This window comes from Pseudomonadota bacterium (assembly GCA_027624955.1).
Taxonomy (GTDB): domain Bacteria; phylum Pseudomonadota; class Alphaproteobacteria; order UBA828; family UBA828; genus PTKB01.
The window spans coordinates 1-41,766 of record JAQBTG010000036.1 but is presented as its reverse complement, the minus strand read 5'-3'; the positions used below and the strand labels follow the sequence as shown (position 1 = coordinate 41,766).

38 protein-coding genes are annotated in these 41,766 nt (G+C 60.0%); 21 read left to right on the top strand and 17 right to left on the bottom strand.

Annotation, left to right across the window (positions count from 1 at the left end):
* The coding region (locus tag O3A94_13455) for a hypothetical protein (protein ID MDA1357258.1) at positions 1–487 on the top strand (487 nt) is incomplete at its 5' end.
* A gap of 193 nt (positions 488–680) precedes the next feature.
* Here the strand turns inward: O3A94_13455 and O3A94_13450 are convergent.
* The gene (locus O3A94_13450) at positions 681–1,400 is read right to left on the bottom strand and encodes a FadR/GntR family transcriptional regulator (GenBank protein ID MDA1357257.1); all 720 of its coding nucleotides are present in this window, start codon (positions 1,398–1,400) and stop codon (positions 681–683) included.
* A 98-nt stretch (positions 1,401–1,498) separates the two neighbouring features.
* Positions 1,499–3,229, bottom strand: coding sequence for a CocE/NonD family hydrolase (locus O3A94_13445; GenBank protein ID MDA1357256.1), 1,731 nt, complete (start codon positions 3,227–3,229; stop codon positions 1,499–1,501).
* A 351-nt stretch (positions 3,230–3,580) separates the two neighbouring features.
* On the opposite strand from O3A94_13445, the gene O3A94_13440 reads away from it, so the two are divergent.
* From O3A94_13440 to O3A94_13420, 5 genes are read left to right on the top strand one after another with little or no spacing between them, the layout of a single operon-like run.
* A complete protein-coding gene (locus O3A94_13440; protein ID MDA1357255.1) occupies positions 3,581–3,850 on the top strand; it encodes a hypothetical protein in 270 nt (89 codons plus the stop codon).
* Positions 3,851–3,865: 15 nt separating this feature from the next.
* Positions 3,866–4,762, top strand: a complete 897-nt coding sequence (locus tag O3A94_13435) for a hypothetical protein (protein MDA1357254.1) — start codon at positions 3,866–3,868, stop codon at positions 4,760–4,762.
* Positions 4,750–5,454 (top strand): glutamate synthase, encoded by a 705-nt coding sequence (locus O3A94_13430; GenBank protein ID MDA1357253.1) that lies wholly within the window; start codon positions 4,750–4,752, stop codon positions 5,452–5,454. Before O3A94_13435 ends, O3A94_13430 begins: the two co-directional genes overlap by 13 nt.
* Positions 5,451–6,782 carry an FMN-binding glutamate synthase family protein gene (locus O3A94_13425; protein ID MDA1357252.1) on the top strand — a complete coding sequence of 444 codons (1,332 nt, stop codon included), beginning with the start codon at positions 5,451–5,453 and terminating at the stop codon, positions 6,780–6,782. Before O3A94_13430 ends, O3A94_13425 begins: the two co-directional genes overlap by 4 nt.
* A gap of 43 nt (positions 6,783–6,825) precedes the next feature.
* Positions 6,826–8,172: a glutamine synthetase family protein gene (locus O3A94_13420; GenBank protein MDA1357251.1), complete on the top strand. Its 1,347-nt coding sequence runs from the start codon at positions 6,826–6,828 to the stop codon at positions 8,170–8,172.
* Positions 8,173–8,405: 233 nt separating this feature from the next.
* Here the strand turns inward: O3A94_13420 and O3A94_13415 are convergent, their stop codons facing one another.
* Together O3A94_13415 and O3A94_13410 are read right to left on the bottom strand one after the other, a co-directional pair.
* Complete coding sequence (locus O3A94_13415) at positions 8,406–9,305, bottom strand: fatty acid desaturase (protein MDA1357250.1); 900 nt, start codon at positions 9,303–9,305, stop codon at positions 8,406–8,408.
* A 37-nt stretch (positions 9,306–9,342) separates the two neighbouring features.
* Positions 9,343–10,455 carry an LLM class flavin-dependent oxidoreductase gene (locus O3A94_13410; protein MDA1357249.1) on the bottom strand — a complete coding sequence of 371 codons (1,113 nt, stop codon included), beginning with the start codon at positions 10,453–10,455 and terminating at the stop codon, positions 9,343–9,345.
* 119 nt (positions 10,456–10,574) lie between these two features.
* On the opposite strand from O3A94_13410, the gene O3A94_13405 reads away from it, so the two are divergent.
* Both O3A94_13405 and O3A94_13400 read left to right on the top strand, forming a co-directional pair.
* Positions 10,575–11,549: a DMT family transporter gene (locus O3A94_13405; protein MDA1357248.1), complete on the top strand. Its 975-nt coding sequence runs from the start codon at positions 10,575–10,577 to the stop codon at positions 11,547–11,549.
* 71 nt (positions 11,550–11,620) lie between these two features.
* Positions 11,621–11,860: a hypothetical protein gene (locus tag O3A94_13400; protein ID MDA1357247.1), complete on the top strand. Its 240-nt coding sequence runs from the start codon at positions 11,621–11,623 to the stop codon at positions 11,858–11,860.
* 17 nt (positions 11,861–11,877) lie between these two features.
* Here the strand turns inward: O3A94_13400 and O3A94_13395 are convergent, their stop codons facing one another.
* The 4 genes from O3A94_13395 to O3A94_13380 all read right to left on the bottom strand — a co-directional run bounded on the left by O3A94_13395 (position 11,878) and on the right by O3A94_13380 (position 15,105).
* Positions 11,878–12,918: an MBL fold metallo-hydrolase gene (locus O3A94_13395; protein ID MDA1357246.1), complete on the bottom strand. Its 1,041-nt coding sequence runs from the start codon at positions 12,916–12,918 to the stop codon at positions 11,878–11,880.
* A 129-nt stretch (positions 12,919–13,047) separates the two neighbouring features.
* Positions 13,048–13,755, bottom strand: a complete 708-nt coding sequence (locus O3A94_13390) for a glutamine amidotransferase (GenBank protein ID MDA1357245.1) — start codon at positions 13,753–13,755, stop codon at positions 13,048–13,050.
* A 44-nt stretch (positions 13,756–13,799) separates the two neighbouring features.
* Positions 13,800–14,180, bottom strand: coding sequence for a RidA family protein (locus O3A94_13385; GenBank protein ID MDA1357244.1), 381 nt, complete (start codon positions 14,178–14,180; stop codon positions 13,800–13,802).
* 25 nt (positions 14,181–14,205) lie between these two features.
* Positions 14,206–15,105: an NAD(P)-dependent oxidoreductase gene (locus O3A94_13380; protein ID MDA1357243.1), complete on the bottom strand. Its 900-nt coding sequence runs from the start codon at positions 15,103–15,105 to the stop codon at positions 14,206–14,208.
* A gap of 107 nt (positions 15,106–15,212) precedes the next feature.
* Here O3A94_13380 and O3A94_13375 point away from each other — a divergent pair, with 107 nt between their 5' ends.
* The 4 genes from O3A94_13375 (at position 15,213) to O3A94_13360 (ending at position 21,456) form a co-directional block, all read left to right on the top strand.
* Positions 15,213–16,109 (top strand): hypothetical protein, encoded by an 897-nt coding sequence (locus O3A94_13375; GenBank protein MDA1357242.1) that lies wholly within the window; start codon positions 15,213–15,215, stop codon positions 16,107–16,109.
* A 31-nt stretch (positions 16,110–16,140) separates the two neighbouring features.
* Positions 16,141–17,346: a multidrug effflux MFS transporter gene (locus tag O3A94_13370; protein ID MDA1357241.1), complete on the top strand. Its 1,206-nt coding sequence runs from the start codon at positions 16,141–16,143 to the stop codon at positions 17,344–17,346.
* 73 nt (positions 17,347–17,419) lie between these two features.
* Positions 17,420–19,462: a hydantoinase/oxoprolinase family protein gene (locus tag O3A94_13365; GenBank protein MDA1357240.1), complete on the top strand. Its 2,043-nt coding sequence runs from the start codon at positions 17,420–17,422 to the stop codon at positions 19,460–19,462.
* The gene (locus tag O3A94_13360) at positions 19,459–21,456 is read left to right on the top strand and encodes a hydantoinase B/oxoprolinase family protein (GenBank protein MDA1357239.1); all 1,998 of its coding nucleotides are present in this window, start codon (positions 19,459–19,461) and stop codon (positions 21,454–21,456) included. The genes O3A94_13365 and O3A94_13360 overlap by 4 nt, the downstream gene beginning before the upstream one ends.
* Positions 21,457–21,486: 30 nt before the next feature.
* Here the strand turns inward: O3A94_13360 and tcuA are convergent, their stop codons facing one another.
* The 7 genes from tcuA to O3A94_13325 all read right to left on the bottom strand — a co-directional run bounded on the left by tcuA (position 21,487) and on the right by O3A94_13325 (position 28,777).
* A complete protein-coding gene (gene tcuA / locus O3A94_13355; GenBank protein ID MDA1357238.1) occupies positions 21,487–22,968 on the bottom strand; it encodes an FAD-dependent tricarballylate dehydrogenase TcuA in 1,482 nt (493 codons plus the stop codon).
* A gap of 5 nt (positions 22,969–22,973) precedes the next feature.
* The gene (locus O3A94_13350) at positions 22,974–24,236 is read right to left on the bottom strand and encodes a M20 family metallo-hydrolase (GenBank protein MDA1357237.1); all 1,263 of its coding nucleotides are present in this window, start codon (positions 24,234–24,236) and stop codon (positions 22,974–22,976) included.
* A 7-nt stretch (positions 24,237–24,243) separates the two neighbouring features.
* Positions 24,244–24,681 carry a hypothetical protein gene (locus tag O3A94_13345; protein MDA1357236.1) on the bottom strand — a complete coding sequence of 146 codons (438 nt, stop codon included), beginning with the start codon at positions 24,679–24,681 and terminating at the stop codon, positions 24,244–24,246.
* A 224-nt stretch (positions 24,682–24,905) separates the two neighbouring features.
* Positions 24,906–25,832: an allantoinase PuuE gene (puuE, locus tag O3A94_13340; GenBank protein ID MDA1357235.1), complete on the bottom strand. Its 927-nt coding sequence runs from the start codon at positions 25,830–25,832 to the stop codon at positions 24,906–24,908.
* Positions 25,829–26,752 carry an allantoinase PuuE gene (puuE, locus tag O3A94_13335; GenBank protein ID MDA1357234.1) on the bottom strand — a complete coding sequence of 308 codons (924 nt, stop codon included), beginning with the start codon at positions 26,750–26,752 and terminating at the stop codon, positions 25,829–25,831. The genes puuE (O3A94_13340) and puuE (O3A94_13335) overlap by 4 nt, the downstream gene beginning before the upstream one ends.
* A 213-nt stretch (positions 26,753–26,965) precedes the next feature.
* A complete protein-coding gene (locus O3A94_13330) occupies positions 26,966–27,298 on the bottom strand; it encodes a TfoX/Sxy family protein (protein MDA1357233.1) in 333 nt (110 codons plus the stop codon).
* A 63-nt stretch (positions 27,299–27,361) separates the two neighbouring features.
* Positions 27,362–28,777, bottom strand: coding sequence for an amidase (locus O3A94_13325; GenBank protein ID MDA1357232.1), 1,416 nt, complete (start codon positions 28,775–28,777; stop codon positions 27,362–27,364).
* A gap of 109 nt (positions 28,778–28,886) precedes the next feature.
* Here O3A94_13325 and O3A94_13320 point away from each other — a divergent pair, with 109 nt between their 5' ends.
* From O3A94_13320 to O3A94_13290, 7 genes are all read left to right on the top strand, one after another.
* On the top strand, positions 28,887–29,573 hold the full coding sequence (locus O3A94_13320; protein ID MDA1357231.1) for an isochorismatase family protein: 687 nt from the start codon (positions 28,887–28,889) through the stop codon (positions 29,571–29,573).
* 226 nt (positions 29,574–29,799) lie between these two features.
* Positions 29,800–31,194: an ABC transporter substrate-binding protein gene (locus O3A94_13315; protein MDA1357230.1), complete on the top strand. Its 1,395-nt coding sequence runs from the start codon at positions 29,800–29,802 to the stop codon at positions 31,192–31,194.
* 45 nt (positions 31,195–31,239) lie between these two features.
* Positions 31,240–32,046: an ABC transporter ATP-binding protein gene (locus tag O3A94_13310; GenBank protein ID MDA1357229.1), complete on the top strand. Its 807-nt coding sequence runs from the start codon at positions 31,240–31,242 to the stop codon at positions 32,044–32,046.
* Positions 32,039–32,755: an ABC transporter ATP-binding protein gene (locus O3A94_13305; GenBank protein ID MDA1357228.1), complete on the top strand. Its 717-nt coding sequence runs from the start codon at positions 32,039–32,041 to the stop codon at positions 32,753–32,755. The genes O3A94_13310 and O3A94_13305 overlap by 8 nt, the downstream gene beginning before the upstream one ends.
* 71 nt (positions 32,756–32,826) lie before the next feature.
* Positions 32,827–33,720, top strand: a complete 894-nt coding sequence (locus O3A94_13300) for a branched-chain amino acid ABC transporter permease (GenBank protein MDA1357227.1) — start codon at positions 32,827–32,829, stop codon at positions 33,718–33,720.
* Positions 33,717–34,748 (top strand): branched-chain amino acid ABC transporter permease, encoded by a 1,032-nt coding sequence (locus O3A94_13295; protein MDA1357226.1) that lies wholly within the window; start codon positions 33,717–33,719, stop codon positions 34,746–34,748. The genes O3A94_13300 and O3A94_13295 overlap by 4 nt, the downstream gene beginning before the upstream one ends.
* 84 nt (positions 34,749–34,832) lie before the next feature.
* Positions 34,833–36,503 carry a CRTAC1 family protein gene (locus O3A94_13290; protein ID MDA1357225.1) on the top strand — a complete coding sequence of 557 codons (1,671 nt, stop codon included), beginning with the start codon at positions 34,833–34,835 and terminating at the stop codon, positions 36,501–36,503.
* Between the two features lie 113 nt (positions 36,504–36,616).
* On the opposite strand, the gene O3A94_13285 is transcribed toward O3A94_13290, so the two are convergent.
* Together O3A94_13285 and O3A94_13280 are read right to left on the bottom strand one after the other, a co-directional pair.
* Positions 36,617–37,012: a PPOX class F420-dependent oxidoreductase gene (locus O3A94_13285; protein MDA1357224.1), complete on the bottom strand. Its 396-nt coding sequence runs from the start codon at positions 37,010–37,012 to the stop codon at positions 36,617–36,619.
* 61 nt (positions 37,013–37,073) lie between these two features.
* The gene (locus tag O3A94_13280; GenBank protein ID MDA1357223.1) at positions 37,074–38,519 is read right to left on the bottom strand and encodes a tetratricopeptide repeat-containing glycosyltransferase family protein; all 1,446 of its coding nucleotides are present in this window, start codon (positions 38,517–38,519) and stop codon (positions 37,074–37,076) included.
* A gap of 399 nt (positions 38,520–38,918) precedes the next feature.
* On the opposite strand from O3A94_13280, the gene O3A94_13275 reads away from it, so the two are divergent.
* The gene (locus O3A94_13275) at positions 38,919–40,586 is read left to right on the top strand and encodes an acetolactate synthase large subunit (protein ID MDA1357222.1); all 1,668 of its coding nucleotides are present in this window, start codon (positions 38,919–38,921) and stop codon (positions 40,584–40,586) included.
* A gap of 225 nt (positions 40,587–40,811) precedes the next feature.
* Entirely contained in the window at positions 40,812–41,636 is an 825-nt protein-coding gene (locus O3A94_13270) for an MBL fold metallo-hydrolase (GenBank protein MDA1357221.1), read from the top strand.
* The last annotated feature ends 130 nt before the right edge of the window (positions 41,637–41,766 follow it).

The following is a 41,766-nucleotide window of genomic DNA, read 5'->3' as shown; positions in this document are numbered from 1 at the left end:
CCCGCCACAGAAAATGCTCGGGGTCGGCTTCACCGCCCAGGGCTTTGATATATCGTCCCACTATCTGCGTAACCCCGACAGCTACAAAGTGAAGGTCAAGTTCATCTTCGAAGGCATCGGCAAGGACGAGAAAATCGGCGATTTCGGTTTGATCGGCAATGGCGCTGCCGGGCTTGAATTGGACCGCGCGGACCGCCTGCTCGGCACCCCACCCGATACCTATGTCGTCGCATCCTCGGTCGAACATACCGACATCTACCTCGTCGTTTGCGAGGAAATGCTGGTCTCCACACCGGGCGTCGGCGGGCATGAAAATCCGCTGGTCCGCGCCGATATTACCTTCCATGAGACGCAGAACGGCGGCGCTGTTTGGTCAACCGGCTCTATCGCCTGGGCCGGCAGCCTGTCTCATAACAATTACAAGAATAACGTTTCGCGCATGACAAAAAACGTGCTCAAACGCTTCATCAATCCGAAGCCGTTCTAAGAAAGCACGAATCCGAGGGAGATGAGGCCGGCCGCCAAGCCGGCCTCTTTTTTTATGTTTGGCCCTCAAGCGCCGGGCGGGCGCGTGCGCGCCCTTGGCTACCTCGTATAAACTCGGACGCGCAGTCGCGCTTGCCGGAATGCAAAGGGCATTCCGGTTGGTGGTGCCGTATTAGTAAGCCTTTGTGGGTTCCCTACGACTCTCCTGCCCGCGCCCTGTACTGCGAAAACTCCCGCAGCACGAAATCGAAATGGGCGTCCATGGCCGCGGCTGCGGCTTTGGGGTCGTGGCTGCGGATAGCCTCGTAGATGCGGACGTGCAGTTCGAACATGCCGTCTCGGTAGTGGTTGCTTTCCATCAGGCGCGAGGCGAGCAGGCGCGACGCCTTGGCGAGGGCGCCATGCAGTGTCGCCATCAGATGGGTGAGCACAGTATTGCCGGCTGCCTTGGCGATGGCGCAATGGAAGCGCACATCGGGCTCTTCGCCAGTGCCGCCCTCGGCAACATCGCGTTTGATATCGGCGAAGATCGCGGCCAGGTCGGCGATGTCCTCTGGGCTGGCATATTCGGCAGCGAGATAGGCTGAGCGGTGCTCCAACACGCGGCGCAAATCTAACAATTCGTTGACGCGGTCAAAATCGGTGCCGATCAGACGCTCGAAAGAATTGCCGAGGTGGTCGTTGGAGGCAGCGCGCACATAAAGGCCTTTACGCGGGCGGATCTCGATCAGCCCCTCACCTTCCAATCGCTTCACCGCTTCTCTCAACGCCGGGCGGCTGATGGCGAGATGCCCGGCCAGGGCGCGCTCGCTCGGTAGGCGTTGGCCAGGCGCCCATTTGCCACCGGAAATGCCCTCACGAAGGCGCTCGAAAGCGGCTTCGCCGAGGCTGCCGCGTAGTGGCTGCACATCCATATCGTACCCCAATGATTGCGATGCGGGCAATCTGGTCTGACCAGACTAACGCCGGCTGGGCGGCGCCGTCAAGCGCTGGCGGCCGGGGTCGGATAGGCTCAGGCGGCGGGCACCAACGGCAAGGTGATGTGCGACGGGCGCGCCGAATCGTGAAATACGCGTTGGGTCGCGACGAACCCATCGTAATAACCGCCATTCAAATCCTTGCGGAATTTGTTGAGATGGCGCTCAAAGGTCGGGAAGTTGCTGCTCGCGACTTCGATCCGAATGCGGTGTCCTTTAGCGAAGCGGATCGCCGTGCTGCCAACACGGAAATCATATTTGTAGACCTCACCCGGCTTGATGGCGGTTGGCTTCTCGCTGCTCTCGCGGTGGCTCGCACGCTGGATGGCATCGACGATATTGATCGCACGTCCATCAGGATGGACGTCGACCAATTTGATGGTGAAATCGGTATCGTCTGCGCTCGACGCAGCGTAGAGCGTCACATCGACCGGGCCGATCACCGCGACGTCTTGGGCCAGGTGCGCCGTGGTAAACACCAGCACGTCGTTGCGCGTTTCCACAGGGCGTTGATCCATCGGCCCCATCGGCGCAAGCGCGGCGAGGCAGCAACTGCGCCCGCCCAAGCTCTGTACCGGATAGTTGGGGTCGGACACATAAATATCGTGTGGTTCTTCGCCTGGCTCCTGGCGGCTAAGGACGCCATCGCCATTCAGTGAATTGGCGCGCCCGCCGCTGTGCATAAAGAATTTGGTGAATTTGGTGCTCTTCAGCGGCCATTCTTCGGCCTGGCGCCATTTGTTGGCACCCATGACAAAAACTGAAACCGGCGGCTCGTCCATAAGGCCCGTATCTTTGCCGGCCAGCCAATGATCGAACCAGCGTATCATTAATTCGTCGGTGCGGTTGCGCGCTTCGGGGCCAAAATCCATCTCACCCATCGCCTGGGTCCACGGCATGTGAAACCACGGGCCGATCACCAGCTTCTGCCCGGCCCGCGCCTCTTCCGTCTTGGCGCCTGCCTTGAGACCGAGGTAATTGCGGATATTGCCCTCGACGAAAATGTCGTACCAACCGGCGATATGCAGCGCCGGCACATCGATCTCGCCATATTTGTCCGAGGTCTGCCACTTTTTCCAATAGGCGTCGAAGGTCGGGTGCTTCAGCCACTCATAGTAGAAGCTGTTGAATTTCTTGGGCAAATCCGGGTGGTTCGTGACTGGTAAATGATCGTAGGAACCGCAAATGCCGGTCAGGCGTTGGATCGCCGGGCGCACCTCCGCCGGCTTGCCCTTACGGAACACTTCGCCGATCGAGAGATAGGCCGCCCAGCCCTGCACGAACGCCTGATGCAGCGCGCCGTTCTTAAACGTCCAGTCGTCATAAATGCCGTCTGAGGTGAGCGCCGGCACCATGGTGGTGAAACCCTTGGGCCGCTTCACGGCGGCTAGCAATTGCGTCTGCCCGGGATACGAAAATCCGTACGTACCGACCTTGCCATTCGATTTGCTGAGCTTCACGCAAGCCTCAATGGTATCGACGCCATCATCAGCTTCGTCGTGAAACGGGCGGAATTCGCCGCCCGAGGCGCCGCGCCCGCGGGTGTCCTGGCTGACCACAATATAGCCTTGTCGGGCATACCATTCGGGATGCATGAAGGCCTGAACTTCCGCCACGGCTTTGTCATAGGGCAGGCGCAACAGCAGCACCGGATATTCGCCGTCTTCCTTCGGCGTATAGATATCCGCCATCAGCTCGACGCCATCGCGCATTTTCATGGCAACGCCGGTTTCAACCTCAACCTCGTGCAGTTTGTCATCGGCCATTGGTGACTACCCCTCAACGAGTTGATATATTTCGCCAATTGCGAATCGGTTTTGATTTCAAACCGCACCGCCCAGGCGCCTCACATGCGTACCACACTTAGATTGAGAGAATATATCCGATCCCGTCAGAGTGCGGCAAAATTCCATCGATGAGGCCTCTGGCGCTCGATGACGCCAAGGCTACGGATCCGGCAGATTGCAGAATATGCCGCGCTGCAACATCTGGTATGACCAGATTATCCGAGCCGACGCATTGTCTGTCATAACCTTCTGTGATATCGCAATGGTGAAAATCCACTCACGCGGCGGCCGACTGGACGCTGACGTGTCGAACGAGAGAAAGAGGGCGATATGGATGTGAAAGCGCTGAACCGTATGGCCTCCGCGCTCCTCACCCGTCATTCCGGGCGTTTGGCGAAATGGAAACTGACCAACACGGCCAAGCTGGTGAACGATCTGGCCGATTATTTCGCAGCCAATGGGGCGAAAAACCATGCCCAGATCGTCGCCGCCACGGAAAGCACAATGCTGGCGATCGACCGCGTCAACACCTGGATCGACGCGATGATCCCGTGGTCCGATCTTGACGCCAAACTGAAGCTCAACCGCGCGGCTAAATAGGGCAGGAGAAATACCATGTGTGGCGTTGGCGGCATCTTTTTCAAATCTGCGGAGCATGGCCAGAAGACCGGCGAGATTGCCTACCGCATCCTGGACGGCATTTTTCGCCGCGGCCCGGATTCAACCGGCGTGACGCTGTGGCACGCCAATGAGCCCGGTCTCCTTTACGTTGGCGTCAATTGCGAAGCGCCCGGCGGTGGGCCGCGCGTTCTCGAATTGTTAGACCAGCTTGGCACCGTTAAACGGGCAACCGACGGCCACGGCTATGTTAGCGCCGCCATCGTCTTTGACGGCTCGGAAGCGGATTTGGTCGACGCCATCGACGCGCTCGACCCCGGCATTTCCGTCGGCAGCATCGCCCGCCACCTAGAAGTGCTCAAACATATGGGCGGTGTCGCCAATCTCGACGCCGAGTTTGATCTCAAATCCTACAATGGCCGCCTGGCGATGGGCCTCACCCGCTATGCCACCGAGAGCCGCATTGATTTTACCAACGGCCAGCCGCTGACGGCGCGTGCCCATTCGGACCTCTCGATCGTGCATAACGGCCATATCACCAACTATCACCATTTGCGCTCGAGCTACGGGCTCAAGGGCTATAGTTTCACGACGCAGAATGATTCAGAAATCATCCCGATCATGCTGATCGATGAAATGTCGAAAGGCGCAACGTTCGAGGATGCGCTCCATATCTCGGTCGAGAAATTGGACGGCTGCTTTACCTACATCGCGGTCACAGATAGTTGCTTCGCGATTGTCAAAGACGCCTACGCCGCCAAGCCGCTGGTGATCGGCGAGACCGATGATTTCATCGCGATGTCATCAGACCCACAATCCTTAAGAGAAGGCGTGCTGACCGATATCGATGTGTGGGAGCCAGGCGCCGGCGAGGTGCATGTATGGCAAATGTAGAAACCCTCACGATCGACTGCAGCGACAAGCCGACGCGCGACATCAACATTGCCATCCGCCAGGCGGCGGAGGATGGCGTGCCGGCAGTGGAAATTCTCAATACCCAGGCGCGGCATAACATCGGCGTCGGCATTCTAAAGCCGATCCACATGATCTATCGCGGCCATGTCGGCTATTACACGGTTGGCCTGTGTGACGGCGTGACGGCGGAAATCCACGGCAGCTCGGGCTGGGGCGTGGGCGACAATCTAATGGCCGGCGAGGTGGTGGTGCAAGGCAATGCGGCAAGCTCCGCCGCGCCCTCGATCCGCGGCGGGCGTGTAGTGGTTAAGGGCAATGCCGGGCCGCGCGCTGGCATCTATCTCAAATCCGGCGAACTGATCGTCGGCGGCGACGCCGGCTATATGTCGGGCTTCATGATGCAAAACGGCAAATTGATTGTTTGCGGCAATTCGGCCAAGGGATTGGGCGATTCAATGTATCAGGGACAGATTTGGCTCGGCGGCAAAGCCGAGGAATTGGGCAGCGGCGTGACCGAGGTCGAGCCGGAAGCGGGCGAGCTGGACGAGGTTCTCGAATTGCTCGAACGTTATAAAATTAAACCGCCAAAAGCGTTCAAAAAGCTGCAATCAGACCGTTCCTTATGGAACTTCAACAAGCATGATTTTGCTGCCTGGAAGGACGCACTATGACCGGTGAATTCCAAAGACCGCCCGCCTATAGCGGCACCTGGCACCCCGACGCGATCGAGGAAATTCACGAGAAGGCCGAGCTCGGGCGCTACCAAATTCGCGGCCAGGCGACCAAACGCCAAAACCTCCCCAATTTCGATGATCTGGTGTTCACCCCGGCTGGACTGTCGCGCATGCCGCTCGAAGGCTATCGCGAACGCTGCGATACCAAGGTCGTCATCGGTGAGGGGCGGGTGTCACGCCCGCTGGTGCTGGAACGCCCGATCATGATCGCTGGTATGAGCTTCGGCGCATTGTCGGTCAACGCCAAGCGCGCGCTCGGCATCGCGGCGACGCGCTGCGGCATCTCGACCTGTACCGGCGAAGGCGGCATGCATCCGGAGGAGCGCGAGCATTCTTCCAAGCTGGTGATGCAATATCTGCCGAGCCGCTACGGCATGAACCCGTATGACCTCAAGAAGGCCGACATGATCGAAATTGGCGCCGGCCAGGGCGCCAAGCCCGGCACTGGCGGCGTGCTCCTCGGCCTGAAGATGTCCGAGGAAGTGGCCAAGATGCGCGACCTGCCGGTCGGCATTGATCAGCGTAGCGGCTGCCGCCACCCAGATTGGATGGGCGCCGACGATCTTTATATGAAGCTTGAGCAGCTCCGCGAGGTCACCAACTACGAGGTGCCGATCTCGATCAAAGTTGGCGCCGCGCGTATCGCCAACGATGTGCGCATTGCCTGTAAGGCCGATGTCGATGCCATCGTGTTCGACGGCATGGAAGGCGGCACCGCCGCCTCACCGACAATCCAGCTCGATCATGCCGGTATTCCGACAATCGCCGCCATAGCAGAAGCAGTGGAGGCGCTGCATGACATGGGCAAGCAGGATCAGATCAAACTGATCGTCGGCGGCGGCATCAAGAACGGCGCCGATGCGGCCAAGGCGATCGCGCTTGGCGCCGATGTGGTCTATCTCGGCACCGCGCCGATCATCGCGCTCAATTGCCACGCGCCGATCTATCTTGAAGATTACGAGCGCCTCGGCACCACGCCGTATGAATGCCAGCATTGCCATACCGGGCTTTGCCCGGTCGGCATCACGACCCAGTTGCCGAAGCTGATGGCGCGCCTCGACGTCGACGAGGCGGCCGATCGCGTAACCAATTTCCTCAACGCCATGACCATGGAAATCCAACTCTTCGCGCGCTCCTGCGGCAAGAACAGGGTCTCCGATCTTGATCCCAACGATATGCGCTCGCTTACTCAGGATGTGGCGATGATGACCGGCATTCCGATGGTTGGGCTGAACGGCCGCAAGCCGTGGTGGACAAAATTCTGACCGACTAACCAAACGACCGCCTCACCTAACGAAGGAGCGCAACATGGCGCAGGCAAAGGGCAAATCCGGGGACCGGGTCGATAAGATTCTCGCCAAGCTCCGCCGCGCCGGCGTCGAGCATGTGCGCTTTGAGCTGCCTGACCTGCATGGCTCGGCGCGCTCCAAACAAGTACCGATCGAGTGGTTCGCGCAGTTCGCCCGCGACGGCGTCAACATGTATGGCGGCGTCGTCGCGCTCGACAGCGCCTCGCAGGTCGTACCGGGTTCGCGCTACAACGAAGAGGTAAATTACCGCGATCAAACGCTGATCCCGGATTTCGCCTCGCTGGCCCCGGTGCCGTGGATCGAGAACACCGCGCGGGTTATTTGCGACACCCAATGGGCGCCGGGTGAGCCGCTGCGCGCCGCGCCGCGCTATGTCATGCGCGAGATGCTGAAGCGCCTGGACAAGCTCGGTTTCAAGGCGGTGATGAGCCATGAGTATGAGTTTTTCGTGCTCGACCGCGAGACCCGAAAGCCGTTATTCGACGGCGTTCATATTTTCAATAATCTTCGTAACGAGCAGCTCCCGGTGATCCGCCAGGCGGTCGATTATTTGCGCGCCGCCGGCATTCCGATGCTCACCGCCAACGCCGAATATGCGCCGTCGCAATATGAGCTGGTCTATAGCCATGTCGAAGGCATGGCCGGCGCCGACAACGCCTATACTTTCAAGAACAGCCTGAAGGAGATCGTCCACCAGGCCGGGCAGATCGCCACCTTCATGACCAAGCCATTCGCCGGCAGCGCCGGCTCGGGCTGCCATTATCATCTCAGCCTGGTGCACAAAAAAGGCGGCGGTGGCGCGTTCATCGACAACAGCAAGCCAGACACGATGTCGGATACGCTGCGCTATTTCGTGCAAGGCATCATCGATCACGGCGCCGCTTGCATGGCGCTGTTCAACCCGACGCCCAATTGCTACCGGCGGCTGAGACCAAATACGTTTGCGCCGTCCAACATCTCATGGGGCGCGGAAGACCGCAGCGCCATGGTGCGCATCAAATCTCCCGGCTCAAAAGCGATGCATGTCGAAATGCGCGCCGCGTCAGCGCTGAGCAACCCCTATCTCACCGCTGCCGGCACGCTTGCCTGCGGGCTCTTGGGCCTCAAGGAAAAGCGCAAACTGGGGCGCCAAAGCGACGGGCCGAGCGAGGATGATACCGGCCTGCCGCCCTTCCCGGCTTCGCTCGATGAAGCGCTAAATCTGCTCAATGCCGATAAGGCGCTGTGCGGCCTGTTGGGCCAGGAGTTCGTCGATGTGTTTACCACGGTGAAACGCTACGAATTGGCGCGCTTCAACGACCATGTCAGCCAGTGGGAAAGCGACGAATATATCGAGCTTTATTAGATAAGCCCTTCTTCCGCAGCGGGGAAGAGGGGTTGGGGAGAAGGAGCGAACCGAGCGCGAGGCGCTTTTCTGTTTGGCCCCTCAAACGCCGGGCGGTCCCCTCCGCTCCCTTGGCTACCTCGTATTAACCCGGACGCGCGGTCGCGCTTGCCGGAATGCAAAAAGCATTCCGGGGGTGGTTCCGTTTTGGGAAGTTTTTTACGGGGTCGTTCGCGGGGTGGGCGGGCTCCGCCCTATCGAGCCATGATCGCCTTCATCATCCCCCAGTTCACCGCGAGATAGCCGCCAGACTGGGTTTCGATGGCCGCGGCCAAATGGCCATGCGCTGCCGGCAAGGCATGGAACGGCAGGCCCGGATAGGCGTGGTGTTCGGCGTGATAGGGCATGTTCCAAGCGAACCAGCGGACGAAGGCGTTGCTCCGCGTGGTGCGGGAGTTTTTCAGCATATCGGCAACGCGGGGGCAGCCGCCATGCTCGGCCAGGAGTAAAAGGCGGAGTGCCGGCTGGCCTAAGAGCGCCGGGGCCAGCCAATAGAACGCGATGGCCAAACTTCCCGCCGCCAGCGAGGCAGCGATAACGGCGCCATAGAGAAGCAGATAGAGCCGTGCTTCGCGCATGATTTGGCGGCGTTTGCGCGGGGCGATGAAAGTTTCCTCCACGCGCCCAAAGGCGTGACGGACTGTGGTGGTGATGCGCTCGCGCCAATAGGGCAAGCCGGAGATCAGCCATAGATAGGCGCCCAAATTAGATGGCTTGGCAGAGGCGAGTTCCGGATCGAGCGCAGCATCTTGAGTATGGCGGTGGTGAGCGAAATGGAATTCGCGGAAATAGCCTGGCGGCAGCACCAGCACCGCGCCGGCCAACAGCGCCACGCCATCGTTCAGCCAGTGCGCGCGGAAGGCGGTGCGGTGGATCGCCTCATGCTGTGGCGCGAAAAGGAAAATCAACAGCGCGCCATAGACTGCGAATAGCGGCACCAGCCACAGACTAAGCGGCACGACAGCGATCCCGACCGCCAACGCTGCCAACAGAGAGAAGTGGCTAAACAGCCGCACCAGGCCTTTGATATCGGAGCGCTGGCTCAACGCGCGGAGCGTGTCGCGATCCAGTTTCTCGGCGAATGCTTCATCCATGTCTGACCCGACGACCGCGTGCCGGGGCGACCGCCCCTTAGACGGCGGCCTCGTCGCCGAGCGCCGCGCGCAGTTTCGGCATCACCGCGTTGGCCATCAGGTCCATCGACGCCATCAGCTTCGGCTTGTGCACAGGGCCCTGCAAATCGGCGGCGGTCATCAAGATGGTGCCAAACGGGCCGATTTCTTCGCGCAGCGCTAAGAGCTGCTCGGCGACGCTGTCCGGGCTGCCGGCGATGATAAAATTTTCGCAGGCATATTCGGCGGTCACCGCGTCGTCCGGCATATCGGGCGAACTCTTCATGATGGCGTGGAATTCAGCGCGCCGGATGAGCTCCACCAGATAGCCGAAATAATGGGCGAATGGGCCATCCGGGCTCAGCGCATAATCCTTGGCCTCATCATCGTCGGGCGCGACGAAGATGGTGCGCGCGACACGCCAATCGGCGGGCTCAGGAATGCGCCCGACTTCCCTGCAGGATGCGCTGAAGCCGTCCCAATGGCTCTTGATGGTGGCGGTCGGGACAAAATTGGCCGAGATCACGCCCCAGCCTTTGATGGCGGCGGTGTGGACGCTGCCGGAATTATGGCTCATGGCGGAGGCGACCAACGGCGGATGCGGGTGTTGGTAGGGTTTAATAATCTCGCCGACGCCGAGATCGGGATAGAAATGCTCGTCGAGACGGATGTTCCAATATTTGCCGGAAATATTGTAGGGCGGGCGCTGCGCCCACAGCTTGAGCACCGTATCGATGCATTCGCTGGCCATTTCGCGCCGCACTTGCACGTCGGTGACACCGAACATCTCGAAATCGCTCACCAGTCCGCCGGGCGAGACGCCCAACACCAGGCGGCCATCGCTCAGATGATCGAGCAACGAGGCATGGGCGGCGACCTGCGCCGGATGACGCTGCGGCAAATTGACCACGCCGGTGCAGAGTTTGATCTTCTCCGTCCGCGCGATCAGGTTGGCGAGAAACATGAACGGGCAGGAAACCGGCTCAGACAGAGTGGTGTAATGCTCGCCAATCCAGAATTCATCGAAGCCGAGACGGTCGCATTCGACCGCGACTTCAACATCCTCTTTGAGCACCGTGTGCGTGTCACGCTTGTGATCATTCACAGGCATCATGAACATGCCGAACTTCATCGAAACTCCCCTTGCCGCTGAGCGCTGGGGCAATATAGCGGACGCGGCGCGCCGAGCGCCAGCATGGCCAGCGGGCGCGGCAAACGATAGACTTTTAGGGCTCCGGCGCGCTGCGCCGGTTGTCAGCGCCAGTCACCCAGGAGCACGCCATTACGACCCCCTCTTTGCCCGCACCGCGGACCACGCGCCTTGCCCTTGTCGCCCTGGCGGTGGGCATTGCTAGTGTTGGATTTGCGCCCATATTTATGCGCCTGTCCGATCTCGGCCCGAACGCCACAGCGCTTTATCGGGTCGCCTTCGCGCTGCCGTTTCTGCTGCTATGGCTCGGCCTTGAGCGCCGGTCCACCGCGCCGAGCGCTCGGCCAGCGCTTGTGGGGACTGCGATGGTGCGCCAGATTCGCCTTGCCGATTGGTTGTTGTTGGCGCTCTCGGGGTTGTTCTGGTCGGGCGATCTGGTGTTTTGGCATTGGTCGATCACGCTGACCAATGTCGCCAATTCGACGTTCTTCGCCTGCTCGTCGCCGATCTTCGTCATTCTCGGGGCCTGGCTGTTCTTCGGTGAGCGCATCAGCCGCGGCTTTCTCGCCGGCTTTGCTCTAACTGTGGTCGGCGGCGGCTGTCTGCTCGGCGCCTCGATCGCATTGGGCGGCGGAGATTTACTCGGCGATGCGTTCGGCATCGTCACCGCCTTTTTCTTCGGCTCCTATCTGCTCACTATCAAGCACCTCCGAAGCAGGCTGCCGACCGGCGCCATCATGTTCTGGAGCGGTCTCTTTAGCCTGCCCGGCCTGTTGCTGGCGGCGCTCCTCACCGGCGAGGGCTTTATGTCGGCCAGCCTGTTGGGCTGGTCGATGATTATCGGCTTAGCGCTCATCGTTCATGTGCTCGGTCAGGGATTGGCGGCTTACGCGCTGGCCCATTTGCCGGCGTCGTTTACCTCGGTCGCCTTTCTCGGCGAGCCGGTTATTGCCGCCATTCTTGGCTGGATCATCCTCGCCGAGGCACTCGGGCCGCTGCAGGGCGCAGGCTGCATCATCATCCTTGCCGGCGTCTGGCTGACCCAGCGCTACGGCGTGCGCGAACATAAAGCTTGAGGGGCCGCGCTTGATCGAGGTCAAGGTGCGCCGCCGATGGCATGACAGAATGCCAGGCAGGCGGGAGCACGATGATTCAATTCTTCGATCTTTTTACCTATGTCACGCCGGCCAAGGAGGATTTGTCGGCGGAGGATGTGCGGCAAATATTGGAGACACGCTTTCGCGAAGAAGGGCGCAAGGACCGCAAGGTCGGCGCGATCCGCGCGTGGGGCGCAGATTTCCTCCGCGCCGATATCCTGTCGTTGGACGGCGAGGTCATTAAAACGGCCGAGGTGAACAAGCGCACCGGCGCCTGGAGCGTCGGATAAGTGATGTAGCCTATCGCCTAAACTTTCTCGATCGGGCCGCCGGCTTCTACCCAGGCGGCGATGCCGCCGACCAGATGGCTGACATTCTCCAGGCCGGCCTCCTGCGACGCGTGCACCGCCATCGCGGAGCGTTCGCCGTAGGCGCAGTAATAGATCAGCGGCTTGGTGCCTGCGGCGGCCATGCCGTGCAGCAGGCCGCCGGCGCCGATGAGATTCTCTAACCGGCCGTAGGGTGCATGGACGGAACCGGGGATCTGACCGTTGGCGGCGCGCTCGCTATCCTCGCGCAAATCCACCAGTGCGAATTCGCTGCTCTCCTGCCGGGCCATCAACTGACCAACTGTGAGCGCCCAATCGGGATGCTCGGCATCGCTCTGACCAAGGCCCATGGCGATGTTGGCCGGCACGGCGACATCCATCATCTTGGGATTGGCCAGATTGAGATTGTCCATGATGTCGGCATATTCATCAGCGCTCGCGACCTGCAGGCGCGGATTAAACGCCTTTTCCTCGGCGATGGTACTGACCGTATCGCCCTTATAATCATGCCCAGGATAGACGAGTGTGTCGCCAGGCAAGGTCAGGAGTTTGGTGAAAATTGACTCATATGCGGCGCGCGAATCGCCGCCTTGAAAATCGGTGCGCCCACTGCCGCGGATCAGCAGCGTATCGCCAGTAAAGACGCGGTCGGCCATTCGGAAGCAATAGGAATCGACGGTGTGGCCCGGCGTGTAGAGCGCTTCCAACTGGATACCCTCGATGGTCACCATGTCGCCGTCGTCAACCCGCATGGAGACAACATCGATCGGCGCTTGAGCGCCCATCACGGTCACGCATTTGGTCCGGTCGCGCAGCTCGCCCATGGCGGTTATATGATCGGCATGTACATGAGTGTCGATCACCTTCACCAGCTTAAGGTCGAGCTCGGCCAGAAGCTGCACATACCGGTCGGCGCGATCTAGGACGCCGTCGATGAGCAGCGCCTCGCCGCCTTTGCGGCTGGCAAGAAGATAAGTGTAGGTGCCCGTCTCCTGGTGGAAAAGCTGGCGAAATATCATGCCGCGGCCCTGCTTCCTGTCGCCTGTTGAATTTTAAGTGGATCGCCCCAACGCGCGCGCACCACATCATTTTCCAGAACGCAGCGATAATCCATAAGAATTTTGTGCATTTGCCCGCAACGCATGATGTTATCTGCCTTGCGCCAGCCAGTAGGTCAGAAATTTTTGCAGCCAGGCATGCATAGCTTTGTGATGGCTGGTGTGGAGGCGGATCTGCTCGGTGACGCTTTGTGCGCCGCGGCGCGCTAAATCCACTGGTGGCGGCTGGCGATTGAGCCAAGCGTGGTGCACCGTATCGTTTACTTCAGGGTGAAATTGCAGGGCAAAGCTGGCGGCACCGTAGCGGAATGCCTGATGCGGGAAACTCTCGCGCGCCGCCAGAAGGCGTGCCCCCGCTGGCAGTTCAAAACCCTCGCCGTGGCGGTGACAAACTTGCAGCGGGGCGTCCATTTGCAACTCACCGCCATCGCCGACCGGCGTCACCGGATAATATCCAAATTCATAAAGCCCCTCGACGTGCGGCGCGACATTAGCGCCGAGGCTGCGGGCGAGAATCTGTGCGCCGAGGCAAACACCGAGAAGCGGCGTGCCCTTTGCCATCACGCGCGGCATCCAGTCGAGCTCAGCGCGGATATAATCGAGATGTTCATCATTGGCGCTGACCGGCCCGCCAAACGAAACAATGCCGGCATAGTCCTCAATATTTTCCGGCAGCGCCGCGTCTTTGTTAAGGCGCCGGGTCTCTATCGGATGGCCCAGGCGGGCGAGGATCACAGCCATCTCGCCGGCATCCCCGGCCGTTACATGGGTCAGCATCAAGACCGGTTTTTTTGTCATATCGGGGCTAGCCTACCCACAAGGTCAGGCAAGTTTGGCTCGTTTCAAGAGCGCCCGGCGATGGCCGAGATTTCTACCAGCAGGCCGGCGCCGGCGAGATCCGCCCGCACCGTCGCGCGCGCCGGATACGGCTCCTGGAAGCGCGCCGAATAAACTTCATTCATGCCGGCATAATCGTCGAGGCTCTGCAAATAGACGGTGGTCTGCACGACATCGTCCAGGCCCATGCCGGCCTCGGCGAGAATTTCCACGATCTTGTCGATCACCACTTCGGTCTGTGCCTTGACGTCGGCGCCGCCGATGACCGAGCCGTCATTGGCGATGGCGATCTGGCCAGATAGGAAGGCGAAATTTCCGACCTGCGTTCCCAGGCTATAGGGCCCGGCGGGAATCCAGCTCTTCGGGGTCAATTTTGTTTTTGCCATTTTCCTGTTCTCCTTTGCGAGCGGTTTATTTCGCGACCGAGGTATCTGCCATGGCTTCGAGTATGGTCACCACCGCGCTCGAATCGATATGGCCGTTGCCCTGCGATTTGACTGCGCGCAGCATCTCCCGCGCCGCACTGGTGGTTGGCAGGGACACGCCGTATTTCTCACCGAGGCGGATGGCGCCGGTCAGGTCCTTGTCCATATTGTTGGTGGAGAAATGCGGCGGGAAGAAATTCTGCGCGATCATTCTGGGGCCTCGTGTCGCCATGGCGCCGGTTTGCGGGCCGGTGCCGGGCAGCGAGGTGATATCGATGACCGTCTGCGGCGGAATGCCTATCTTGGCGGCGAGCACCAGCGCTTCGGCACAGGCCTGAATGGTCACGCCCATGACCAGATTGGCGATCAGCTTGAGCGTCGTGCCGTTGCCGCTGGCGCCGGTATAGAGCACCATCTTGCCGAGTTCATTCAGCACCGGCTCGGTCTCTTTAAAGGCAGCTTCCGGGCCGCCGACCATGATGCCAAGCGCGCCGTTCTCCGCCACCTTCGGCCCACCGGAGACCGGCGCATCGAGAAGCGCCACGCCCGCCGCTTCGGCGCGCGCTGCATTGGCCTGCGAGGCTTCGGGCGCAATGCTCGCGGAATCGATGACGATCAATCCCGGATGCGCGCCTTCCAGTACCCCGTTCGGGCCGCAGATCACTTCTTCCGAGGCCGCAGCGTCGCTGGTCATTGTGAAGACGATATCGCAGGCAGCGGCGACCTCTTTCGGCGTGTTCGCCCAGGTGGCGCCCTCTTTGACCAGCTCTTCGCCGTTTTCTTTAGTGCGGTTCCAAACGGTGAGGGAATAATCTGCAGCCATCAAGCGGCGCGACATGACTTTGCCCATAGTGCCGAGACCGATGAATCCGATTTTCTTGCTCATTTTTTGATTCCTATTCCCTGAGTGAAACCGACTGCGGCAACACTGGTTTTGCGCAATCTCCCCGGTCCAGGTACTTACAGCAAATGGTAACGGAAGGAAATATCAGGGTGGCAAACAAACTGGGCACCCCGCCGCGCCGCCTGCCGGCGCCGCTGCCGGTTATTCATCCGGTTCCGGAATATGCGACGGAAGGCGAGCTGGCAGCGCGCTACGACGATATGAAAACCGTGCTGCAAGTGCCGTGGATGGGCGTCGTGACCATGGCGTTTGCGCATTATCCTAGTTTTTTCAGTGAGTTATGGCGCGGGTTGCGGCCACTTTGCGCCAGCCAACCATTCATCGACGCGGTCGGCAAGTTGCGCAATTTTTGCGAAGAAAACGTGCTGGCACTAAATCCACCGCCGCTTGGCGAGCGCTTGGCCGAGAATGGTTATGGCGGGCGCGAAATCGAAAATATCCGCGACATGATCGAGATTTTCTCGCATGGCAATTTTCCCTATCTGATGATCGCCACATTGACGCGCGCGCTATTGTTGGGCGGCGAATTCGGTGGCGCGGGTGACAGCGCGCCGGCGTTCGAAGGGCGCCATGCACCCAACGTGACGCAGCCCTTCGTGCTGATGGAGCGCCATCACGCCGATGCACCGACCCAGGGAGTCTATGACGATATCATGGCGACGCTCGGCTTGCCGCTCGTCAACACCGACTATCGCGCCTTGGCGCGCTGGCCGAGCTATTTCGACCTGGCCTGGAGCGATCTCAAATCCTCGGCCGTGACGGCGCCGCATAAGGCACTGGCCGACCGGGTATTCGCGCGTGCGCTGGAACTTGCCGGCGGCTTGCCCAATCCCGGCGGCTTCACTGCCGCGGCGCTCCAGAAGGCGGCAGAAGAGGACGCGCCGCTGGCTGAAATCCGCCCCGTAACGGAGCTTTTTCACTATCTGCTGCCCGAATTGGTGGTAAACGTGGCGTTCTTCCGCGCCCAGCTTCTGCGCGGCGCTTAACGCCGCCCCACACACAACCCATCAGTCCCTCATGACATCTGTCCGGCCTGTTCTGCGTGGCCCCGAATTCATCGCCCTCGCCGCGTTCATGATGTCGGTGTTTGCGCTATCGATCGACATCACCATACCGGCGCTGGCGTTGATTGGGCGCGATCTCGCCGTCACCAACGCCAATGACGCGCAATATATCGTCTCAGTGCTGGTGCTCGGCATGGCACTCGGGCAGATTTTTTACGGCCCGCTGTCCGACAGTATCGGGCGCAAGCCGTCGATCTATGTCGGCCTCGCATTGTTTTCCGCCGGCAGCGTCGTCTCGATGGTGGCAACCGATTTTCCGACCATGCTGGCCGGGCGCCTCCTACAAGGCCTCGGCGCAGCCGGACCGCGCATCGTGATCATGGCGCTGGTGCGCGATCAGTTTGCCGGGCCGGCGATGGCGCGCGTGATGTCGCTCGTCATTACCGTGTTCGTCACGGTGCCGATGGTGGCGCCGTTTATCGGCCAGGGCATCCTGTTCGTGGCGTCGTGGCGCGCCATATTTATATTGCTCCTGGTGTCGAGCTTGGTGGTTTTGGTGTGGTTTGCCATCCGCCAGCAGGAGACCTTGACCGCCGCCGCGCGCCGCCCGTTTGCACTGCGCCCTATCGCCGCAGCGACGCGCGAAATTCTCGCCTCACGCCCGGCCCTCGCCTACACCATCGCCAGCGGTTTGGTGTTCAGCTCGGTGTTCGGCTACATCAATTCGGCGCAACAGATATTTCAGGAACTTTATCTGGTCGGCGATTATTTCCCGTTTTATTTCTCTTCCCTGACGATTGCGGTCGGTGCGGCAACGCTTGCCAATGCGCGCCTCGTCGCATTTGTCGATATGCATCGGCTTTGCAGCTATTCGGCGTGGGCCCAGGCAGCGCTGTCGGTCGCCTATTTCGCCGTCACCTGGGCCTATGCGGGGGCGCCACCGATCTGGGGCACAATGGCCTATCTCGCCCTGATCTTTTTTTGCCTCGGCATTATGTTCGGCAATCTCAACGCCTTGGCGATGACGCCGATGGGGCATATCGCCGGCATCGCGGCCAGCGTCATCGGCACCCTATCCTGGCTGATTACGGTCGTCTTCGGCACCTTGATCGGGCAAAGCTATGACGGCACCCTGTTGCCCCTGGTCGGCGGGTTCGCCGTTCTCAGCGTTTTATGCGGCGCCGCCCTGGCCTGGGCGCGGGTAGAGCGCAGCGCCTAATTTGGGCAATTGACCTCCCGCGTGCGGAAGATAAAGTGGCGGCCTGTATATATGTGAGGGGAGTGTTTGCGGGGTGTCTAACCTTAGAGTAGCCGTCGATATCGGCGGGACGTTTACGGATATTTGCGTCATGGACGAGGCCACCGGCCAGGTCCGTGTGGCCAAGACTTCATCCACTCCGGATGATCCGCTGGAGGGCACCTTAAACGGATTGCGCGAAGCCAAGGTCGATCTCAAGGACGTGACACTGTTTTCGCATGGCACGACGATCGCCACCAACGCGCTCCTCACGCGCCGCCTGCCGCCCGCCGCCATGGTGTGTACGCGCGGCTTTCGCGATGTGATCGAAATTCGCCGCGCTAATAAAGAAGAGCTGTGGGACACCTATAAGGATGTCGCGCCGCCCTATATCCGCCGGCGTGACCGGCTGGTGGTCACCGAACGCATCGATCACGGCGGCCAGATCGTCGAGGCGCTCAATGAAGATGAAGCCCGCGAAGTGGGGCGGGTATTGAAAAAGCGAGGCGTCGAATCGATCGCCATCTGCTTGATGAATTCCTACATGAACCCGGTGCACGAACAGCGCCTGCTGGAAATCCTCAAGGCCGAAGTGCCGGATGCGGATATCACCACGTCGAGCGATACCTTGCCCGAAATTTTCGAGCATGAGCGCTTCTCGACAACGGTGGTTAATTCCATTCTCAGCCCGGTGATCGGACGCTACGTAAAGCGCATGAGTAGCGAACTCAAAGCCGGTGGCTATAAGAGCGATCTGTTGTTGCTGCATTCGGGCGGCGGCGTGATGACACCTGCCACCGCGCAGCATTTCGCCGGACGTTTAGCCGGCTCGGGCATTGCGGCGGGCGCTATCGCCAGCCGTCATATTGCTATGCTGTGCGGTTATGAAAACTCGATCGGCCTCGATATGGGCGGCACAAGCTGCGACGTGTCGCTGGTTTACGGCGGGCAATCGCGCGTCACCAAGGAATGGGGCATTGAGTTTGGCCATCCCATCCGCTTCCCCAGCATCGAAGTGCTCACCATCGGCGCAGGCGGCGGCTCGCTTGCCTGGATCGACGATGTGGGCGCGCTGCATAACGGCCCGCAATCGGCTGGCGCCGATCCGGGACCGGCCTGTTATGGCCGCGGCAACGACGTACCGACCAACACCGACGCCAATGTGACGTTGGGCCGCCTTGGCACATCGCTCGCCGGCGGCAGTATCAAGCTCGATGGCGCGGCCGCCGAAAACGCGGTGATCAACGGCGTCGCCAAGCCGCTTGGCATGTCGAAGGACGAAGCTGCCAAGTCCATCGTCAGCGTCGCCAACGCCAACATGGCCGATGCGGTGCGGCTTATCTCGATCAGCCGGGGCTACGATCCGCGCGATTTCTGCCTCGTCGCGTTCGGCGGCGCGGGCGCCCTGCACGGCGTGGCGCTGGCGATAGAGCTGGCAATCCCGACGGTTATCATACCACCCAATCCGGGCGTCACGTCGGCGCTTGGCTGTCTCCTCGTCGATATCCGCCATGACCTGGCACAGAGCTATTTGATGCCAGCCAGCAAGGCCGACGCCAGCGACATCGAGGCCAAATTTACTGAGATGGAAGACGAAGCCCGGGGACGGCTGAAAACTGAGGGCGTCGAACCCAAGGACATGCTTTTGCAACGCGCCGTCGACATGATGTATGAGGGCCAGTGGCGCTCGCTCACGGTACCAGTCAGCGCGCCGTTTACGTCAGTAGATGACGCCGTGGAGGCCTTCCACCGCGATCATGAGCGCGAATACGCCTTTCGCCGTGACGATGCCGCCATTGACCTGTTCCGCTTAAACCTGACCGCCATCGGGGTCACGCAAAAGGCCGAATTGCAGCGCCACGAGAAAACCGGCGCCAAACCGGTGGCCAGCGCCACCCGTATGGTCGCGTTCGACGGCCAGGACGCGCCGATTGACACGCCGATCTACCGCCATGAAGACCTAGCCGCGGGCGCCACGTTCCACGGCCCGGCGATTGTCGAGCAGCTCGATTCAACGACCGTCATCCCGCCCGATGTGCGGGCCGAAGTAGACGAGTGGCACAACATCCGAATTTACGTCGCGGAGGATTCCAAATGAGTTACGCCAAAACCGGCCTCACCCTCGATCCGGTCACCTTCGAGGTGCTCAAAAACTCCTTCATCACCATCGTTGATCAGATGGCCGAGCAGGTGCTTCGGACCTGCTATTCCTTCGTCATCTACAATCGCGATTTCTCTTCGGCGCTGAATGATGCCAACGGCGATTCGATCGCCCAAGGCAACCAGGACATCGCCGTGCATGTCGGGACTTTGCATTATACCTGCAAGGATGTGATTCGCGTCTTCAAAGGCACGATGAAACCGGGCGACGTCTATATCATCAACGATCCTTATGCCGGCGGTACCCATTTCAACGATGTCCGCTTGATCCGCCCGGTATTTGTCGGCGACGAGATCATCGCCTTCAGCCAATCGAACGGCCATTGGTCGGACGTTGGCGGCAGCGTGCCCGGCTCGTTCGATGTGAAGGCCAAGGAAATGTTCCGCGAAGGCATCCGCCTCACGCCGGTGCGCATTGTTGACCAGGGCGTGTTACGCGAGGACGTGGCCAACATGATCGCGGCCAATACGCGCGACCCCAAATCCGTCATCGGCGACATGCACGCCCAGATCGAAGCAACGCGGGTGGCCGAGCGCGAGATTCTTCGTCTCGTGGATAAATACGGTAAAGACACGGTGGTCACCGGCTTCAAGGAAGTGCAAGACTATGTCGAGATGGCGACGCGCCAGCGCATCGCCGATCTGCCTGACGGCACCTGGGAGACCGTGGATTATATCGACCGCGATCCGGGGGCCGAAGAAGGGCTCATTCCGATCTGCGTGAAATTGACAATCAAGGGCGACGAGGTGACCTACGATTTCACCGGCAGCCATAACACCATCAGCACGCTTTATAATTCCGCTTTCGGTGCCACATTCTCAGGCGTCGTCGCGGGCATGAAAACCTACTTCCCGGACTTGCCGCTCAATTCCGGCTTCTATCGGCCGATCAAGGTCATCGCGCCGGAGAATTCCATCGTCGATGCGCGTTGGCCCGTGGCGGTGACCGGCTTCCTGATGCCGTTCGAAAAGATCATGAATTCGATCTATGAAATCTGGTCCGACATCTTCCCGCACCGCGCCATGGCCTGCGCCTTCAATCTCGAATATCTGCTCACCGGCGGGCGCGATACGCGCCACGAGGGCAACCCGATCTTCATGTTTTATGACTGGCTGCCCGGCGGCTGGGGCGGCCGTTCCACCAAGGACGGTTGCAACGTCACCACCGCCTGCTTCGGTACCGGCCTGCAGACCCAGCCGATCGAGGGCCAGGAGCGGCTGTCGCCGATCCTCGCCAATGAATTCGAAATTCAGTGCGATTCAGCCGGGCCAGGAAAATTCCGCGGCGGCACCGGCGTGGTCAAAACGAGCACGCTGCGCGAAGCTGAGAGTACCGTGCTGTCCTATATTTGCGACCGCGAGCGCGCCATCGTCTGGGGCATCAAAGGCGGCCTGCCGTCGATGCCGCACGGCCTCTGGGTGAAACGCGCCGCGACCGGCGAGAAGGAATGGCTCGGCACTATTTTCTCCGATGTCGATATCGAACCAGGCGATATGTTCAGCCGCCCGACCGCCGGCGGCGGCGGGCTCGGCGATCCGTTAGAGCGCGATCCGGCGGCGGTGATGCTCGATGTCGAAGAAGATTATGTTTCAATCGGGCGGGCCAAGATGGATTACGGCGTCGTCTTGAAAGTGATCGACAAGGATCTTGAGCAGTATGAGGTCGATGTCGAAGCCACCAAGGCGGCGCGGCGTGAGATCGCCAAGTCACGCCGCGGCTGGCTGAAGGAAGACCCGGCGACAATCGCCGCGCGCTATGCCAAAGGCGAAATCAACAGCTTCGACATGATCCGGCGCTACGGCGTGATCGTCGATTGGGGCACCGGCGAGCTAATGCCGATATCGACCGAGCAGAACCGCGCCTCGATGCAAAAGCGCAGCGCCGACCATTGGAACGACAACCTCGCCGAACTCGGCGAAGCGGCAGAATAACGCCGCACTTAGGTGGCCAGGGCGTCGGTTTTAGCTTTTGGCTGCCGCGCTGCCGGCGCGGCGGCCGAACACGGCGCCGGCCGTTAAACCGGTGCCGCCGGGATAGTTGAAATAGAACAACCCGCCGACCAACTCGCCCGCCGCATAGAGGCCGGGGATCGGGTCCGCGGCAACATCAAGCACCCGCCCGTTGCCGTCAATATGCAAGCCGCCAAAGGTAAAGGTGATTCCGCAGGTGACGCCGTAGGCTTCATAGGGCGGGGTATCGAGCGGATTGGCCCAATTTGATTTGGCGACCGCCAGGCCGGCCGTGCCACGGCCATCCTTGACATTGGGATCAAACGCCACGTCCGTCTGTACGGCGGTGTTGAATTCGCCGATCGTCCGGGCTAGACGCGCGGCATCGACGCCTTCCATCTTGGCGGCTAGATCCCCAATGCTGTCCGCCGTCACGCGGGTGACCTCGCGGATGCGGTATTCGTCGCGCAGCAAATGCGTCACTTTGGCGTCGAAAATCTGCCAGGCGAACTGGCCGGGCTGGGCGAGAATTTCACGGCCGTATTTGGCGTAAGTGTAGTTGCGAAAATCGGCGCCCTCATCGAGGAAGCGCTGGCCCAGCGCGTTGACCATGATGCCGAACGGATAGCTGTGCTTTTGAAAGCCGTCGCCAACCGCGAGATCACCGTAAGGCGGCGCGTTCATATCCCAGCCGACCGCATGGCAACCGGACCAGTTGCCGAACGGCTCGGCACCGACTGCAAGCGCCATCTGGATTCCGTCGCCCATATTGTGGCGCGAGCCACGCACCTTGGCGAGGTCCCAACCCGGGCCGAGGTAGCGCGCGCGCATTTCCGCGTTGGCTTCGAAGCCACCGCTCGCCAAAACCACTGCGCCGGCGGCAATTTCGAGCGTCTCGCCGCCGCGTAAACTCGCGCGTACGCCTTCAACGCGCCCGCCGCCCAGCACCAACTCGCGGGCACGCGCACCGTACACCACGCGTACCCCTGCTTGGCTTGCGCCGTCGAACAGCGCCTGCACCAAGCCAGGCCCGCCGCCCCAGGTTTCGACTGCGAGGCCGCCCCAAAACTTGAAGCGGCCATCCACCTTGAAGGCTTGGCGGCCATAGCTCGGCTGAAAGCGCACGCCGTGGCCACGCATCCATTCGAGCGTCGGCAGGCTTTGGCGGATCAGGATTTCAAGCAGATCGGGATCGGCGCGGTGCTGCGTGATGCGCGCCATGTCATCAAAATATTGATCGAACGAATAACTGCCGAAATCGGTTTTTTTGGCGTCTTCGTCATTGATGTCGGGAACCAGTTTGCGGACATCGGCGATGCCGTCAAAGACGGTGCGCATGGCGCCTGCTGTATAGGCGGAATTGCCGCCGCGCTCGCCTTCGGGTGCTGCCTCCAACACGACGACGCTGGCTCCTGCTTCGGCTGCCGCGAGGGCGGCGCAGAGAGCGGCATTGCCGGCCCCGACGATGGCGACATCGGCGCTGAATTTGTCCATGACTTTTAGCGGTTGGCTAGGCCGACGAGACAGGCGGCAAGCACCCGGGCACCGGCGGCGAGGTCGGGCGCGCTGGCGTTCTCGGCTTCGTTGTGGCTGAGGCCATTTTCGCACGGCACGAAGATCATGCCCGCTGGGTACAATCCGGCAACATGCATGGCGTCGTGCCCAGCACCCGAGACCATATCCATATTCGGAAGATCGAGCGCCTGGGCGCTGTCACGCACCAATTCGATGACGCCGGGATCGAACAGCACGGGCTCGGAATACATGATGCGCTCGACGGTTACCCGGCAGCCGCGCGCATGAGCTTCGCACACAGCTTTTATGCGCCCGCCCAGTTCCACAAATGTCGCGAGATCGGGATGGCGAAAATCGACGGTAAAGAGGACATGGCTCGGCACCGTGCTGGGCGCGCCAGGGCCGCACTCGAAGCGCCCGACAGTGAAGCGAACGGTGTCGCTTTCATCGGCCATCAAATCTTCCAGCGCGGCGACAATCGAGACCGCCGATTTAAGCGCGTCCTTGCGGCCCTTTAGGGGCGCGGTACCGGCATGGGCTTCGACGCCGAACACTTCGACGCGATACCAACACAGGCCCTGCACGCCCGAGACCACGCCGATGGTGAGATCGTCATTCTCGAGGCGCGGGCCTTGCTCGATATGGGCCTCGACGTAACCGGCCATCGCAAACGGCATCTTCCGTTCGGCAATTCCCGGCGTCGATTCAAGAGTCTCTTTCAGCGCATCAACCAGCACCACGCCCTCGGGATCGATAGCTTTCAGCGCGTCGGCGAGCGGATAATCACCGGCGAACACGGCGGAGCCCATGGCGCCGGGCTGAAAGCGCCCGCCTTCCTCGTTGCTCCAGGCGACCACCTCGATCGGGCGGCGCGTCTTAACGCCAGCGCGCTCGATTGCCTCCAGCGCCTCGAAGCCGCCGACCACGCCATAGGCGCCATCGAACTTGCCGCCTTTGGGCTGGCTGTCGAGATGGCTTCCGGTCACCACCGGCGCCTCTTCGGACGAGATACCGGCGCGACGCACATAAAGATTGCCGATCTCGTCGCTGGCCGTGGTGAAGCCAAACTCGCCGGCCCATTCGATCAGCAGTTTACGCGCCGCAATATCCTCGGGCGAAAACGCGGCGCGGTTGACGCCGCCGGCCGGCGTGGCGCCAAAGCGCGCCATATCCATCATGCGGCGCCAGAGACGGGTTTCATCGACCGCGCTGGCAGCGGCCATAGCTTGTTCGTCTAATTTGCTCATGGCGCGCTCAACTCGGCGAGGCGCCGGCGATGCGGCCCGCCAGAACGCTTTGATGCCAACAGATCAATTTCCACGTCTTGCCGTCGTGATACCAGCTTGTGGTGAAGCCCATAAAACGCTGGCGGAAGCCGGCATCGACCGGCTTACCGCGGAATGTGGAAAAGCCGCTGACATGGCCGGTGGTTTTGTTCCAAATCTTGGCCTCGACATCGCGCGGAATCCATTTGAAATGCTCCCACACCGCCGGGTTGCCGGTGACGCCGGCATGAAAGCCGATGTGATCGACAAATTCTTCCTTGTTCATACGCCAGGGATAATCCTCGTCGAGAATTTCCGACCGGGCGTCGAAGAAATTGTAGAAGGATTTGAGATCGCCTGCGTTGAGGGCGTTGGTCCAATCGTCGAACGCCGCATTCAAACCGGCCTTTGTGGCTTTGTATGGCATGTCTCGTTCTCCCTGTTCGTTGTATCTAAAGTCGAGAGTAGCCGCGCGCGCTGGCCAGGTCCATTGCGGAGCTGGCGGACTTAATTGTTGGTCCCTCAATCGCCGGGCGGTCGCATCCGCTCTCTTGGCTACCTCGTATTAACTCGGGCGCGCGGTCGCGCTTGCCGGAATGCAAGATACATTCCGGTTGGTGGTGCCGTTGGAGAGAATCTTTGTGTGTTCCTTCAGGTGCCGGGCGCTTGGTAGGGATGGCGAGCGTGCCAATGCTCAGCGATTTCGCGGCGCCGGGCGAACCACACGCCGTCATGCTTGTGCACATGATCTAGGAAACGGAGCAGCGCGCCGGCGCGGCCCGGGCGGCCGATCAGGCGGTTGTGCAGGCCGATCGACATCATCTTGGGATACTCCGCGCCTTCGGCATAGAGCGTGTCGAAACTGTCCCGCAGATAGGCAAAGAAATCGCCAGCGGTGTAGACGCCGCCAGCGGCGAAGCGCAGGTCATTGTTGTTGCGGCTATAGGGCACGATCAAATGGGGCCGGCCGTGATCCGTATTCCAATAGGGCAGATCGTCGCTATAGCCATCTGAATCATAGAGGAACCCATTTTCCTCAACGATGAGACGGCGAGTATGGATGCTGCGCCGACCGCCGAACCAGCCGACCGGGCGTTCGCCAATGGTGGTGGCGATGGCATCGACGCATTGCGCAATATGCGCACGCTCGACATCTTCCGGGACGTCGCGGTAATCGATCCAGCGATAGCCGTGCCCGGCCACTTCCCAGCCGGCTTCGACCATCGCCGCCGCCGCTTCGGGCGTGCGCTCAAGCGCCATGCCGACACCATAAACGGTGACCGGCACCTGCGCTTCGGTGAAGATGCGCCGCAGCCGCCAGAAACCCGCGCGGGCGCCATATTCGAACATGGATTCAGCGTTGAGATCGCGCCCGCCAACCACCGGCGGAACCTCGACCGGCCCGAGATCGCAGAGGTAACGCTCAGACTGTGCGTCGCCGTGCAGGATGCTGCTCTCCGCCCCTTCCTCGTGATTGATGACGAACGAGATGGCGATGCGCGCGCCGTTTGGCCAATCGGCCTCAGGCGGCGTCGGGCCGAAGCCCATCATGTCACGCGGGTAATCGCTGGTATTCATGCCGCACCCCCTTTTGGTGGGTGGTTGGCGATCCAATGGGCAGCTATATCGCGGCGCCGGGTGATCCACACATCGTCATGCGCCGCGACATGATCCAAAAACCGCGCCAGGCCATTGATGCGGCCCGGCCGCCCGACCAGGCGGCAATGCAGGCCGACCGACATCATCTTCGGCGTCTGCGCGCCCTCGGCATAGAGCATGTCGAAGGCGTCGCGGATATATTCGAAGAAATCCTCGCCGGTGAAAATGCCGTTGGTGGAAAAGCGCATATCATTGTTGTCGAGGCTATACGGCAGGATCAAATGCGGCCGGCCATGCTCATGATTCCAATAGGGCAGGTCATCCGCATAGGAATCGGAATCATACAAAAAGCCACCCTCCTCCACGATCAGCCGGCGGGTGTTGGGACCGACACGTCCGCAATACCAACCGACCGGGCGTTCGCCGACGGTGTTTTCGACCGCCGCGATGGCGCGCTGAATTTGCTCGCGCTCTTCAGTCTCAGGCATATCGCCGTAATTAATCCAGCGATAAGCGTGGCTGGCCACTTCCCAGCCGGCCTCGGCCATCGCCTTCGCACCCACGGGATTGCGCTCGAGCGCCATGCCGACGCCATAAACGGTGAGCGGGATTTGGCGCGACGTCAGCAGCCTGTGAATACGCCAAAAGCCGGCGCGCGAGCCATATTCGAACATCGATTCGGTGTTGTAGGCGCGCACGCCCACAAGCGGCTCAATCTGCGCCGGGCCGATATCGGCGAGGAACTGCTCGGAGCCGGCATCGCCGTGCAGCACAGTATTCTCAGCGCCCTCTTCGTAATTGAGCACGAGCGATAACGCGATGCGCGCGCCGCCGGGCCAATTGGCGGCCGGCGGTGTGGGGCCGTAACCAAAAAGATCTCGTGGATATTCCGATGCCAATTTGTGTGCCTGTTGGGTGTTTGCGTTGGACAGAGTGTCCGGATGTTAGCGCAGAAATACAAGTGGGAACGCGGCGACGGAGTAAGGACCCGGCGAGGGTGGATGCTGGCGGCAAGATGCCGCGTTAGGCGACGCATCTCCGAACTGGCGATTTTCGCCGCGCGAAGATTGTTACCGCCGCAACACTACCTGCCGCTCGGCCCCGATCTGGGTTCATGTCCGCAGTGGCAATCCCTCGACGAATTGCAACGACCAGTCGACCCATTTCGCCACCTCCTTCGGCTTGGCAGCGACTTCCGGCGCGACGAACAGCATGCCCTTGATCGGCTTTCCAGTGATATCCATGGCCCGGGCGTGACGCTCCTTCAGGCAGGCGGCGTAGCGCTCGGGGCCGACGCGAAACATCAGGTCGTTGGCGGTTGCGCCGCAGCACATATGGCCTGCCACCATAAAGGTGAGGCCGCCGAACATCTTCTTTTCAACGACGTCTGTGCGCTGGGCAAGAGCCGCGCGCAACGCGGCGGTCAATTTCTCGTCTGCTGCCATCCTAGTGCTCCTTGGCCGCAGCGTCGTGCTGCACGGTTTCTGACGTTCTCGAGAGTGTCGTTCCTAAAGCGCCGGGCGCGCATCCTTCCACGGGCGCGCGCGCTCGAATGCGGCGGCGGCGCGGAAAACGCGGAGATCGTCGTAGCTGCGGGCGGCGATTTGCAGGCCGATTGGCACGCCGGTGTCGGGGCAAAAGCCGTTCGGCACCGAGATCACCGGGCATTGGCTGACCATATTGAACGGGTAGCACAGGTTCCAGCCGAGATAAGCCTCGGTGGGCTTGCCGTTGATTTGGAAATCGGGGTCGGCCAGATTGTGCTCCGCCTTGACCGACGGCACCGAGAGCGCCGGACAGATCATCACATCATAGTTATCGAGGATCGGCGCCAGCGCCTGGTACATTTGGCCGCGCACCAGATTGCATTGATATTGCGTCGCCGCCGTGTGGCCGGCGCCGTTCTCGACGATGCCGGCCATATAGGGGTCCATCCGGTCGCGCCATTCTGGCAAATATTGCGCCAGTGTGGTCGCCGCCATGCCCTCCCAATATTGCAGATAGGGATCATGAATAGCGTAGCTCCAATCGAGCGACACTTCCTCGACCTGGCAGCCCATGGCGCGGAATAGGTCGGCAGCTTCCAGCGTTTTGTCGCGCACTTCGGGCGCGATTTCGAAAAAGCCGAGATCCATCGAGAGAGCAATTTTCCAGCCCTTAATGCCGTCGAGAGCCTCCGGGATGACAAGGTCCTCGCGCAGCGAGCAGATATCGTCTGGATGCGCGCCCGACATGACATTTTGCATCAATGCCGCGTCGCCGACGCTGCGCGCCATCGGCCCGTAATGGAGCAAGCTTTCGAGCGGGTGATCACGGTCGAGCGGGTTGCGCCCGAACGGTGGCTTATAGCCGACAATGCCACAGGCCGAGGCCGGCATCCGCACCGAGCCGCCGGCATCGGTGCCGTCTGCAAGGAAGGTCATGCCGGCGGCGAGCGCAGCACCTGCGCCGCCCGACGAGCCACCCGGCGTATAGTCCAAATTCCACGGGTTGCGCGTGACGCCCCAGAGCGGCGAATGGGTGACCGGCGCATGCGCGAATTCCGGAGTCGTGGTGCGGCAATGCATGATGGCGCCGGCGTCGAGCAGCCGGGCGACAGTGGGCGCCGTGCGCTCCGGGCGATTATGTTCGAAAATCTTCGAGCCGAGGGTGGTGATCTCGCCGGCGACGGCGTGAAAATCCTTGACGCCTAGCGGCAGGCCCTCGAGGGCGCGCGCTTCGCCTTTGGCATATCTCGTTTCAGCTTCTTGTGCTTGCTCGAGGGCGCGTTCGAAAAACGTATAGGTAAACGCGTTGAGGCGCGGGTTTACGTCTTCACAGCGCGCAACAACGGCCTGCATCAATTCGACCGGCGACAGCGTCTTGGCACGGAACTGGGCCAAGGCCTCGCTGGCGCTCAGATAGCATAGGTCCGGCTCGGACATCGCGCGCACTCCTCAATTTAATAGCTTTTAATATACTTCTTACACTTACTCTTCTTACCCTGCGAAATATGCGTTACCTTGCCCGCCCCCGACAAGAGGAGCAGAAACAATGGCAGTCGATAAAGACGTGCGTGCGGCGCTGGATACGATTTTCGCGGCTGATTCGGATCTCTACGAAAAGCGCGGCTGGAACCAACGCAGCGGTTTTGGCGAGCGCCCGGCCATTCTCAACATCGACCTCGCCAATGCCTGGACCAGGCCGGGCTACCGGTTCTCGTGCAATGATATGGATGATCAAATCATCCCCGGCGTGCAGCGCCTAAACGAGCTGGCGCGCGCCAAGAAGGTACCGATCATCTACACCACGACGGCGTTTTGCAGCCGCTTCGACATGGGCGCCTTTCCGCTCAAAACGCCGTTCGAGGATCTCATGATAGGTACGCCGGCCACGGAAATCGATTCGCGCATCACGCCTGAGGACGGCGTCGACACGGTGATTGTGAAGAAACGCCCGAGCGCTTTCGCCGGCACGCATTTGGCTGGAATTCTACGCGCCGCGCGGATCGACACGCTGATCTGCACCGGTGTCACCATGGCAGGCTGTGTCCGCCATACGGTCGAGGACGCCCTTGGCGAAGGCTTTCGCAGCGTCGTGGTGAAAGAATGTGTCGGCGACCGAGTGCCCGCCGCGGTCGAATGGAATCTGTTCGACCTCGACATGAAATACTGCGATGTCGAGCCGCTGGAACGGGTGCTGGGCTACCTCAATTCGCTGGAACCCTTTGCGAATGTGTGAATTGGAAATCCCCAACATCAAGCAAATTTTCTTCGCCTGCCGAAAATAAACTCTCATGACTTGCTGGATATTTGGTTTCGAATGATACAGGATACTGCATCAATGTGCTGGCCTGTACGCACTGCGGTGAATGCTGCGGCTCGTTTCCTGGACAGTGCCTCGAAACACGACCGCCTTGTCCCCGGACCGGGCGGAATGAACGCAACCAACCTTTGGGAGGCTTCGGATGCAGTGGTACAATCGTAACAATCAGACCAAGAAACAGAAATTCGACGAGGAAATGAAAGCCACGGGCGGGCTGGATATACTCAACCCGACGCGGCGTGGTTTCATGTCCACTGCCGGCTCTGTGGCGATCGGAGCCATGGGCGTAGCAGGCGCCAATACATTGGTCGCGCTCAACAACGGCGCCAAGGCTGACGGCGAGCCGATTCCGGTCGGCGCGATGTTGCCGTTTACCGGTTGGGGCGCGGATGATGCGCGCAACTTCCAGTACGGCATCGAATTGGCGGTTGAAGAAATCAACGAATATGGCGGCATCCTTGGCCGTCCACTCGAAGTTCATTTTGAGGACACCAAGGAAATCACCGCCGAGACCGTGACATCAGCGGCACGCCGCCTGATCGACCGGCACAATGTGCATGCCATCATTAACGGCTATAATTCGTTATCGGTGCGAGCCGAGTACGACACCATCGCCGATGCCGGCATCCCGTATTTGCATGACAACACGCAGTATGGCCATCAGTTCGCAGTGCGCGACAATCCTGACCGCTACTACTGCATCTTCCAGGACGATCCGTCCGAATATTATTACGGCCCGGGTCTGATCTACTTCCTGGACGAGTTGGAAAAAACCGGTAAATGGAAACGGCCAAACAACAAGATCGCGCTATTCTCCGGCTCGATCGATTACGCCATCACCATCGCCAGCGGCATCAGGGACACGGCGCCGCAGTTCGGCTGGGATCTGGTGATTGACGATATCGTCACGCAGCCGGTCGATGACTGGGGACCCTCGTTGGTGAAATCACGCGCCGAAGCTCCGGCCCTGATTGCCGCCACTCATGGTATGCCGTCGGATCAGACCGGTCTGGTAACCGGCTTTGCCGAGAACCCGACACAAAGCCTGGTCTATGTGCAGTATGCCTTGCAGCTCCGGGCCTTCCTCGACATCGTCAAGGAAACCGGGCATGGCGTGTTCTGCTCGACCACCATCGGCACCTTGCAGGATGAAATTGGCCTCGCCTTCTACAAGAAGACGCGCGACCGCTATGGCGCCGACGCATCGCCAAGCGCCGCCGGTCAGGTCTATGATTCCTACTTCACATGGGCCATCGCGGCCGCCCGCGCGGGCGGCAGTGCGGCGCCGTATGACGGCATCGAGCAAAACAAGAAGGTTTGCCACTTCCTGCGCGAGCAGATTTATCGTGGCGTCGTCGGCACCATCAAATATATGTGGGGCCAAGCGGCTCAGCCGTATCCGGCGGAGACCAACGATACCTCGCTCGGCATGCCGACATTGATCATGCAGTGCCAGGACTGGACTAAGGACGTCGTCTTTGTGGCGCCGGAGCCTTATGACAGTGCCGAATGGATGAACCCGCCCTGGCTCAAATAGCCTAGGGACAGGGACGAATGAGAAGTCAGAGCAACTACCTGACCAATGTCTAATGGTGACACGCAACCGTTGTTGGCCTGCCGAAATATTTTTAAATATTTCGGCGGGCTGGCGGCGATCAATGATTTCGACTTGGATGTCTATCCAGGCGATGTGGTTGGAATTGGCGGCCCCAACGGGGCCGGGAAAACCACATTCCTGGACGTGATTTCGGGGATTAATCCGGCCACGAGCGGCAGTATTACGCTCGGCGGAGTCCCGATCGCAAATAAAAAACCCGATGCCATTTGCCACCTCGGCATATCGCGCACCTTTCAGCTCAATGCCGGCTTCGAATCGATGTCGATTCGCGAGAACACGCTGGTAGGCGCCTCCTTCGGGCTCGGCGACAAGGGCTGGTTTCCGCGCATGACCTATAGCAGCGAAATGCGCGAAAGGGTGGATCGCGCGCTTGTCCTGTGCAACCTGCAAGACAAGGCTGATCTCATCGTTCGCGATCTCCCCGTGCTTGACCGCAAATTGCTGATGATGGCCGGAGCACTGGCCACCGAGCCCAAACTCCTGTTGATCGATGAACCCGTCGGCGGCCTCAACCCGAACGAGGTTGACGATGTTATGGAGATCGTCCGCGGCCTGATCAAGGAAGGTGTCACCATCATCTTGATTGAGCATGTGATGCGCTTTTTGCTACAGCTTTCCGAGCGCGTGGTGATTATGCATCACGGCGAAAAAATTTATGAAGGCGACAGCAAGGGGCTTCTCAACGACCGCAAGGTGGTGGAAGTTTATCTCGGCGAAGGAACGGCCGACCGCCTGCAGCATATGATGGACGAGAGGGCGCAAAATGGCTGAAGCGCTGCTCAGTGTTGAAGGCCTGCATGCGGGTTATGAAGGACAGAACGTCCTCAACAACATTACGTTCGACGTCCCGAAAGGCTCGCTGATCAGTTTGCTGGGGCCGAACGGCCACGGCAAGACAACACTGCTGCGCTGTATTTCAGGCCTGGTAAAGCCAACCAAGGGCACAATCACCTTTAACGGCCAGCGCATCGAAGGCATGGACGCGGAGAAAATCGTCGCGCGCGGTGTGGTGATGATTCCCCAGGGCGATATGCTGTTTCCCGAAATGTCGGTTTACGACAATTTGCGGATGGGCGCCTATCTCAAGGAAGCGAACGCCAAATTTGAGCAGAATGTGGAGGAAATCTACACCCTGCTGCCGCGCCTTAAGGAGCGCACCTCGCAAATGGCGCGCACGCTTTCGGGTGGCGAGCGCCGCATGCTGGCGATCGGCCGCGGCTTGTTGGCAGGCGGAGAAATTTTAATGCTGGACGAGCCTTCACTCGGTCTCGCACCGATTGTTATCGACCAGATCTACGACATTATCCGCGACCTCAAGGCGCAAGGCCGGACCTTGCTGCTGGTCGAGGAAAACGCCAGCCGCATCATCGATCTGGCTGAACAAATTCATCTTATCGATACCGGTACCATCGTGTGGCACGGCGGCGGCGAGGAGTTGCAATCGAACCCGCAAGTGCTTGAAACCTATCTGGGCGGATAATGAACTGATGACGGGCAAAGCGCCAATCCCTAACGCGACGGCCAAACGCCCGATGGAAAGCAACTGAGCGTATGGATTATTTCGTCCAAATCATCGTCAGCGGCCTAACATTCAGCGCCATGTACGCATTGGCGGCGGTGGGCCTCGTGCTGGTGTGGGGCGCCTTCAATATGCTCAACATGGCGCACGGCATCATTATGACGCTCGGCGCCTATTTCGCCCTCATGTGGGCCGAATTGTTCGGCCTTCCGCTGATCTTTGCGGCGCCCTTCGCCATGCTCTGCGGCGGCTTTATGGGCGCGTTCGTCTATTTCGTTTCCGCCCATTGGATGATCAAGCAGCGCGATTTCGAAACCACCATCATTATCGCCACCTTCGGTCTCGGCATGGCCATGGAGGCGGGCCTGCTAAAGCTCCTGTCCGAGCTCTTTCACTCCTCGCCCTACTCCCAACCGCTTTCGATGGGCGCCGATTCCTTCCTCGTCGCCACCGTACCCGTGAGTTATCAGCGCATCATCATTTGGGGCTCCGCCCTGATCCTAATTTTGATCCTTGCGGCGTTTCTCAAGCGCACCAGTTTTGGCCGCGCCATTCGTGCCGTGGCGCAAAACAGCGACGCGGCGCGCCTCATGGGTGTACGCGTGCGCAACGTCTATATCGCCGTTCTCGCCTTGGCGAGCGCGTTGGCCGGTGTTTCCGGCATCATGCTGAGTTCCTTCAAGGACGTTCACCCGCTCATGGGCGGCGCCTTGATGCTGAAAGCTTTTATCGTGATCGTGCTGGCGGGGCTCGGCAATCTCACGGGCGCGCTTTATGCCGCGCTCCTGATTGGCATGGTTGAAGCGACCGTGAAAGTCCTAATCGCCGATCAGTACGGCTTCACCGCGATTTTGATCTTGGTCATCCTCGCCCTGATCTGGAAACCCGCCGGTATCTTTGGGCGCTCAACGGTGGCGAGACAATGAGCATGGCGATATTTTGGAAATACCGCGATTTTGTCATCTTCGCCATTCTTCTGGGCGTCGCGCTGGCCTTTCCGTTTTTCGGCGTGCCACGCTTCATCCTCGCCGCCGTGCTGATCATGTATTGCTACGCCACCGTTGTCAGCCAATGGAATTTGGTGTTTGGCCTGGCCGGCATTTTTTCGCTGGCGCAGGTCGCCATCTTCGCCTTCGGCGCGTATTCCTCCGCGCTTCTCGGGCGCTATCTCGAAATGAATCTGTGGTATTCCTTCCCGATCGCTGGGCTGGGAGGCATTCTGTTCAGCATGCTGGTCGGCCTCGCCTGTCTGAGGTTGCGCGGCATCTATGTCGCGCTGCTCACCCTCGCCGTGTCGCAGATGATGTTTGTCCTCATTCAGACCGACGCCGCGTGCAGCGCGCTCAACAGGATCAAGAATCCGACGAGTTGCGTTTCCTTCACCGGCGGATCGCAGGGTCTCGGCGATTTCGGCGATTTCGGCTGGCGCGCCGTGTTGGGCCCGCGCGATTGGATGACGGGCGACTATTACTCCATGCTGGGCCTCCTGGTGGTCGGCCTCGTCGTCACCTATCTGATTACCCAGAGCCGCATGGGACTGGCCTTCCGGGCGCTGCGCGACAACGAAGAATTGGCCCGCTCACGCGGCATCAGCCAGTATAAGTACCAACTTCTGGTGTTCAGCCTGTCGGCCTTCATGACCGCCGTTGCCGGCGCCTTCTACGCCGCGCATTTCCAGGCAGTCGGCATTAATCTGTTTGGCTTCCCGCTACTGCTGTTCCTTATCTCGATGCTGGTGGTCGGCGGCATCGGTCGCCTCTGGGGGCCGCTCCTCGGCGCCGCCCTGCTGGTATCTGCCGACGAAGTATTCAAGGAATTCTCGGATTGGCGTAATATCGGCCTCGGTATTGTGGTGCTGCTGTTCATGATCTTCCTGCCCGATGGCGTGGCGGGCGGCATCGACAAGCTGCGCAAACTCGCCGTTCGAATGTACAGTCGAAACCGAACCGCCTGACATACGGGCCGCCGGTGGCGGTTTGGCGGCATCGATGTGCGGCGAATTCGGTGAATTGCTCCGGAGAATGATAGGTCAGCCGGGATGATCAGCCTGCACCGCTTCATAACCTCGTTTTTCGCCTGCACAATCCTCGCGGCGGGCGCCGCCGCGGCGTTCGATTACAGCTATGAGCCCGCCGAACCGCGCTTTGAGAATGTTGCGCTGGAAGCCGGAATCCAACATGTCTATGGCGGCTCGTGGGAGCATTTTACCGGCGGCGGGGTCGCCGCATTCGATTGCGACCGCGACGGAGATGCCGATCTGTTCTTCGCCGGCGGCGCAAATCCGACACAATTGTTTCGCAACGACAGCAGCAAAGAAGACGGCCTGGCCTTTGCCGCGCTCGGCAACGCAGCGCCGCATGATAAAGGCGCAACCGGCGCCTATCCGCTCGATGTCGATGGCGACGGAAATATGGATCTGGTCGTCCTCAGGATCGGTGCCAATCGGCTCTACCGCGGCCTCGGCGAGTGCCGCTTTGAAGCGGCCCAGGAGCGCTTCAATTTCGATGGCGGTGCGGAATGGACAACCGCCTTCAGCGCAACCTGGGAAAATGGCAAGCGGCTTCCAACCTTCGCCTTCGGCAACTATGTCAACCGCCAGGTCTGGGCGGCGATCCACACGGCGTTCGGAGTCGACGATAAAAACCGCAAAAGCGGCCTCAACACCTGCCTCGACAATTATCTGCTGCGCCCAGCCGGGCCTGCGGCGCAGCATTTTGCGGCACCGATCACGCTCACGCCTGGCTTTTGCGCGCTCTCGATGCTGTTTTCCGACTGGGACCGTTCGGGCAAGCGCGACCTCAGAGTAAGCAATGATCAATATTATTACCTTCCGCCGGGCGAAGAGCAGCTCTGGCATCTGGCCCCAGAACCCACGCTTTACAGCCCTGAGGAGGGCTGGCAGACGGTCAATATCTGGGGTATGGGAATCGCCAGTCATGACGTGACCGGCGACGGCTATCCGGATTATTTCCTCACCAGCATGATGGCCAACAAATTGGTGACACTGGGCGACGATCCGACGGCCGGGCCGCGTTATGTCGACATGGCGGGGCCGGCCGGCGTGATGGCGCCGCATCCCTATGTAGGGCGCGATCAGGACAAGGCGTCGACCGCCTGGCACGCCCAGTTCGCCGATCTCAACAATGACGGCCTAGTGGATCTTTTCATCGCCAAAGGCAATGTCGATCAGATGGAAGAAGGCGCCATCGAGGACCCCAACAATTTGCTGCTCGGCCAGAAAAATGGCGGCTTTCACGAAGTGGGATTGCGCGCCGGCGTCAACAATATGGCACGCAGCCGGGGCGCGGCACTTGTCGATCTCGACCTCGACGGGCGGCTCGATATCGTTGTTGTCAATCGCAGCGCCAATGTCGAAATTCTACACAATCGGACCGATGACGGCGGCGGCTGGCTACAGATCGCGCTCCGCCAGGACGGCGGCAATCGCAATGCCATCGGTGCCTGGATCGAAGTACGCGCCGAAGATGAAATGTGGCGCAAGGAAGTCGTCGTCGGCGGCGGCCACGCCAGCGGCCAAGCCGGGTGGCATCATTTCGGCCTTGGCGGCGAACGCGACGCCGAAATCCGAGTGCAATGGCCTGACGGCAGTTGGAGCGGCTGGCAAGCCGTCGGCAGCAATCGCTTCGTCACCTTGAAACGCGACGGCCCAGAAATTTCCATTGCTTTCGGGCGGGACAGCGGCCGCTAAAAAGACCCTGAGCGCTTGCCGTTCGGCACCGCCAAAGACGGCTGACTCGGCGTCGTTATTTTACCGTCAACGCCGGGCCAAAATGTCGCCGCCTGTCAGAAGTATCGTCAGGCTCAGGGATCCATCAGCCCGACTTTGTCGGCGGCAATCTTGATGATCACCCGCTGCTCACCTGCCTGACGGAAGGGGTACGTGTCGACGCCCATATATTTCTTTGCCAACGAATCGACGTGCGCATCCGCGCCGTCATGAATCAATTCGGTGACATGGCCCTGGATCATCGCTTGCTGATACGGATTCTCGGCATTGGTAACCGCGATCGCAACGCGCGCATCGCGGCGCACATTGTTGGCTTTGATCCGGCCCTCAGAGGTATTGAAGAGGATGGTGTCACCATCCACATCGACCCAAATCACGCTCGCTTGCGGCGCGCCGCTCGGCATCAAGGTGGCGATGGTGGCAAAATTCTTACCCGCAAGAAGTTTTTTCGCTAATTCCGGCAATTCCATGGTTGCTCTCCCTCGACTGGACGGTAGACCACCCACCGTTTGGTAGAGGCTACCACCACGCTCACATGGGGGTCCATTCGAACTTCGCAAGGGCTTGGCAAAGGCGCCGGAACACGTCGTCCCAATCGCCGGGCCGTGTTTGGCGGAACAGTCGCATGGTCGGATACCAGGGGCTGTCATCCCGCGCGAGCTGCCAGCGCCATTCGGGCGCGTGCGCCAAGAGAAGCCAAACCGGACGGCCCAAGGCGCCAGCCAGATGCGCGACTGCGGTATCAACAGTTACGATCAAATCCATCTGTTGGGCGGCAAAAGCGGTATCACAGAAATCATCCAGATGCGGCGCGAGATCGGCGGCCAAGGGCAATTGGCTGAGCGCCACGGGCGAGGCGTCCTTTTGCAGGTTGAATAGCGCGATATCTGGAATTTCCGCCAAGCAGGCAAAATGAGCTGGGTCGCAGGAACGGTTGCGGTCATTCTCATGCGCCCGATTGCCGGCCCAAACGATGCCAATTTTCTTGCGCCCCACGCCAAGCTCCAGCGATTTCTCAAGCGCGGCGCCGACACTTTTGGGAGCGACCAGATAGGGCGTCTTGGCGGGAATGGTATCGGCCCGGGTTGCCAACAGGCCTGGCAGGCTCATGAGCGGTGCATGCAGATCAAACGGTGGCAACGGCGCACCGCGCGGTATGACGTTGGAAACTCCGGTGCAGCTTGCGACCAGGCCAGCGAGCGGCAGCGGACACTCGACAACCACCGTGGCGCCTTGCGCCGCCACCAGCGGCGCATAACGGATGAACTGCAGACAATCGCCGAAGCCTTGCTCGGCATGAAGCAACAGCGTGCGCTGATTGGCCGGCGTGCCATCCCATTGCGGCGCGGAAAATTCGCGCGACGTCATTGCTGTCGCCCGCCAGCGCCATTCATAGGCCGGCCAGCCGCGTTCAAAATCACCGCTCAACAGGAGAGCCAGCGCGCGGTTCCAATGGGCATCCGCATACGCGCCGTCGCAAGCTATCGCCGCATCGAAAGCGGCCAGCGCCTCGTCGGTGTGGCCGAGATCGCGCAGGGCAACGCCCAGATTGGTGCGCGCGCGGATGTGTCCGGGATCCAGTGCGACGGCACGACCTAGTGAGTCCACGGCGTCTTCCAGCGCACCGGTCTCGCGCAGCGTGTTACCGAAATTAAAATGCACTTCGGCAGCGCTAAGATTAAGCGCCAGCGCCCGGCGGAACCGAATCAGCGCGGCTTTGGGTCGGCCCAAATCCTTCAGTGCCAAGCCTTGGTTGGAATGGACGGCGATATCATCGGGTGCGAGCAGGCCGGCATGTTCATAGGCTTCGAGCGCGGCATCCGCAGCGCCGGCGGCGCGCAGCACATTGCCGAGATTGAGATACGCGACCGCCGATCGGGGCTGGAGCGCGATCGCGCGCTCCAGCGCGTCGCGTGCTTGATCGAGCTGTCCCAATGATTTGAGGGCGGCTGCGAGATTGACATAAAGCTCCACCATGTCGGGACGAAGGGCGAGCGCCCGGGGCGCCCCGCAGCGGCGGCTTCTTCGGCGCGGCCGAGGGCCTGCAAAGCAACACATAAATTGGCCCACGCATCGACATGCGCAGGTAGGTCCGCGACGACTCCACGATAGCCGGCCACCGCTTCATCGAGCGCACCGCTCAGATGGGCGTCGAACGCCGCCTGGAACCCAACGTTCGCGTGTGGCGCGGTTGTAGTGCTGTGGGCTAATGTTTGATCCATGGTCGCGGCGCCATGCTAGCGCCACAGGGTTAACAAACCTTCAGGATGGTCAGTCGGGCGAACGCCAGGCCGCGCAATCTGTTGACGTGGCTTGCAACCGACGGATAATCTGATTTCAAGTGATTCTAAATATGAATTTGGGGGAGTGGACTCGATGAAAGCATCCGATCTTTTTGTAAAATGTCTCGAGAAAGAAGGCGTCACGCACATCTTTGGTATTCCTGGCGAGGAAAATGCCGATATCATGATGTCGCTGATGAAAAGCAAGATTAAATTTGTTCTCTGCCGCCATGAGCAGGCGGCGGCTTTCATGGCCGACGCCTATGGCCGGCTGACCGGCAAGGCGGGCGTGTGTTTAGGAACGCTCGGGCCGGGCGCCACCAATCTCGTCACCGGCGTAGCGGACGCCAATATGGACCGCGCTCCATTGGTCTGCCTGATCGGCCAAGCCGACACCGGACGGCTCCATAAAGAGAGCCACCAAAACATGGATTCGGTTTCGATGTTCAAGCCGATCACCAAATGGGCGCAATCGGTGCACCATCAGGACAACATTCCCGAGATCATCCGCAAGGCGTTCAAAGTCGCTGAAATGGAAAAACCGGGTGCGGTCCTCATCGAACTGCCGGAAGATTTAGCCGATTCGCAAACCAAAGGTCAGCCGATCGCGCCGATAAAATCACGCCGTCCGGGTGCCGACCATAAGGCCGTCAGTCAGGCAGTGGATATCCTGATAAAGGCGAAAAAGCCGCTCATTCTGGCCGGCAATGGCGCAGTCCGGAAGCGCGCCTCTGAGCAGTTGAAGCGTTTGGCGGACCTGACCGGCATCGGTGTGGTCAACACATTTATGGGCAAGGGCGCGATCCCACGCCTCGATGAGCATTGCCTGTTTACCGTCGGCCTGCAGGGCAAGGACCATATCCTGGTCGCCATGCGCGAGGCCGACGTGATCATTTCGGTGGGTTACGATCTGGTCGAATACGCGCCGTCGTTCTGGAACACAGGGCGCGAAAAGAAAATCGTTCATGTCGATTTCTGGCCGGCCGAGATTGATAAGGATTATGAGGCCGCTGTGGATGTCGTCGGCGATGTGGCCGACGGATTGTGGCAGATGAACGAGGAAATCATCAAACGCCAGCGCAAAGCCAAGAAAAAGGGCCCGCTCAACAAAATCTCAAGCCGGGCGAAACTGCGTAAGACCATTCTCAACGATCTCGAGAACGAGAAAAACGACAAGAGCTTCCCAATGAAGCCGCAGAAGGTGCTTTATGATGTGCGCCAGGCGCTCGGGCCGAGCGATATTCTGCTGTCCGATGTCGGTGCGCATAAAATGTGGGTATCACGCTACTACCAGTGTGATGAGCCGAACACCTGTCTGATCTCGAACGGCTTTTGCACCATGGGATTTGCCTTCCCGGGCTCAATCGGCGCGAAGATCGCATTGCCCAAGCGTCAGGTGATGTCGATCAACGGCGATGCCGGCTTCTTTATGAACGCCCAGGACATCGAGACCGCGGTTCGCTACAAAATTAACGTGGTGGCCATGATTTGGATGGACGGCGAATACGGCCTAATCAAATGGAAACAGCAGAACTCCTTCAACGGCAAACATAGCGAACTGTCGTTCGGTAATCCGGATATCGAAATGTGGGCAAAATCCTACGGCGCCTGGGGTAAAACTCTGACCAAGGCTGAAGAGTTGCCTGGCGCCCTGGAAGAAGCTTTCAAACAAAAGGGTCCGGCCGTTATCGGTGTGCCAATCGATTATTCAGAGAATATGAAGATGTCGCGCCGGCTCGGTCAGATTGAATTTCCGATTTAGCCACAAGAATCGCTTGCCGGTCCCGTGCACAGTTTTGTGACCACGGTCATATGAACGGTGTATGGGATCGGGCAAGAGATATAATTATATTGGGGCTAACCATTTTCTATTCGGCGACTATCTTAAAGATATCTTGTAGATAGCCGGTGGAAACTCTCGACAGGGAGAATTTGGCGCCTGGGAAGTAGCATCGCGCGCAGTCGCGACGCTGAGGGGTTTTGGTTAATGAGTTTTAAGCTCAAGTTTTGGGGCGTACGCGGCAGTATCGCGTGCCCGTCGCCCGACCACATTGCCTTTGGCGGCAACACGAGTTGCTTGGAGGTGAATGCGGGCGGTGAGCAGATCATTTTCGATGCCGGAACCGGAATCCGCAATCTGGGCCATTGGAATTTAAAAAAGGGTATCACGAAGGCGACCCTGCTGTTCTCCCACACGCACTGGGATCACATCACCGGCTTTCCGTTCTTTGCGCCAGCGTTTCATCCCGAGCATGAGTTCACCCTCATGTCGGGGCATCTGAAACGGCAAGGCGGCCTCTACAAGGTGATATCGGGGCAAATGGCCAACCCGATGTTTCCGGTCCCTATTGAGGCGCTGAAATCCAAATTGAGCTTCGTCGATTTCGACGCTGGTGAGACGTTTCAAATCAACGATAAAATCCGTGTCCGCACGGCGATGCTCAATCATCCCGACGGCGCTACCGGATATCGCGTCGAATTCAAGGGCAAGTCGATCTGCTATGTCACCGATACGGAGCATATACCTGGCCATCCGGATGAAAATATTCTCGACCTGATCGATGGTGCAGATTTGGTGGTCTATGATTCGACCTATACCGAATCGGAGTTTCCAGCCAAGGTTGGTTGGGGCCATTCAACTTGGGAAGAGGGTGTTAAATTGGCGCAAATGGCCAACGTCAAGTCTCTGGCGATTTTTCATCACGACCCGGATCATGAAGATGGCTTCATGGAAGCGCTTGAAATCGAGGCGCGTCAGAAATGGCGCGGCGCGTTCGTGGCCCGTGAAAATATGAGAATCAACCTGATTTGATAAGCCTTAATCAAGTTATCCATTTGATTAAATGACGATTTCTTACCAACACCCCCTATTGATCTAGCCCGGATTATTCACGGCGTGTCGTGATAGGGTCGGTGAGCGTAGATTAAGCTGTTGAAATGCC

Bases quoted from the DNA above. Each gene is read 5' to 3' on its own strand.
- O3A94_13450 (MDA1357257.1), bottom strand. From the start codon at position 1,400: ATGGATGTGCAGCCACTACGCGGCAGCCTCGGCGAAGCCGCTTTCGAG.
- O3A94_13445 (MDA1357256.1), bottom strand. From the start codon at position 3,229: ATGGCCGATGACAAACTGCACGAGGTTGAGGTTGAAACCGGCGTTGCC.
- O3A94_13440 (MDA1357255.1), top strand. From the start codon at position 3,581: ATGGATGTGAAAGCGCTGAACCGTATGGCCTCCGCGCTCCTCACCCGT.
- O3A94_13435 (MDA1357254.1), top strand. From the start codon at position 3,866: ATGTGTGGCGTTGGCGGCATCTTTTTCAAATCTGCGGAGCATGGCCAG.
- O3A94_13430 (MDA1357253.1), top strand. From the start codon at position 4,750: ATGGCAAATGTAGAAACCCTCACGATCGACTGCAGCGACAAGCCGACG.
- O3A94_13425 (MDA1357252.1), top strand. From the start codon at position 5,451: ATGACCGGTGAATTCCAAAGACCGCCCGCCTATAGCGGCACCTGGCAC.
- O3A94_13420 (MDA1357251.1), top strand. From the start codon at position 6,826: ATGGCGCAGGCAAAGGGCAAATCCGGGGACCGGGTCGATAAGATTCTC.
- O3A94_13415 (MDA1357250.1), bottom strand. From the start codon at position 9,305: ATGGATGAAGCATTCGCCGAGAAACTGGATCGCGACACGCTCCGCGCG.
- O3A94_13410 (MDA1357249.1), bottom strand. From the start codon at position 10,455: ATGAAGTTCGGCATGTTCATGATGCCTGTGAATGATCACAAGCGTGAC.
- O3A94_13400 (MDA1357247.1), top strand. From the start codon at position 11,621: ATGATTCAATTCTTCGATCTTTTTACCTATGTCACGCCGGCCAAGGAG.
- O3A94_13395 (MDA1357246.1), bottom strand. From the start codon at position 12,918: ATGATATTTCGCCAGCTTTTCCACCAGGAGACGGGCACCTACACTTAT.
- O3A94_13390 (MDA1357245.1), bottom strand. From the start codon at position 13,755: ATGACAAAAAAACCGGTCTTGATGCTGACCCATGTAACGGCCGGGGAT.
- O3A94_13385 (MDA1357244.1), bottom strand. From the start codon at position 14,180: ATGGCAAAAACAAAATTGACCCCGAAGAGCTGGATTCCCGCCGGGCCC.
- O3A94_13380 (MDA1357243.1), bottom strand. From the start codon at position 15,105: ATGAGCAAGAAAATCGGATTCATCGGTCTCGGCACTATGGGCAAAGTC.
- O3A94_13370 (MDA1357241.1), top strand. From the start codon at position 16,141: ATGACATCTGTCCGGCCTGTTCTGCGTGGCCCCGAATTCATCGCCCTC.
- O3A94_13360 (MDA1357239.1), top strand. From the start codon at position 19,459: ATGAGTTACGCCAAAACCGGCCTCACCCTCGATCCGGTCACCTTCGAG.
- tcuA (MDA1357238.1), bottom strand. From the start codon at position 22,968: ATGGACAAATTCAGCGCCGATGTCGCCATCGTCGGGGCCGGCAATGCC.
- O3A94_13350 (MDA1357237.1), bottom strand. From the start codon at position 24,236: ATGAGCAAATTAGACGAACAAGCTATGGCCGCTGCCAGCGCGGTCGAT.
- O3A94_13345 (MDA1357236.1), bottom strand. From the start codon at position 24,681: ATGCCATACAAAGCCACAAAGGCCGGTTTGAATGCGGCGTTCGACGAT.
- puuE (MDA1357235.1), bottom strand. From the start codon at position 25,832: ATGAATACCAGCGATTACCCGCGTGACATGATGGGCTTCGGCCCGACG.
- O3A94_13330 (MDA1357233.1), bottom strand. From the start codon at position 27,298: ATGGCAGCAGACGAGAAATTGACCGCCGCGTTGCGCGCGGCTCTTGCC.
- O3A94_13325 (MDA1357232.1), bottom strand. From the start codon at position 28,777: ATGTCCGAGCCGGACCTATGCTATCTGAGCGCCAGCGAGGCCTTGGCC.
- O3A94_13320 (MDA1357231.1), top strand. From the start codon at position 28,887: ATGGCAGTCGATAAAGACGTGCGTGCGGCGCTGGATACGATTTTCGCG.
- O3A94_13315 (MDA1357230.1), top strand. From the start codon at position 29,800: ATGCAGTGGTACAATCGTAACAATCAGACCAAGAAACAGAAATTCGAC.
- O3A94_13310 (MDA1357229.1), top strand. From the start codon at position 31,240: ATGTCTAATGGTGACACGCAACCGTTGTTGGCCTGCCGAAATATTTTT.
- O3A94_13305 (MDA1357228.1), top strand. From the start codon at position 32,039: ATGGCTGAAGCGCTGCTCAGTGTTGAAGGCCTGCATGCGGGTTATGAA.
- O3A94_13300 (MDA1357227.1), top strand. From the start codon at position 32,827: ATGGATTATTTCGTCCAAATCATCGTCAGCGGCCTAACATTCAGCGCC.
- O3A94_13295 (MDA1357226.1), top strand. From the start codon at position 33,717: ATGAGCATGGCGATATTTTGGAAATACCGCGATTTTGTCATCTTCGCC.
- O3A94_13290 (MDA1357225.1), top strand. From the start codon at position 34,833: ATGATCAGCCTGCACCGCTTCATAACCTCGTTTTTCGCCTGCACAATC.
- O3A94_13285 (MDA1357224.1), bottom strand. From the start codon at position 37,012: ATGGAATTGCCGGAATTAGCGAAAAAACTTCTTGCGGGTAAGAATTTT.
- O3A94_13280 (MDA1357223.1), bottom strand. From the start codon at position 38,519: ATGGTGGAGCTTTATGTCAATCTCGCAGCCGCCCTCAAATCATTGGGA.
- O3A94_13275 (MDA1357222.1), top strand. From the start codon at position 38,919: ATGAAAGCATCCGATCTTTTTGTAAAATGTCTCGAGAAAGAAGGCGTC.
- O3A94_13270 (MDA1357221.1), top strand. From the start codon at position 40,812: ATGAGTTTTAAGCTCAAGTTTTGGGGCGTACGCGGCAGTATCGCGTGC.